At 70.6% G+C, this 55,463-nt stretch carries 57 protein-coding genes (2 of these 57 cut by a window edge); 37 read left to right on the top strand and 20 right to left on the bottom strand.

Annotated features, from left to right (window positions below):
• Positions 1-161, top strand: partial view of a hydroxymethylbilane synthase gene (hemC, locus tag AB0G20_RS35605; RefSeq protein ID WP_361309927.1) — the end only. The gene continues 799 nt to the left of window position 1, outside the view; 161 of the gene's 960 nt are visible here — the last part of the coding sequence; its start codon lies beyond the left edge, outside the window; its stop codon occupies positions 159-161.
• The gene (locus AB0G20_RS35600; protein ID WP_361309924.1) at positions 158-1,864 is read left to right on the top strand and encodes a bifunctional uroporphyrinogen-III C-methyltransferase/uroporphyrinogen-III synthase; all 1,707 of its coding nucleotides are present in this window, start codon (positions 158-160) and stop codon (positions 1,862-1,864) included. Before hemC ends, AB0G20_RS35600 begins: the two co-directional genes overlap by 4 nt.
• Positions 1,865-1,891: 27 nt before the next feature.
• Here the strand turns inward: AB0G20_RS35600 and AB0G20_RS35595 are convergent, their stop codons facing one another.
• On the bottom strand, positions 1,892-3,280 hold the full coding sequence (locus tag AB0G20_RS35595; RefSeq protein WP_361309921.1) for an FAD-binding oxidoreductase: 1,389 nt from the start codon (positions 3,278-3,280) through the stop codon (positions 1,892-1,894).
• A 203-nt stretch (positions 3,281-3,483) separates the two neighbouring features.
• Here AB0G20_RS35595 and hemB point away from each other — a divergent pair, with 203 nt between their 5' ends.
• Positions 3,484-4,482: a porphobilinogen synthase gene (gene hemB, locus AB0G20_RS35590; protein ID WP_361309918.1), complete on the top strand. Its 999-nt coding sequence runs from the start codon at positions 3,484-3,486 to the stop codon at positions 4,480-4,482.
• On the opposite strand, the gene AB0G20_RS35585 is transcribed toward hemB, so the two are convergent.
• Positions 4,476-5,159, bottom strand: coding sequence for a DUF4232 domain-containing protein (locus AB0G20_RS35585; RefSeq protein WP_361309915.1), 684 nt, complete (start codon positions 5,157-5,159; stop codon positions 4,476-4,478). The genes hemB and AB0G20_RS35585 overlap by 7 nt on opposite strands.
• A 228-nt stretch (positions 5,160-5,387) precedes the next feature.
• On the opposite strand from AB0G20_RS35585, the gene AB0G20_RS35580 reads away from it, so the two are divergent.
• From AB0G20_RS35580 to AB0G20_RS35565, 4 genes are all read left to right on the top strand, one after another.
• Positions 5,388-6,881: a helix-turn-helix transcriptional regulator gene (locus AB0G20_RS35580; protein ID WP_361309912.1), complete on the top strand. Its 1,494-nt coding sequence runs from the start codon at positions 5,388-5,390 to the stop codon at positions 6,879-6,881.
• 120 nt (positions 6,882-7,001) lie between these two features.
• Positions 7,002-7,904: an SAM-dependent methyltransferase gene (locus AB0G20_RS35575; RefSeq protein ID WP_361309909.1), complete on the top strand. Its 903-nt coding sequence runs from the start codon at positions 7,002-7,004 to the stop codon at positions 7,902-7,904.
• Positions 7,905-8,023: 119 nt separating this feature from the next.
• Positions 8,024-9,247 (top strand): PLP-dependent aminotransferase family protein, encoded by a 1,224-nt coding sequence (locus AB0G20_RS35570; RefSeq protein ID WP_361309906.1) that lies wholly within the window; start codon positions 8,024-8,026, stop codon positions 9,245-9,247.
• Positions 9,248-9,319: 72 nt separating this feature from the next.
• Positions 9,320-10,153: an arylamine N-acetyltransferase gene (locus AB0G20_RS35565; protein ID WP_361309904.1), complete on the top strand. Its 834-nt coding sequence runs from the start codon at positions 9,320-9,322 to the stop codon at positions 10,151-10,153.
• A 9-nt stretch (positions 10,154-10,162) separates the two neighbouring features.
• On the opposite strand, the gene AB0G20_RS35560 is transcribed toward AB0G20_RS35565, so the two are convergent.
• Positions 10,163-10,948, bottom strand: a complete 786-nt coding sequence (locus AB0G20_RS35560) for a DUF4253 domain-containing protein (protein WP_361309902.1) — start codon at positions 10,946-10,948, stop codon at positions 10,163-10,165.
• 95 nt (positions 10,949-11,043) lie between these two features.
• On the opposite strand from AB0G20_RS35560, the gene AB0G20_RS35555 reads away from it, so the two are divergent.
• Positions 11,044-11,544 (top strand): DinB family protein, encoded by a 501-nt coding sequence (locus AB0G20_RS35555; RefSeq protein ID WP_361309899.1) that lies wholly within the window; start codon positions 11,044-11,046, stop codon positions 11,542-11,544.
• Between the two features lie 63 nt (positions 11,545-11,607).
• Here AB0G20_RS35555 and argS read toward each other — a convergent pair whose 3' ends face one another.
• Positions 11,608-13,371 carry an arginine--tRNA ligase gene (gene argS / locus AB0G20_RS35550; protein WP_361309896.1) on the bottom strand — a complete coding sequence of 588 codons (1,764 nt, stop codon included), beginning with the start codon at positions 13,369-13,371 and terminating at the stop codon, positions 11,608-11,610.
• Positions 13,372-13,520: 149 nt separating this feature from the next.
• Here argS and lysS point away from each other — a divergent pair, with 149 nt between their 5' ends.
• Complete coding sequence (lysS, locus tag AB0G20_RS35545) at positions 13,521-15,266, top strand: lysine--tRNA ligase (RefSeq protein ID WP_361309893.1); 1,746 nt, start codon at positions 13,521-13,523, stop codon at positions 15,264-15,266.
• Positions 15,267-15,336: 70 nt separating this feature from the next.
• Here the strand turns inward: lysS and AB0G20_RS35540 are convergent, their stop codons facing one another.
• The 3 genes from AB0G20_RS35540 to AB0G20_RS35530 form a co-directional block, all read right to left on the bottom strand.
• A complete protein-coding gene (locus AB0G20_RS35540; RefSeq protein WP_361309890.1) occupies positions 15,337-16,632 on the bottom strand; it encodes a DUF2637 domain-containing protein in 1,296 nt (431 codons plus the stop codon).
• Between the two features lie 115 nt (positions 16,633-16,747).
• Complete coding sequence (locus AB0G20_RS35535; protein ID WP_361309887.1) at positions 16,748-17,641, bottom strand: DUF3558 family protein; 894 nt, start codon at positions 17,639-17,641, stop codon at positions 16,748-16,750.
• Between the two features lie 119 nt (positions 17,642-17,760).
• Complete coding sequence (locus tag AB0G20_RS35530; RefSeq protein ID WP_361309885.1) at positions 17,761-18,579, bottom strand: DUF3558 domain-containing protein; 819 nt, start codon at positions 18,577-18,579, stop codon at positions 17,761-17,763.
• A 171-nt stretch (positions 18,580-18,750) separates the two neighbouring features.
• Between AB0G20_RS35530 and AB0G20_RS35525 the strand changes: the two genes are divergently transcribed.
• Positions 18,751-19,944 carry an RtcB family protein gene (locus AB0G20_RS35525; protein ID WP_361309882.1) on the top strand — a complete coding sequence of 398 codons (1,194 nt, stop codon included), beginning with the start codon at positions 18,751-18,753 and terminating at the stop codon, positions 19,942-19,944.
• 10 nt (positions 19,945-19,954) lie between these two features.
• On the opposite strand, the gene AB0G20_RS35520 is transcribed toward AB0G20_RS35525, so the two are convergent.
• On the bottom strand, positions 19,955-20,731 hold the full coding sequence (locus tag AB0G20_RS35520; RefSeq protein WP_361309879.1) for an SDR family NAD(P)-dependent oxidoreductase: 777 nt from the start codon (positions 20,729-20,731) through the stop codon (positions 19,955-19,957).
• Positions 20,732-20,911: 180 nt separating this feature from the next.
• On the opposite strand from AB0G20_RS35520, the gene AB0G20_RS35515 reads away from it, so the two are divergent.
• The gene (locus AB0G20_RS35515; RefSeq protein WP_361309876.1) at positions 20,912-21,346 is read left to right on the top strand and encodes a nuclear transport factor 2 family protein; all 435 of its coding nucleotides are present in this window, start codon (positions 20,912-20,914) and stop codon (positions 21,344-21,346) included.
• Positions 21,347-21,364: 18 nt separating this feature from the next.
• On the opposite strand, the gene AB0G20_RS35510 is transcribed toward AB0G20_RS35515, so the two are convergent.
• Positions 21,365-21,700: a YnfA family protein gene (locus tag AB0G20_RS35510; RefSeq protein ID WP_361309873.1), complete on the bottom strand. Its 336-nt coding sequence runs from the start codon at positions 21,698-21,700 to the stop codon at positions 21,365-21,367.
• 202 nt (positions 21,701-21,902) lie between these two features.
• Between AB0G20_RS35510 and AB0G20_RS35505 the strand changes: the two genes are divergently transcribed.
• The 3 genes from AB0G20_RS35505 (at position 21,903) to AB0G20_RS35495 (ending at position 25,232) form a co-directional block, all read left to right on the top strand.
• The gene (locus AB0G20_RS35505) at positions 21,903-22,979 is read left to right on the top strand and encodes an LLM class flavin-dependent oxidoreductase (RefSeq protein ID WP_361309871.1); all 1,077 of its coding nucleotides are present in this window, start codon (positions 21,903-21,905) and stop codon (positions 22,977-22,979) included.
• A 117-nt stretch (positions 22,980-23,096) separates the two neighbouring features.
• Positions 23,097-23,816, top strand: a complete 720-nt coding sequence (locus AB0G20_RS35500; RefSeq protein WP_361309868.1) for a response regulator transcription factor — start codon at positions 23,097-23,099, stop codon at positions 23,814-23,816.
• Entirely contained in the window at positions 23,817-25,232 is a 1,416-nt protein-coding gene (locus AB0G20_RS35495; RefSeq protein WP_361309865.1) for a HAMP domain-containing sensor histidine kinase, read from the top strand. It begins immediately after the preceding gene.
• A 17-nt stretch (positions 25,233-25,249) separates the two neighbouring features.
• Here AB0G20_RS35495 and AB0G20_RS35490 read toward each other — a convergent pair whose 3' ends face one another.
• Together AB0G20_RS35490 and AB0G20_RS35485 are read right to left on the bottom strand one after the other, a co-directional pair.
• The gene (locus tag AB0G20_RS35490) at positions 25,250-26,050 is read right to left on the bottom strand and encodes a GNAT family N-acetyltransferase (RefSeq protein WP_361309863.1); all 801 of its coding nucleotides are present in this window, start codon (positions 26,048-26,050) and stop codon (positions 25,250-25,252) included.
• A 252-nt stretch (positions 26,051-26,302) separates the two neighbouring features.
• Positions 26,303-26,722, bottom strand: a complete 420-nt coding sequence (locus tag AB0G20_RS35485; protein WP_361309860.1) for an arsenate reductase ArsC — start codon at positions 26,720-26,722, stop codon at positions 26,303-26,305.
• A gap of 131 nt (positions 26,723-26,853) precedes the next feature.
• On the opposite strand from AB0G20_RS35485, the gene AB0G20_RS35480 reads away from it, so the two are divergent.
• A complete protein-coding gene (locus tag AB0G20_RS35480; RefSeq protein WP_361309857.1) occupies positions 26,854-27,162 on the top strand; it encodes a metalloregulator ArsR/SmtB family transcription factor in 309 nt (102 codons plus the stop codon).
• Positions 27,159-28,253 carry an ACR3 family arsenite efflux transporter gene (arsB, locus tag AB0G20_RS35475; RefSeq protein WP_361309854.1) on the top strand — a complete coding sequence of 365 codons (1,095 nt, stop codon included), beginning with the start codon at positions 27,159-27,161 and terminating at the stop codon, positions 28,251-28,253. Before AB0G20_RS35480 ends, arsB begins: the two co-directional genes overlap by 4 nt.
• Positions 28,254-28,272: 19 nt before the next feature.
• On the opposite strand, the gene AB0G20_RS35470 is transcribed toward arsB, so the two are convergent.
• Positions 28,273-28,650 (bottom strand): metalloregulator ArsR/SmtB family transcription factor, encoded by a 378-nt coding sequence (locus tag AB0G20_RS35470; RefSeq protein WP_361309852.1) that lies wholly within the window; start codon positions 28,648-28,650, stop codon positions 28,273-28,275.
• Positions 28,651-28,802: 152 nt separating this feature from the next.
• Between AB0G20_RS35470 and AB0G20_RS35465 the strand changes: the two genes are divergently transcribed.
• Together AB0G20_RS35465 and AB0G20_RS35460 are read left to right on the top strand one after the other, a co-directional pair.
• Complete coding sequence (locus AB0G20_RS35465; RefSeq protein WP_361309849.1) at positions 28,803-30,182, top strand: FAD-dependent oxidoreductase; 1,380 nt, start codon at positions 28,803-28,805, stop codon at positions 30,180-30,182.
• A gap of 26 nt (positions 30,183-30,208) precedes the next feature.
• A complete protein-coding gene (locus AB0G20_RS35460; protein WP_361309846.1) occupies positions 30,209-30,667 on the top strand; it encodes an ArsI/CadI family heavy metal resistance metalloenzyme in 459 nt (152 codons plus the stop codon).
• Between the two features lie 311 nt (positions 30,668-30,978).
• On the opposite strand, the gene AB0G20_RS35455 is transcribed toward AB0G20_RS35460, so the two are convergent.
• Complete coding sequence (locus AB0G20_RS35455; protein ID WP_003974483.1) at positions 30,979-31,416, bottom strand: hypothetical protein; 438 nt, start codon at positions 31,414-31,416, stop codon at positions 30,979-30,981.
• Between the two features lie 508 nt (positions 31,417-31,924).
• Here AB0G20_RS35455 and hemL point away from each other — a divergent pair.
• From hemL to ccsB, 7 genes are all read left to right on the top strand, one after another.
• The gene (gene hemL / locus AB0G20_RS35450) at positions 31,925-33,241 is read left to right on the top strand and encodes a glutamate-1-semialdehyde 2,1-aminomutase (protein ID WP_361309843.1); all 1,317 of its coding nucleotides are present in this window, start codon (positions 31,925-31,927) and stop codon (positions 33,239-33,241) included.
• Positions 33,238-33,936, top strand: coding sequence for a histidine phosphatase family protein (locus tag AB0G20_RS35445; protein WP_361309840.1), 699 nt, complete (start codon positions 33,238-33,240; stop codon positions 33,934-33,936). Before hemL ends, AB0G20_RS35445 begins: the two co-directional genes overlap by 4 nt.
• A 193-nt stretch (positions 33,937-34,129) precedes the next feature.
• Positions 34,130-35,416, top strand: coding sequence for a polysaccharide deacetylase family protein (locus tag AB0G20_RS35440; protein WP_361309837.1), 1,287 nt, complete (start codon positions 34,130-34,132; stop codon positions 35,414-35,416).
• Between the two features lie 66 nt (positions 35,417-35,482).
• A complete protein-coding gene (locus tag AB0G20_RS35435; RefSeq protein WP_361309834.1) occupies positions 35,483-36,133 on the top strand; it encodes a TlpA disulfide reductase family protein in 651 nt (216 codons plus the stop codon).
• Positions 36,134-36,146: 13 nt separating this feature from the next.
• A complete protein-coding gene (locus AB0G20_RS35430; protein WP_361309831.1) occupies positions 36,147-36,920 on the top strand; it encodes a cytochrome c biogenesis protein CcdA in 774 nt (257 codons plus the stop codon).
• Positions 36,921-36,923: 3 nt separating this feature from the next.
• Positions 36,924-38,666: a cytochrome c biogenesis protein ResB gene (locus tag AB0G20_RS35425; RefSeq protein WP_361309829.1), complete on the top strand. Its 1,743-nt coding sequence runs from the start codon at positions 36,924-36,926 to the stop codon at positions 38,664-38,666.
• Positions 38,663-39,748, top strand: a complete 1,086-nt coding sequence (gene ccsB / locus AB0G20_RS35420; RefSeq protein ID WP_361309826.1) for a c-type cytochrome biogenesis protein CcsB — start codon at positions 38,663-38,665, stop codon at positions 39,746-39,748. Before AB0G20_RS35425 ends, ccsB begins: the two co-directional genes overlap by 4 nt.
• A gap of 15 nt (positions 39,749-39,763) precedes the next feature.
• Here ccsB and AB0G20_RS35415 read toward each other — a convergent pair whose 3' ends face one another.
• Positions 39,764-41,176 carry a condensation domain-containing protein gene (locus AB0G20_RS35415; protein WP_361309823.1) on the bottom strand — a complete coding sequence of 471 codons (1,413 nt, stop codon included), beginning with the start codon at positions 41,174-41,176 and terminating at the stop codon, positions 39,764-39,766.
• Between the two features lie 135 nt (positions 41,177-41,311).
• Entirely contained in the window at positions 41,312-41,764 is a 453-nt protein-coding gene (locus AB0G20_RS35410) for a nucleoside deaminase (RefSeq protein WP_361309820.1), read from the bottom strand.
• Between the two features lie 107 nt (positions 41,765-41,871).
• On the opposite strand from AB0G20_RS35410, the gene AB0G20_RS35405 reads away from it, so the two are divergent.
• The 6 genes from AB0G20_RS35405 to AB0G20_RS35380 all read left to right on the top strand — a co-directional run bounded on the left by AB0G20_RS35405 (position 41,872) and on the right by AB0G20_RS35380 (position 47,760).
• On the top strand, positions 41,872-42,369 hold the full coding sequence (locus AB0G20_RS35405) for a hypothetical protein (RefSeq protein WP_361309818.1): 498 nt from the start codon (positions 41,872-41,874) through the stop codon (positions 42,367-42,369).
• Positions 42,370-42,544: 175 nt separating this feature from the next.
• Positions 42,545-43,279 (top strand): hypothetical protein, encoded by a 735-nt coding sequence (locus AB0G20_RS35400; protein WP_361309815.1) that lies wholly within the window; start codon positions 42,545-42,547, stop codon positions 43,277-43,279.
• Positions 43,276-45,435: a hypothetical protein gene (locus AB0G20_RS35395; RefSeq protein ID WP_361309812.1), complete on the top strand. Its 2,160-nt coding sequence runs from the start codon at positions 43,276-43,278 to the stop codon at positions 45,433-45,435. Before AB0G20_RS35400 ends, AB0G20_RS35395 begins: the two co-directional genes overlap by 4 nt.
• 72 nt (positions 45,436-45,507) lie before the next feature.
• A complete protein-coding gene (locus AB0G20_RS35390) occupies positions 45,508-46,440 on the top strand; it encodes a hypothetical protein (protein WP_361309809.1) in 933 nt (310 codons plus the stop codon).
• Between the two features lie 16 nt (positions 46,441-46,456).
• Positions 46,457-47,017 carry a hypothetical protein gene (locus AB0G20_RS35385; RefSeq protein ID WP_361309807.1) on the top strand — a complete coding sequence of 187 codons (561 nt, stop codon included), beginning with the start codon at positions 46,457-46,459 and terminating at the stop codon, positions 47,015-47,017.
• Complete coding sequence (locus AB0G20_RS35380) at positions 47,014-47,760, top strand: hypothetical protein (protein WP_361309804.1); 747 nt, start codon at positions 47,014-47,016, stop codon at positions 47,758-47,760. Before AB0G20_RS35385 ends, AB0G20_RS35380 begins: the two co-directional genes overlap by 4 nt.
• Before the next feature lie 9 nt (positions 47,761-47,769).
• Here AB0G20_RS35380 and AB0G20_RS35375 read toward each other — a convergent pair whose 3' ends face one another.
• The gene (locus AB0G20_RS35375; protein WP_361309802.1) at positions 47,770-48,531 is read right to left on the bottom strand and encodes a MerR family transcriptional regulator; all 762 of its coding nucleotides are present in this window, start codon (positions 48,529-48,531) and stop codon (positions 47,770-47,772) included.
• Between the two features lie 81 nt (positions 48,532-48,612).
• On the opposite strand from AB0G20_RS35375, the gene AB0G20_RS35370 reads away from it, so the two are divergent.
• From AB0G20_RS35370 to AB0G20_RS35360, 3 genes are all read left to right on the top strand, one after another.
• Entirely contained in the window at positions 48,613-49,368 is a 756-nt protein-coding gene (locus AB0G20_RS35370; protein WP_361309800.1) for a hypothetical protein, read from the top strand.
• A gap of 8 nt (positions 49,369-49,376) precedes the next feature.
• Positions 49,377-49,916, top strand: coding sequence for a hypothetical protein (locus AB0G20_RS35365; protein WP_361309797.1), 540 nt, complete (start codon positions 49,377-49,379; stop codon positions 49,914-49,916).
• A 211-nt stretch (positions 49,917-50,127) separates the two neighbouring features.
• The gene (locus AB0G20_RS35360; protein WP_361309795.1) at positions 50,128-51,114 is read left to right on the top strand and encodes a ferritin-like protein; all 987 of its coding nucleotides are present in this window, start codon (positions 50,128-50,130) and stop codon (positions 51,112-51,114) included.
• A 129-nt stretch (positions 51,115-51,243) separates the two neighbouring features.
• Here AB0G20_RS35360 and AB0G20_RS35355 read toward each other — a convergent pair whose 3' ends face one another.
• The gene (locus tag AB0G20_RS35355) at positions 51,244-51,864 is read right to left on the bottom strand and encodes a hypothetical protein (protein WP_361309792.1); all 621 of its coding nucleotides are present in this window, start codon (positions 51,862-51,864) and stop codon (positions 51,244-51,246) included.
• Positions 51,865-51,969: 105 nt separating this feature from the next.
• On the opposite strand from AB0G20_RS35355, the gene AB0G20_RS35350 reads away from it, so the two are divergent.
• Both AB0G20_RS35350 and AB0G20_RS35345 read left to right on the top strand, forming a co-directional pair.
• Entirely contained in the window at positions 51,970-52,917 is a 948-nt protein-coding gene (locus AB0G20_RS35350; protein WP_361309789.1) for a helix-turn-helix transcriptional regulator, read from the top strand.
• Positions 52,865-52,978 carry a DUF397 domain-containing protein gene (locus AB0G20_RS35345; RefSeq protein WP_361309970.1) on the top strand — a complete coding sequence of 38 codons (114 nt, stop codon included), beginning with the start codon at positions 52,865-52,867 and terminating at the stop codon, positions 52,976-52,978. The genes AB0G20_RS35350 and AB0G20_RS35345 overlap by 53 nt, the downstream gene beginning before the upstream one ends.
• On the opposite strand, the gene AB0G20_RS35340 is transcribed toward AB0G20_RS35345, so the two are convergent.
• The 3 genes from AB0G20_RS35340 to AB0G20_RS35330 all read right to left on the bottom strand — a co-directional run bounded on the left by AB0G20_RS35340 (position 52,979) and on the right by AB0G20_RS35330 (position 54,286).
• Entirely contained in the window at positions 52,979-53,323 is a 345-nt protein-coding gene (locus AB0G20_RS35340) for a hypothetical protein (RefSeq protein WP_185012774.1), read from the bottom strand.
• A complete protein-coding gene (locus AB0G20_RS35335) occupies positions 53,320-53,925 on the bottom strand; it encodes a DUF6232 family protein (RefSeq protein ID WP_361309786.1) in 606 nt (201 codons plus the stop codon). Before AB0G20_RS35335 ends, AB0G20_RS35340 begins: the two co-directional genes overlap by 4 nt.
• Positions 53,926-53,992: 67 nt before the next feature.
• A complete protein-coding gene (locus tag AB0G20_RS35330; RefSeq protein WP_361309784.1) occupies positions 53,993-54,286 on the bottom strand; it encodes a PLD nuclease N-terminal domain-containing protein in 294 nt (97 codons plus the stop codon).
• 67 nt (positions 54,287-54,353) lie between these two features.
• On the opposite strand from AB0G20_RS35330, the gene AB0G20_RS35325 reads away from it, so the two are divergent.
• On the top strand, positions 54,354-55,463 hold the 5' portion of the coding sequence (locus tag AB0G20_RS35325) for a menaquinone biosynthesis decarboxylase (protein WP_361309781.1). 342 nt of this gene lie beyond the right edge of the window; only the first 1,110 of its 1,452 coding nucleotides appear in the window; it begins with the start codon at positions 54,354-54,356; the stop codon falls past the right edge of the window.

Below are 55,463 nucleotides of genomic sequence, written 5' to 3'. Positions count from 1 at the left end.
GCGCGGTCGTCGGGACCACCGACGGCACGCGCATGGTGCAGCTGTCCACCACCGGTCCCGTGCCCGAGACGCACGACGGGGCAATGGCGCTCGGTCGCGAACTCGCGGCCGAGATGCTCGCCCAGGGCGCGGCCGGTCTGATGGGGGAGCGAGCACATTGAGCCCCACCACCCTTTCCGCCGGTCCTGAACACGGGCACGTCACCTTCCTGGGTGCCGGACCCGGAGATCCGGGACTGCTGACTCTGCGCGCCGTGGAGGCACTGGCGAACGCTGACGTCCTCGTCGCCGAGCACGAGGTGCTCGACGTCGTACGTCAGCACGCCAGGCAGGGCGTCTCCGAAGTGCACACGGACACGGATCCTTCCCAGGATCCGGCTCCGGGCACAGGAGCGCCCCAGCTGACGGTAGTTGACGGCACGTCAACCACCGCGGCCGTCCCCCCGGTGCGGGATGCCGCACATCTTGTCATGGAGGCCGCGCGGGGCGGCAGGCGGGTCGTGCGTGCCGTGTCCGGGGACCCGGGCCTCGACACGTACGCCGCCGAGGAGATGCTGGCGTGCGCCGCCGCCGGGGTGCCCTTCGAGGTCGTCCCCGGCATCGCGAGCGCCGTCGGTGTGCCCGCGTACGCCGGTGTGCCGCTGCGGGACGCGCAGGGCGCGGACGTGCGGTTCGTGGACGCGCGGACGGCGTCGGACCGCTGCTGGACGGAGGTCGGGGCGTCGGACGGCACGGTCGTCGTCTCCACGACGCTCGACTCCGTCGCCGCGGCGGCCGGCGAGCTCGTCTCCGCCGGGCGCAAGCCGGACACCCCGATGACGGTCACCGTCGCCGGCACCACCACCCGGCAGCGCACCTGGACCGCCACGCTCGGCACGATCGCGCAGACGCTGAAGCAGCTCAAGGTGCTGCCCTCGCCCGAGGGCGGCCGGCCGGTGATAGCCGTGGTCGGTGAGCGTTCCGCCGCCGCCCAGCGCGACCAGCTCGCGTGGTTCGAGTCCAAGCCGCTGTTCGGCTGGAAGGTGCTCGTGCCGCGGACCAAGGAGCAGGCGGCGTCGCTCTCCGACCAGTTGCGGTCGTACGGGGCCGTGCCGCACGAGGTGCCGACGATCGCCGTCGAGCCGCCGCGCACGCCCCAGCAGATGGAGCGCGCGGTCAAGGGGCTCGTCACGGGCCGCTACGAGTGGATCGCCTTCACCTCGGTGAACGCGGTCAAGGCCGTGCGGGAGAAGTTCGAGGAGTACGGGCTCGACGCGCGTGCCTTCGCGGGCATCAAGGTCGCGGCCGTCGGCGAGCAGACGGCGAAGGCGCTGATCGCGTTCGGCGTGAAGCCGGACCTGGTGCCGAGCGGTGAGCAGTCGGCCGCAGGGCTGCTGGAGGACTGGCCGCCCTACGACCCGGTCTTCGACCCGATCGACAGAGTCTTCCTGCCGCGTGCCGACATCGCCACGGAGACGCTGGTCGCCGGACTGATCGAGCTCGGCTGGGAGGTCGACGACGTCACGGCCTACCGGACCGTGCGGGCCTCGCCGCCGCCGGCGGAGACGCGCGAGGCGATCAAGGGCGGTGGCTTCGACGCCGTGCTGTTCACGTCGTCCTCCACGGTGCGGAACCTGGTCGGCATCGCCGGCAAGCCGCACAACGTCACCGTGATCGCGTGCATCGGCCCGGCCACGGCGAAGACCGCCGAGGAGCACGGGCTCCGGGTGGACGTGATGGCTCCCGAGCCGTCCGTGCACAAGCTGGCGGAGGCCCTGGCCGACTTCGGCGCGAAGCGCCGGGCGGCGGCTGTGGAGGCCGGGGATCCCGTGACGCGGCCGAGCGAGCGGCGTCCCGGGGCTCGGCGGCGGCGTTCGACGACCTGAGGTCCGGGCGACTTCTTCCTGCTGCGGCTACGCGGGTGTCACCGCGTGGCCGTAGCGGAGCAGGTTTGCCGGGTCGTAGGTGGCCTTGTCGTGGCGTAGGCGTGCGTAGACCTCGGGGGTCCAGGCGCGGGCGCGGTCCTGTTCGTCGCCGGGGGTGCCGTGGATGTTGACCATGGTGCGGCCCGTGCCGTAGGGGGCCATGGCCGTGTAGAGGCGGCGGGTCGCCTGTTCGACGGCCTCGGCCACGGGTGGGGCGGGCATGATGCCGACCGACTCCATGAAGTAGCGGGCGTCGCGGGAGCAGACGGCGTCCTCGACGGGGGCCGGGCGGGCCAGCGCGCCGCCCATGTGGCGCAGCGAGGCGACCAGCAGGGGGTGGTCGGCGCCGACCGAGGGGCCGACCTGTTCCAGGAACGTGCCGACGGCGTCGGGGGGCAGGTCGCGCAGGAGCAGGCAGCACTCCCGTGCCGGGAGCGGGTCCTGCGGTTCCATGTGGATGCGGTCCAGCGCCGCGTAGTCCATCTCCTCGACCAGGTCGACGGCCACCGGCGCGGCTTCCCGGATCGGGGCGATCAGTGCCTCGCCCTCGGCCGGGTCGCCCGGCCAGGCGATCGCGACCCTGGCCCAGAAACCGCCGCGCAGGGGCTCCGGGATCTGCGGGATGGGCGGCAGGCGCAGGACCGAGAACATGCTGCACATCTCGTCCGGGACGGTGTGGGTCCAGTCCCTCCAGGCGTGCATCAGGGCCTCCGTGTGCTCGGCATGGCAGTAGATGCCGCCGCCGTAGACGCGGGGGAGGGGGAGCAGTTCGGTGATCAGCGAGGTCACCACGCCCACGTTGCCCTTGCCGCCGCGCAGGGCCCAGAACAGTTCCGGTTCGTGCCGGGGGTCCGACTCGCGCAGGTGGCCGTCCGGGGTGACGACCTCGAAGGAGCGGACCAGGTCGGCGGCGTAGCCGTAGGCACGGCCGAGGACCGGCAGTCCGCCGCCGAGGACGTAGCCGATGACGCCCGCGTCCGTGGAGGTGCCGCAGAGACCGGCCAGGCCGTGCGGGGCGGCCGCGGCCATGACGTGGCTCCACTTCGCGCCCGCGGCGATCCTGGCGGTGCGGGTGGTGGGGTCCACCTGCACGTCCGTCATGCGGGCCGTGCTGATCAGAAGGCCCTGCTCGATGGGGAAGTTGGCGCCGTGGCCGGTGGCCTGAACGGCGACGGGGGTCCGGGTGGCGTTCGCCCAGCGCATGGCGGTGACGACGTCGTCCGGGCCGGTGGCGCCCACCACCACGTCCGGGGTGTGGAGGGCGGCCAGGTTGAAGCCGGTGACTTCGTCGGCGTAGGCGGGATCGCCGGGACGCAGGACGGGGCCGTTCATCTCTGAGAGGGCGAAGAGGTCGGGCGTGTGGTGGGGGGCGGTCATCGCGTCCTCCGTGGGGGCGGGTACGGAGGGACGGCGGCGGCGAAGGGGGCGGGCCGTCGGGGTCCTTGTGCATGTCCTTGCTGTTCTCAGGATGGACCTGGGGGGTGGCGGGCGCATTGTGGGTGGGCGCGGCCCGGCGGGGCCGCTGTGCGCCGACAGTGCGTCGGTATCGGGGGGTTTCGGGCGGGCGTAGCGTAGAGGCCATGTCGACGTACGGATCTTTCCCCGGTTCCCGGCCGCGGCGTTTGCGGAGCAACCCCGTCATGCGTCGGATGGTTGCCGAGACCCGGCTGCACCCCGCCGATCTCATCCTCCCGGCCTTCGTGCGGGAGGGCGTCAGCGAGCCCGTGCCGATCGCCGCCATGCCGGGGGTCGTGCAGCACACCCGGGACAGTCTGAAGAAGGCCGCCGCGGAGGCGGTCGCCGCGGGGATCTCCGGGATCATGCTCTTCGGCGTGCCGGAGGAGTCGAAGAAGGACGCGCTCGGCACGCCGGGGACCGATCCGGACGGGATCCTCCAGGTCGCTCTCCGGGACGTGCGGGCCGAGGTCGGCGACGATCTGCTCGTCATGTCCGACCTGTGCCTCGACGAGACCACCGACCACGGGCACTGCGGCGTCCTCGACGCGCAGGGGCGGGTCGACAACGACGCGACCCTGGAGCGGTACGCCGAGATGGCCCAGGTGCAGGCCGATGCCGGCGCCCATGTCGTCGGGCCCAGCGGGATGATGGACGGGCAGGTCGGGGTCGTCCGCGACGCCCTCGACCAGATCGGGCGGGAGGACGTCGCCATCCTCGCCTACACCGTGAAGTACGCCTCCGCGTTCTACGGGCCGTTCCGGGAGGCCGTCGGCTCGTCCCTGCAAGGGGACCGGAAGACCTACCAGCAGGATCCCGCGAATGTGCGTGAGTCGCTGCGCGAGCTCGCCCTCGACCTGGAGGAGGGCGCCGACATGGTGATGGTCAAGCCGGCCGGTCCCTACCTGGACATCCTCGCCCGGGTCGCGGACGCCGTGGACGTGCCCGTCGCCGCCTATCAGATCTCCGGCGAGTACTCGATGATCGAGGCCGCCGCCGAGAAGGGCTGGATCGACCGGGACCGGGCGATCATGGAGGCCCTGACCGGCATCCGCAGGGCCGGCGCCCGGAGCATCCTCACCTACTGGGCCACCGAAGTGGCCCAGAAGCTCAAGGATCAGTAGCTCAGCGCGTCGTCCATGTCGCGCAGCCAGTAGGTGACCGTCAGGGTGCTGTCGTAGTACACGCCCTTGGCCGGCAGGGTGGGGAGCGCCGAGGGGCCGCCGTCGCTGTTCGGCGTGCGGCCCTGGAAACCGACCGTGAGCTTGCGGCCGGTGGTGCCCCCTTCGCCGCTGCCGTCGGCCGCCGACAGCGAGACACCCGCGTAGCCGGACTCGCCGGGGGCCAGCGTCGTCACCGCCTGCGGCTTGGAGTCCTCGACCGGCTGCGGGGCCCACTGCATCTCGTCGAAGCGCAGCACCGGGTAGTAGGTGAGGTCGCACATCTTCGAGCCGGTGTTCTTGACCGTGAGCAGCATGTGGTTGAGGGGGCGGGTGACCGGCCGGGCGGTGACGGTGGTGTTGGAGCCGTTGCAGGAGACGCGGGTGGCCGTGGTGCCCTTCGCGGCCTTGCTGCCCTTCGTGGCCTGCGGGCCCGTCCCGCCGCTCGTGCCCTGCGTACCCCTCGCGCCGCTCGTTGCCTTCCCGCTGCCGCCGTCCTCGGCCGGGTGCGTCGCCGTGACGGTCGCCGAGGCGGGCTCGGGGTGCGCCGCGCCTTCGTCCTTCGTGCCCGTGCCGCCCTGACAGGCAGTCAGAGTGAGGGCGGCCAGGAGGACTACGGGGAGGGCGTGGTACTTGCGCATGACTGCGTTTCCTTTCGGACAAAGGCGGTTGGGAAGCAGGCCCAGGCGGGTCGCGCTGCCGGTGGGCCGGGAGCGGCGTGCTTGGATGACCAGAGCTTGTGCGGTGGTCCGTCCCGGCCGCCAGACCCGGCGGACGATCAGGGACGTTGGAACGCCCGCACCTGCTTTGACCAGGGAGAACAGTCATTCCCTGGAACGGGGGAACGGGACACGGGGCATGGAGGAACGGTGTCGGAAGACACGGCCGCGGCGCATTTCGCCGCGCTGCTGGGGGAGTTGAAGGAGCGCTCGGGGCTGAGCTACGGGGTGCTCGCCAAGCGGCTCCACATGAGTACGTCGACGCTGCACCGGTACTGCAACGGGGATGCCGTGCCGACCGACTACGCGCCGGTGGAGCGGCTCGCCCGGCTGTGCAAGGCGTCGCCGGAGGAACTCGTCGAGCTGCACCGGTGGTGGGTGCTGGCGGATGCGGGGCGGGTGCGCAAGGGGAGTGGCGGCGCGGGGGGTGGGGGAACGGGGGGTGGCCCTTCCGAGGCGGCCTCCCCGGAGGTGGCTTCCTCGGAGGTGAGCTCTCCGGAGGTGAGCTCTCCGGAGGTGACCGCGCCAGAGGTGACCACACCGGAGGTGACCGCTCCGGGGGCCGACGTTCTCGCGCCGGAGGCCGAATCCGTGGGTGCCGGCGTTCCTGCGCCGGAGGCCGGACCCGCGGATGCCGACGCGCCCGCGCCGGAGGAGCGCACCGGTCGGCGTCCCCGCCGCGCTCTCCTCGCCGGTGTCGCCGTGGCCGTGGTCCTCGGTGGGGTCGGTCTCGCCGTGGCTGTTCCCTCCGGCGGGACGGACGACGAGGGGCGGCGCGGCGCGGCGGCTTCCGGCGGTGGTGGCGGGCAGGAGGCGGGCAGGGCGGCTTCCGTGTCACCCCCGGCCAGTTCGTCTTCCGCGGCCGGCGGAGACAAGGACAAGGGGAAAGACAAGGGCACGGGGGAGGGGCCTGCCTCCGCGTCCCCCAGTTCAGCTTCGCCCGGCAACGGCAACGGCAACGGCAACGGCACCGCCACCGGCACGGGTAGCGGCACCGGCGACGACCGCCCTGGGCGTGGAACCGCCCCCGCCTCCGCGCCTCTCGCCGTGGACACGGAACCGCACGCCTGGGAGAGCCCGTGCTCCCAGCGCTATCTGATCGATCTGCCGCCGGGGCGGGTCGGGCCGCCGCCGCTGGAACAGGACGCGCCCGGCTGGGTGGCGGCGACGGGGGCCGTGCCGTCGGGGGAGCAGTTCCTGAAGCTGACCGTGCAGGGGACGGGGAAGGAGACCGTGGTCGTCAAGGGACTGACGGTCCGTATGGCCGGGAAGCGTGCGCCGCTCGCCTGGAACGACTACGCCATGGGGTATCCGGGTGTCGGCTGCGGCGGTGGGGTGCCCACCCGCTTCTTCACGGTCGCCCTCGATGCGGCCCGCCCCGGCGTCGTGCCGGAGGCGGGGCACGCCGCCTTCCCGTTCAAGGTGAGCGAGTCCGATCCCGAGGTGTACTACATCCGGGCCGACGCCTCCGCATACGACGTCAGCTGGTATCTGGAACTGCGCTGGTCCAGCGGCAACCGGACGGGCACGCTGACCGTGGACGACCACGGCCGGCCCTTCCGTACGAGCGGCAACAACGGGCGTCCGGCGTACGAGTTCCCGCTGGGCGGCGAGAAGTGGGTCGAGGAGGGGACGACGGAGTAGTCCCGGGGGCGTGCTCCGTGGTGGCCGTTCCGCACGGGCACCATCAAATCCGTTGAACCGTTAGGTTGTTGACCGTCGTAGTGGTTGCTGTTTGAACCACCTGCTTTCAGGGAGACGTCCATGTCCGGTGACGCCCTCAGCCAGGATCCCGCCGAGCTGCAGAGGAGGATCGACAGCAGCAAGGCGCACCCGGCCCGGGTCTACGACGTCTTCCTCGGCGGCAAGGACCACTACGCCGCCGACCGGAACGCGGCCGCCGCCGCGCTGGCCGCCAACCCGCGCGGGTACCTCGACGTACGGCACAACCGCGACTTCCTCCGGCGCGCGGTGACCACGCTCGTGGAGCAGGACGGCATCCGGCAGTTCCTCGACATCGGGACCGGCCTGCCCACCGCCGAGAACGTGCACCAGATCGCGCAGCGCATCGCGCCCGAGTCGCGGGTCGTGTACGTCGACAACGACCCCGTGGTGCTCACGCACGCACGCGCGCTGCTGACCAGCGGCCCCGAGGGGCGCACGGACTACATCGACGCCGATCTGCGGGACCCGGCCCGCATCCTCGAACAGGCCGCCAAGACCCTGGACTTCGACCGGCCGGTCGCGCTCTGCCTGGTCGCGATCCTGCACTTCGTCGCGGACGAGGAGGCGTATCCGCTGGTGAGCGAACTGCTCGACGAACTGCCCGCCGGCAGCCGGCTGGTGCTGAGCCACCTCACCGAGGACCTCAACCCCGAGAACATCCGCGCGGTCCAGCGGACGTACACCGAGCGCGGGTTCACCTTCGTGCTGCGCTCCCGGGCCGACGTCGAGCGGTTCTTCACGGAGAACCGGGTGGAGATCGCCGACCCGGGGGTCGTCCCCGCGCACCGCTGGCGGCCCGACCACGCCGCTCCCGTACCCGAGCAGCCGGAGGAGTCCTTCCTCGCCGGGCTGGAGGAGATCGAGAAGGTGCGCTACCGCGACATCAACGACGTGACGGACGCGGACATCAACGTGTACGCGGCGATCGGTGCCAAGGCGTGAGCCAAGGTTCCGCGGCATGATCGGCGGGGCGTCCGGATCCCGGAAACCTGCTTGTAGACGGCACGTACTTCCTTAGGCTGCGGGGCACCAGGCGTCACCGCAGCCCAAGGAGCCGTGTCATGACCGTCGCCGAGCCCCTGCCCACCCGCTCTCCCGTGCCGCCCCTGGCCGCGCGGGCCCGGTCCGTCGGCGGCTCTCCCGTACGGGACATCCTCGCCGTCACCGCCCGCCCCGAGGTGATCAACTTCGCGGGCGGGCTCCCGGCACCGGAGCTGTTCGACGGCCGGGGCATCGCCGCCGCGTACGAGGCCGTGCTCGCCGAGGCGCCCGCGCGGGCGCTGCAGTACTCCACGACCGAGGGCGAACCCGCGCTGCGGGACGCGCTCGCCGCCCGTAACACCGCGCGCGGCCTGCCGACCGATCCCGACGGCCTGCTCGTCACCACCGGCTCCCAGCAGGCCCTCTCCCTCCTGGCCACCGCCCTCCTCGAACCCGGGGACACCGTCCTCGTCGAGAACCCCTGCTACCTGGCGGCACTTCAGGCCTTCGGCTTCGCCGGAGCGCGGATCGTGGCCGTGCCCGGAGACGAGCACGGCGTCGATCCCGAGGCACTGGAGGAACTCGTCGTCCGTGAGCGGCCCAAGCTGCTCTACACCGTGCCCACCTTCCAGAACCCCACCGGCCGGACGCTGACGGCCGGGCGGCGCGCCGCCGTGGCCGCCGTCGCCGCCCGGCGCGGGCTGTGGATCATCGAGGACGACCCCTACGGGGAGCTGCGGTACGACGGTGAACGCATGCCGTGGATCGCCTCCCTCGCGGGCGCCGAGGACCGTACGGTCCTGCTCGGCAGCTTCTCCAAGGTGATGGCACCCGGTCTCCGGCTGGGCTGGCTACGGGCGCCCGGAGAGCTGCGGCGCGCCTGTGCCGTCGCCAAGCAGGCCGCCGACCTGCACACCCCGACCGTCAACCAGCTCGCCGCGGCCCGCTACCTCGCCGACAACGACCTCGACGCCCATGTCGCCCGCGTCGCCGGCGTGTACCGCGAACGCCGCGACGCCATGCTCTCCGGGCTCGAAGGGGCGCTGCCCGAGGGGTCGGTCTGGAACCGGCCCGAGGGCGGCATGTTCCTCTGGGTGCGTCTGCCCGAGCCGTACGACACGACGGCCCTGCTGCCGCAGGTGGTGCGGCACGACGTGGCGTACGTCCCCGGCGCTCCCTTCTACGCCGGCCCGCCCGACCGGACGACCCTGCGGCTGTGCTTCGTGACGCAGACGCCGGAGGAGATCGAGGAAGGACTGCGGCGGCTGGGCAACGGGCTTCGGGCCCGTACGCCGGGGGCCTAGGACCAACGGCGGAGCGGCATTTCCGCCTGTGGGCCGCGGACGGGGTGGGCCGGGTGTGATTACGGTGACGCCATGCTCGACTCCATACCGTTCGACCTCGACGTGTATCTCCGGCGGATCGGGTGGGAGGGGGAGCGGCGGGCCGACCCGTCCACGCTGCGCGGTGTGCATCTGGCGCACATGCGGGCCCTCCCGTTCGAGAATCTCGACGCACTGCGCGGCAGGGCTCCCTCCCTCGACCCGGCCGACCTCATGGCCAAGCTGGTCCACAGCCGGCGCGGCGGCTACTGCTACGAGCACAACACGCTGTTCGCCAGCGCGCTGGAGGCGCTGGGCTTCCGGGTGACCCTGCTGGCCGCGCGGGTGGTCGTCGGCGCCGACAGCATCGCGAGCCGGCCGCGCACCCACATGGCGTTGCTGGCCGAGGTCCCCGGCGAACCGCGGCCGTACCTCGCGGACGTCGGCTTCGGGGCGATCGGCGCGCTGCTGGAGCCGGTGCCGCTGGTCGCGGACGTCGAGTTCGCCGGGGCCGGACGGCGGCACCGCCTGGTGCACGTGCCGCACGACGGACCGCTGGAGATGTGGCTGCTGCAGGCCCACGACCTGGCGAAGGACGACTGGAGTGGCCAGTACACCTTCACCCTGGAGCCCTTCGAGAAGCCCGACTTCGACGTCATCAACTGGCACATCGCGACCAACCCGCGCTCGCCGTTCAGCCGGCGCCTCTACGTCCAGCACATCAGCGCCACCCGGCACCTCCTGCTGGACGGCCGGCTCCTCGCGGAGACCCGTTCTGACGGGACGGTCACCGAGCGGGAGGTGACCGGTGAGGCGGAGGCGCGGCGGCTCCTGGAGGAGGAGTTCGGCATCACCGCGCCGGAGGGGATGACGCTGCTGACCGGCTGACGGGCCGCGTCAGTCCCACCAGAAGTGCCAGACCGGCTGGTCGAGGACCTGGTGCTCGGCGTAGGCCCGCAGCGTCGGATCGGCGCCCTGCCAAATGTTGTCCGGGCAGAACGCGAAGTGCTCGGCGGCGACGGCTTCCGCGGCGGCCGGGGTGGTGGGCGGGGTGGCCACGGACACCAGCAGGTGGTCGAAGCCGAGGGCTATGAGGCGTATGCCGAAGCGGTCCTCCCAGGAGCGGAGCACCGCGCTGAGCCGGGCCGTGTCGCCCTCGTGGTTCGCCGGGCCCGTCCAGCCGATCGCCGTCGGGATGTCCGCGCTGCGACGGGCCGGGACGAGGGCGAGACGGGGGTCCTTGAGGGGGCCGCCGTCGTCGAGCAGGGCGTCCGCGGTGCCGGCGGCCACGGTGTCCGGGTCCTGGGCCCCGGGGGCGGCATCGGCCGGGCCGGGCCAGGCTTCGCCCTGCGCGGCGTGCTCTTCCCAGTACTCCGCCAGGACCTCCTCGGCGTCGTGGTCCCCGGGGTAGGACACCACGCCCGGCATCAACTCCCAGCGCTCCGGGCCGCCGTGGCCGTCGCCCGTCTCGAGGACGACCGGCAGGAGGCCCGCACGACGGGCCGGCTCCAGCGCCGTCCAGCCGCCCGGGACGGCCCGTTCGCCGGCGCACCACAGCAACGGCTCGTGCCAGGGTCCTTCGTCGGTGGTGTCGAGGAGCGTCCCGGCGGGGAGTCGGAGGCCGAGCGAGCCGCCGCTCGGGTCTGCCGCCAGCTTCGGCAGGAGGTTGGGAAGAGTCGCCATGGTGGTGACTGTAGAGCCGCGCACTGACAATCCGCCCCGGCCGACGACCGCCGTAGCGGACAGCAACTGACCTACTTGCTGCCTACGGTTGGGACATGACCACTTCCTCCGAGAAGACGGACCTGCTCGCCGCGTTCGCGGAGCAGCGCGCGCTGCTGCTGATCACCGTGCGCGGACTCACCGACGCGCAGGCCGGGCAGCGTACGACGGTGAGCGAGCTGACGCTCGGCGGCATCGTGAAGCACCTCGCCACGGGAGAGGAGATGTGGACCCGGATCATCTCCGAGCGCGACGGTGAACTGCCCGACGGCATGCTCGACACGGCGCAGTACCGCATGGCCGAGGGCGACACGCTCCCCGCGCTGCTGGAGCGCTACGCGTCGGCCGCCCGGGCCACCGAGGAGGCGGTGTCCGCGCTGCCGGACCTGGACGTCAGCGTGCCGCTGCCGAAGACGCCCTGGTCCCCGCCGGAGCCCGAGTTCTGGTCCGCGCGCCGGATCCTGCTGCACCTGATCAGGGAGACCGCCCAGCACGCCGGGCACGCGGACCTCGTCCGGGAGACCCTGGACGGCGCGAACACCACGGCGCAGCGCTGACGCCCGAGGGCGGCACCCCCTGGGGGAGTGCCGCCCTCGATGCGGTCGCGGGAGAACCCGGCGTCAGAGCCGCTCGGGCGTCCGGATGCCCAGCAGTTCCATGCCCCGGTGGAGCGTGCGGGCCGTGACGTCGCAGAGGAACAGGCGGTTCTCGATCTGCTCCTGCGTCTCGGCCTTCAGGACCGGGCACTTGTCGTAGAACGTCGTGTACAGGGACGCCAGCTGGAACAGGTACGCCGCCAGCTTGTGCGGGGCGTACTCGCTCGCCGCCTCCGCGACCGTCGCCGCGAACGAGTCCGCGTGCAGGCCCAGCGCGCGCTCCGCCTCGTGCAGCTCCAGCCCGGGGTGCGCGGCGGGGCGGGAGGCGCCGGCCTTGCGCAGGATCGACTGGATACGGGCGTAGGCGTACTGGAGGTAGACGGAGGTGTCGCCGTTGAGCGAGACCATCTGCTCCAGGTCGAACTTGTAGTCGCGGTTCGCCGACGTCGACAGGTCGGCGTACTTCACCGCGCCGATGCCCACCTGCGTGCCGCGCTCGGCGATCTCCGCCTCGGAGAGGTCCTGGGCCTTCTCGCGCACGACCGCCGAGGCACGATCGATCGCCTCGTCGAGGAGGTCGACCAGGCGGACCGTCTCGCCCTCACGGGTCTTGAACGGCTTGCCGTCCTTGCCGAGGACCGTGCCGAAGGCGAGCTGGACCGCCTCGACGTCGTCGTTCAGCCAGCCGGCGCGGCGGGCCGTCTCGAAGACCATCTTGAAGTGGAGCGACTGGCGGGCGTCCACGACGTACAGGAGCGTGTTCGCCTTGATGGTGAAGACGCGGTCGCGGATCGCGGACAGGTCGGTCGCCGCGTAGCCGTAGCCGCCGTCCGACTTCTGCACGATCAGCGGGACCGGGTTGCCGTCCGGGCCCTTGATGTCGTCGAAGAAGACGCAGAGGGCGCCCTCGGAGCGGACCGCGACGCCCGACTCCTCCAGGAGGCGGCAGGTCTCGGCGAGCATGTCGTTGTAACCCGACTCGCCGACGATGTCCGCGTCGCGGATCTCCATGTCCAGCTTCTCGAAGACGGAGAAGAAGTAGATCTTCGACTCGTCGACGAACTTCTGCCACATGGCCAGCGTCTGCGGGTCGCCCGCCTGGAGGTCCACCACCCGGCGCCGGGCACGGGTCTTGAATTCCTCGTCGGCGTCGAAGACCTTGCGGGCGGCCTTGTAGAGGCGGTCGAGATTCGACATCGCCTCTTCGCCGGAGACCTCGTCGGCCTTGTGGTCCAGCTCGTGCGGGTGCTCCTCCAGGTACTGGATGAGCATGCCGAACTGGGTGCCCCAGTCGCCGATGTGGTGACGCCGGACCACGTGCTCGCCGGTGAACTCCAGCAGCTGCACCACCGCGTCGCCGATCACCGCGGAACGCAGGTGGCCGACGTGCATCTCCTTCGCCACGTTCGGCTGGGCGTAGTCGATGACCGTGGTGCCCGGCTGCTGCGCGAGCGGCACGCCGAGGCGGCCGGTGTCGTCCGCGTAGCGCGCGGCGAGGTTCTGGGTGATCGCGCGGTCGGTGAGGGTGATGTTGAGGAAGCCGGGGCCGGAGACCTCGACGTCCTTGATCAGCTCACCCGACTCGACCTGGGAGACGACCTGCGTGGCCAGCTCGCGCGGGTTGGCCTTCTCCTTCTTGGCGAGGGCCAGGATCCCGTTGGCCTGGAAGTCGGCCCGGTCGCTTCGTCGCAGCAGCGGGTCCGCGGAGCCGGCCTGCGGCAGAGCCGCCGACAGGGCCGCCGCGAGGCGCTGGTGGACGGAGTCGCTGAGGGACGTGACCGAGGCCATAGGTAAGGGTGCCGTTCTCCTCGAGGGAATCGATAGACACGGCCAGTATCCCATGGGGGTAAAGCCGTTTTTCCGGGCGCGACCTGGTCTGGGACAATGGTGCGGTCAGCCGTGCGACCGTACCGGCTGCCCGATGCAGAAAGAAGGACGTGCCGATCGTGGCTCAGAGCACCGAGACCACCGACTGGGTCTCCCGTTTCGCGGATGAGGTCATCGAGGAGTCGGAGCGCCGGGCCCCGGGCAAACCCGTCGTCGTCGCGTCCGGTCTGTCCCCGTCCGGCCCCATCCACCTCGGCAACCTGCGCGAGGTCATGACCCCGCACCTCGTCGCCGACGAGATCCGCCGCCGGGGCCACCAGGTGCGCCACCTGATCTCCTGGGACGACTACGACCGGTACCGCAAGGTCCCGGCAGGTATCGCGGGCGTCGACGAGTCGTGGGCCGAGCACATCGGCAAGCCGCTGACGTCCGTCCCGGCGCCGAAGGGCTCCTCGCACCCGAACTGGGCCGAGCACTTCAAGGCCGCGATGATCGAGTCGCTCGCCGAGCTGGGCGTGGAGTTCGACGGGATCAGCCAGACCGAGCAGTACACCTCGGGTGTGTACCGCGAGCAGATCCTGCACGCCATCAAGCACCGCGGCGACATCGACGCGATCCTCGACCAGTACCGCACGAAGAAGGCCCCGGCCAAGAAGCAGCAGGGGCAGAAGCCGGTCGACGAGGCCGAACTGGAGGCCGCCGAGGGCTCCGGCGCGGCCGGTGAGGACGACGGCAGCTCCACCGCCGCCGGGTACTTCCCGTACAAGCCGTACTGCGGCAACTGCGAGAAGGACCTCACCACCGTCACCTCCTACGACGACGACTCCACCGAGCTGACGTACGCCTGCACCGCGTGCGGCTTCTCGGAGACGGTCCGGCTGAACGAGTTCAACCGCGGCAAGCTGGTCTGGAAGGTCGACTGGCCGATGCGGTGGGCGTACGAGGGGGTCGTGTTCGAGCCCTCGGGTGTCGATCACTCCTCGCCGGGGTCGTCGTTCCAGGTCGGCGGGCAGATCGTCGGGATCTTCGGCGGGAAGCAGCCGATCGGGCCGATGTACGCCTTCGTGGGCATCAGCGGGATGGCGAAGATGTCGTCCTCGCGGGGTGGCGTGCCGACCCCGGCGGACGCCCTGAAGATCATGGAACCGCAGCTGCTGCGCTGGCTGTACGCCCGCCGTCGGCCCAACCAGTCCTTCAAGGTCGCCTTCGACCAGGAGATCCAGCGGCTCTACGACGAGTGGGACCGGCTGGACGCCAAGGTCGCCGACGGCAGCGCCCTGCCGGCCGACGTGGCCGCGCACGCGCGTGCGGTGGGCACGGCCGCCGGTGAGCTGCCGCGCACGCCCCGGCCGCTGCCGTACCGGACGCTGGCGTCCGTCGCGGACATCACCGCCGGGCACGAGGACCAGGCGCTGCGCATCCTCAGCGAGCTGGACCCGGAGCAGCCGCTGACCTCGCTCGACGAGGCGCGGCCGCGGTACGACAAGGCCGAGGCCTGGATCAACACGCACGTCCCCGCCGACCAGCGGACGATCGTGCGGGCCGAGCCGGACGCCGAGCTGCTGAAGTCGCTCGACGAGCAGGGCCGCGCGTCGCTGCGGCTGCTGCTCGACGGGCTGGCCGACCACTGGTCCCTCGACGGGCTGACGCACCTGGTGTACGGCGTGCCGAAGGTGCAGGCCGGGTTCTCCGCCGACGCCACGCCGAAGGAGCTGCCGCCGGAGATCAAGACCGCCCAGCGGTCCTTCTTCGCGCTGCTGTACCACCTGCTGGTGGGCCGTGACACCGGGCCCCGGCTGCCCACGCTGCTGCTGGCGGTGGGGCAGGACCGGGTGCGGTCCCTGCTCGGGGACTGAGCCGTTGAAAGGGGGCCCTCGTACGAGGGCCCCCGGATCTCTGTCGGAGCGTCAGTGAAATCGCCCCCGGCTATGCGATGTGGTCCTCTTCCAGTTCCGCGTTGTGGCGGTTCGTGAAGCGGTTGACCATGCGCTTGGCATCCTCCGGGGGCAGGCCGATGCCGAACTCCGCCTCCACGTTGTCGATCAGCTCGCGGGGCGTGGGGTAGCTGCCGTTGATCGACTGCTTGAAGACCTGGTAGAAGGACTCCTCGTCCGGTTCGGGGGCGGGTACGGCGCCGGGGGGCGGAGTGCCGCCGCCCTCACCCAGTTCACGGGTGCGGCCCGGCCCCACCGGGATGGGGAAGCTGCCCGTGTCCTCCGAGGACGGCCCGTCGTGCGGCTGGTCTTCCAGGTACTGCTCGGCCTGCTGCTGCTCCGCGAACCACTGCGCGTACTGCTCCGGATCGAAGGCCGGGTCGTAGCCGCCCTGGTATTCGACCTCGCGAGGGGTGTTGAACCAGGGACTCTGGTCGGGTTCGGGCTCCGCTGCCACGTGCTCGACGCCGGGGGTGCTGTCGAGTTCCAGGCGCTGCTCGCCGGGAGCTGCCGTCCGCTGCGGGACGGACGCGGACGGCGCGGAAGCGGCACGCCTGCCCGCGGCCGGGGCGGGTGCGGCCGCCGCGTCCAGAGCCTGCTTGGGAGCCGGCGGGATCAGCGCGGGCTCGATGCCCGCCGCCGCCAGCCCCGCCGGAGCAGTCTCCGCCAACGGCACCCCGTACCGCGCCAGTCGCAGCGGCATCAGGGACTCCACCGGAGCCTTCCTGCGCCACGCCCGCCCGAACCGCGACCGCAGCCGCGCCTGGTAGACCAGCCGCTCCTGCTCCAGCTTGATGACCTGCTCGTAGGAGCGGAGCTCCCAGAGCTTCATACGGCGCCAGAGAAGGAACGTGGGGACGGGGGAGAGGATCCAGCGGGTGAGGCGGACGCCCTCCATGTGCTTGTCGGCCGTGATGTCGGCGATGCGGCCGATCGCGTGCCGGGCCGCCTCGACCGAGACCACGAACAGGATCGGGATCACCGCGTGCATACCCACGCCGAGCGGATCCGGCCACGCGGCCGCGCCGTTGAAGGCGATCGTCGCCGCCGTCAGCAGCCAGGCCGTCTGACGCAGGAGAGGGAACGGGATCCTGATCCAGGTGAGGAGCAGATCCAGGGCCAGCAGGACGCAGATGCCCGCGTCGATGCCGATCGGGAACACGTAGGAGAAGTTCCCGAAGCCCTTCTTGAGGGCCAACTCGCGGACCGCCGCGTACGAACCGGCGAAGCCGATACCGGCGATGATCACGGCACCGGCCACGACCACGCCGATGAGAACGCGGTGCATCCGAGTCAGCTGCAGTGGCGCGGCCACCCGTACTCCCCTCCCCTTGCATGTTGTTGCGCGCAACAGGGTGGCACATATGTGCGGGGGGCGGGTGGCCGGATCCCGTCGGAGCGGCTCAGCTCTTCGACGCGGGCCTCTTCGACGGCGAGGCCTCGGAGTCCTTCGAAGGCTCGTCCGACGCCCCCTTGGAGGGAGACTTCGACGGCGACTTCGACGCCGACTTGGACGGGGCGCTGCTCGGCTTGCCGCCGCCCTTGCCGTTCGCCTCGGACACCGCGTCCACCGCCTCCTTGGCGGCCTTCTTCGCGTCCTTCAGCATGTCGTCGCCGCTCGGCGTCTTGTCGCCGGCCAGGCCCGCGCCGTTGTAGTCGAGCGTGACCACGACGTTCTCGACGCGCGCCACGATCGTCTGCTGCTTGAAGGTGCCTTCCTTCTTCTTCAGGTCGTAGTGCACGGCCGTCGCCTGGTCACCCGTACCGGCCACCGGATCCGTCTTGACGCCCTTCGCGCCCTCGACGGCCTGGGCCTCCTGGACCTGCTTGTCGAAGTACTGCTGGGCCAGCTTGTCGGCCGCGCCACGCGTGGCGTCCGACTCGAAGCGCAGCATCGACACGTTCAGCCAGCGGAACTGCGAACCCTTCACGCCGTTGTTGTCGAGGCTGTTCCAGGAGCAGCTGCCCCGGGTCGAGATGTCGTCCGACTTGCCCTCCTTGCCGGACTTGCTCTTCGGAACGAGGTCCTTCAGCGTCTTCTTCGAGAGCGCCTTGCAGGGCTCCGGAAGCTTGCTGTACGCCGCCGCCTCCACGGTCGGCGACGGACTCGCGGACGCCGACGCGGCGGCCTTGGCGGCCTTGTCCGTGCTGTCGCCGGAGCCGGAGTCCGAGGAGCAGCCGGCGGCGACCAGCATCACGGGGACGGCGGCCGCGCAGACAAGGACGCGGTTGAGTCGCTTCGCTCGCTGGTCTCGCTGGTCTCGCTGTGCTCGTCGCTGCATGGTTCCTTCACTCATGACGCTCGTGGTTCCCTGCGGTCGGAACGGGTCCGAGTGGTCACCGTACGCGGTGAGGCAACCGTGTGTTCTTTCTTCGCGCGCTTTGCGGGTGTGCGTGAAAGGGCCGTGAAGGGGCCTCAGTCGCCCAGCGAATCCGCCAGCTGGGAGGCCAGTTTCTGCGCCCTGTCCTGCATTTCCTTGCTGTCCGGGACGACGCCGACGGTCGCCGGCTGCTCGGCGTACTCGATGGTCACGATGACGTTGGACGTGCGGAACGCCACAGTCACCGTCCGCTGCTTGGCCGTCGAACCGGAACTGTTCAGCCCGTCGTCGAGGAAGGCCTCTTCGCCGAGGTCCTCCAGCACCCGGGGCTGCAGCTCGGTCGGCGGAGCGGACACGGACGCCGAGGGCGAGGAGGAGTTGGACGGGGAGGGGGAGCCGCTCGGGGACGCGGCCGAACCGCTCGCCGGGGTGCCGGCGGCGGCCGCCGTCTCGGTGGCGGTCGGCTCGGGCAGATGGGCCGACGCCTCCCGCTCCGCGAAGAGCTGCTCGGCCTGGCTGTCGTCGCTGACGGCGTTGTCGTACGAGACGACCCGCTCGAAGTCGATCAGCAGATGGTCGGTGGCCGCCGGGGAGTCCACCTTCCAGCGGCAGCCGACCTTGCGGTCGGTGTCGAACGTGGTCGTCGGCTCGCCCTCGTAGGCCTTCTCGCGCTGCTCCACGTCGCGGATCTGCCGGATCCCCGGGAGGAGTTCGTCCAGGGTGCTCTCGTCGACCTCGGCGCAGGGCTCGGGGAGCGTGCGGTAGCGGCCGGGCTCGGCGGCGGGCGACGCCGTGCCGGTGTCGCCCGGGTTGGAGTCGTCCGTCGGGCCGCCGTCGCCGGAGCCGCCGGTGCAGCCGGCCAGTACCGCCGCGAGGAGCACGGCGATACCGGGTACACACGCCTTCCGTTGCACGTGGTGGCTCCTCTCGACGCGGATATTGGCTTGCCGCCGTAGGGCGGGCGATGAACACAATGTGTATCGCACGCACTGCCGTGGACGCCGGTCCGATTTCCCTTTCGTCGACCTTGGCTCCGGTATTTGCTGTTGAAGACTTCTGTTCGTTTACGGGGGATTGAGGGCGTTATGTCGTACGTAGAGATACCGGGTGCGAAGGTACCGATCCGGATGTGGGCCGACCCGGCCTCGGTCGAGGGCTCGGCGCTCCAGCAGCTCCAGAACGTCGCCACGCTGCCGTGGATCAAGGGCCTGGCGGTCATGCCCGACGTGCACTACGGCAAGGGCGCGACGGTCGGCTCGGTCATCGCGATGCAGGGTGCGGTGTGCCCGGCGGCGGTGGGTGTCGACATCGGCTGCGGAATGTCGGCGGTGAAGACGTCCCTGACGGCGAACGACCTGCCCGGCGATCTGTCCCGGCTGCGGTCGAGGATCGAGCAGGTGATTCCGGTGGGGCGGGGGATGCATGACGACCCCGTGGATCCGGGGCGGCTGCACGGGTTCGGTACGGCGGGGTGGGACGACTTCTGGGGGCGGTTCGGCGGGGTCGCGGAGGCGGTCAAGTTCCGTCAGGAACGCGCCACGAAGCAGATGGGAACCCTCGGCGGAGGGAATCATTTTGTCGAGGTGTGCACGGATACGACCGGTTCTGTCTGGCTGATGCTGCACTCCGGTTCCCGGAACATCGGCAAGGAACTGGCCGAGCATCACATCGGCGTGGCCCAGAAGCTCCCGCACAACCAGAACCTGGTCGACCGCGACCTCGCCGTGTTCGTCGCGGACACCCCGCAGATGGCGGCGTACCGCAACGACCTGTTCTGGGCGCAGGAGTACGCGAAGCGCAACCGCTCGATCATGATGGCGCTCCTCAAGGACGTGATCCGCAAGGAGTTCAAGAAGGCCAAGCCCACCTTCGAGCCGGAGATCAGCGCGCACCACAACTACGTGGCCGAGGAGCGCTACGACGGGATGGACCTGCTCGTGACCCGCAAGGGCGCGATCCGGGCCGGCTCCGGCGAGTACGGGATCATCCCGGGCTCCATGGGCACGGGTTCGTACATCGTGAAGGGCCTGGGCAACGCCAAGTCCTTCAACTCGGCCTCGCACGGCGCGGGTCGGCGCATGAGCCGCACCGCGGCCAAGCGCCGGTTCACCACGAAGGACCTGGAGCAGCAGACCCAGGGTGTGGAGTGCCGCAAGGACTCCGGTGTCGTCGACGAGATCCCCGGCGCCTACAAGCCGATCGAGCAGGTCATCGACCAGCAGCGCGACCTCGTGGAGGTCGTGGCGCAGATCAAGCAGGTCGTCTGCGTGAAGGGCTGACCGGCCGGCTCTACGACTCCCGGTGCACCTTCGTGTTCGACGCCTGGGCGCGGGGGCGGAGGACCAGGAGGTCGACGTTGACGTGGGCGGGGCGGGTGACCGCCCACGTGATCGTTTCGGCGACGTCGCCGGCCGTCAGGGGTTCGGCGACGCCCTCGTAGACCTTGGCCGCCCTGTCCTCGTCGCCGTCGAAGCGGGTCAGGGCGAACTCGTCGGTCTTGACCATGCCGGGGGCGATCTCGATGACGCGGACCGGCCGGCCGACGATCTCCAGGCGCAGGGTCTCGGCGAGGACGTGGGCGCCGTGCTTGGCGGCGACGTAGCCTCCGCCGCCCTCGTAGGTGCCGTGCCCGGCGGTGGAGGAGACGACCACGACCGTGCCGTCGCCGCTCGCGATCAGCTTGGGCAGCAGGGCCTGGGTGAGGTTGAGGGTGCCGAGGACGTTCGTCTCGTACATCTGGCGCCAGTCGGCCGGGTCGCCGGTCGCGACCGGGTCGGCGCCGAGCGCGCCGCCCGCGTTGTTGACCAGCACGCCGATCGTCTTGAACGCCGTGGCGAACTCGTCGACCGCAGCGCGGTCCGTGACGTCGAGGGGGTACGCCGTGGCCTGGTGGCCCGCCTTGGTGATCTCCTCGGCGAGGGCCTCGATGCGGTCCTTGCGGCGCGCGGTGAGGACGACGCGGTAGCCCGCCGCGGCGAGCTGCCGGGCCGTGGCTGCGCCGATTCCGCTGCTCGCACCCGTGACGACGGCGATGCGGGAGGCTGCGGGCGGGGCTGCGGTGGCCATGGGAGCTCCTCGGGCGTGGGTGTGGCGGGGCGGATCGCGCGCAGGCGCTTCCGGCCAGGATAGGTGGGCCCCTGGGGCCTGTTGCGGCAGTGGGGTCTGCCGCGACGACGCCACTGCCGCAACAGGCCCTGGGTGGGAGAATGAGACTGGGTGGTCCCCCGTTTCTCCCGGAGGTGGATCATGGGCGAGGCACGTGAGGTCATGGACCGGCTCACGGACGCGGTCACCACACACGCCGATCTGAAGGTCCTCGGCGAGCTCTACGCCGAGGACGCGGTCGCCTTCACTCCCGACGAGGGTGAGCTGCGCGGGCGGGACGCGATCGTCGAGTACTGGCGGTCGATGACCGAGGCGGTCCCCGAGGCGACGTTCGAGACGCTGCACTCCTACGAGGCCGGTGACACGGCCATCGACGAGGGCGTCTTCCGCGGGCGGAACACCGGCCCGCTGGAGCTGTCCAACGGCGAGACGCTGCCGCCGACGCAGAAGGAGGTACGGATCCGCGGGGTGGACATCGCCACCGTGAAGGACGGGCGGATCGTCGACTACCGGCTGTACTTCGACGAGATGGACTTCCTCGGGCAGTTGGGGTTGCTCCCCGACGAGCCGCTCTGAGGTCCCCGAGGGGTCCGGTCAGTTTCCCCGCGGGGCGTACATGATGACGGCCATGCCCGCGAGGCAGATCGATGCGCCCGCGATGTCCCAGCGGTCCGGGCGGTAGCCGTCCGCGACCACGCCCCACAGGATCGAACCGGCGACGAAGATCCCGCCGTACGCGGCGAGGACGCGGCCGAAGTGGGCGTCGGGCTGGAACGTCGCGACGAAGCCGTAGGCGCCGAGCGCGAGGACGCCGCCGGCCGCCCAGAGCCAGCCCTTGTTCTCGCGCACGCCCTGCCAGACCAGCCAGGCGCCGCCGATCTCCAGCAGCGCGGCGAGCACGAAGAGGGCGGCGGAGCGGAGCACGGACATGGCGTCAGCTTCGCATGCCCCGTCGTCGTCGACGCGGACCGGGACGGACGCAGGGACGGGAGCCGGTGCCGGAGGCCGAGGGTGCGTCGGCGTGCGAGCGGCTCCTCGCGCGGACCGGCCGGGCCCCACTGGGAATAGCCCCACGGAGGACGTCGTTCCCCGGGTATGGTTGAACGGTAAACAACCTGGAGGGTGAGCGACCATGCAGTTCGGGATCTTCAGCGTCGGCGACGTCACGCCCGACCCCACCACCGGCCGGACGCCCACGGAGCGCGAGCGGATCAAGGCCATGGTGGCCATCGCGCTGAAGGCCGAGGAGGTGGGGCTCGACGTCTTCGCGACCGGCGAGCACCACAACCCGCCGTTCGTGCCCTCGTCGCCGACCACGATGCTCGGCTACGTCGCGGCCCGCACCGAGCGGCTGATCCTCTCCACGGCCACGACCCTGATCACCACCAACGACCCGGTGAAGATCGCCGAGGACTTCGCGATGCTCCAGCACCTGGCCGACGGCCGGGTGGACCTGATGCTGGGGCGCGGGAACACCGGCCCGGTCTACCCCTGGTTCGGGCAGGACATCCGGCAGGGCATCAACCTCGCCGTCGAGAACTACGCTCTGCTCCACCGTCTGTGGCGCGAGGACGTCGTCGACTGGGAGGGGAAGTTCCGCACGCCCCTCCAGGGCTTCACCGCCACGCCCCGCCCGCTGGACGGCGTCCCGCCGTTCGTCTGGCACGGCTCGATCCGCTCCCCGGAGATCGCCGAGCAGGCCGCGTTCTACGGCGACGGCTTCTTCCACAACAACATCTTCTGGCCGGCCGACCACACCAAGCGCATGGTCGAGCTGTACCGGACGCGCTACGCCCACTACGGGCACGGCACGCCCGAGCAGGCGATCGTCGGGCTCGGCGGGCATGTGTTCATGCGGAAGAACGCGCAGGACGCGGTGCGGGAGTTCCGGCCGTACTTCGACGTCGCGCCGGTGTACGGGCACGGCCCGTCGCTGGAGGACTTCACGGAGCAGACGCCGCTGACCGTGGGCTCCCCGCAGCAGGTCATCGAGAAGACGCTGGCCTTCCGGGAGTACGCCGGCGACTACCAGCGCCAGCTGTTCCTCGTCGACCACGCCGGGCTGCCGCTGAAGACCGTGCTGGAGCAGATCGACCTGCTGGGCGAGGAGGTCGTGCCGGTGCTGCGCAAGGAGTTCGCCGTGGACCGCCCGGCGGACGTCCCGGACGCCCCGACGCACGCCGCCCGGCTCGCCCGGGACCGAGGGTGAGGGGACGGTAGGGCCCGGCTCCACGGTTGCCCGGCCCCTGGTGAGAGGGGAGTAAGAAGGACGCTCCGGCGCAGCGCATACGGCCTGGGGGGCCGGGCGGCTTGGCACACTGGACGCGTGCCCCACACCGTGCTGCTCGCCGAAGACGACCGCGCCATCCGCAACGCCCTGGAGCGTGCCCTGACCCTGGAGGGCTACCAGGTCCTGGCGGTCGCCGACGGGGTCGAGGCGCTGGCACAGGCCCACCGCAAGCGTCCGGACGTACTCGTCCTGGACGTGATGATGCCCGGCATCGACGGGCTCCAGGTGTGCCGGGTGCTGCGCGCCGAGGGCGACCGGACGCCGGTGCTGATGCTGACGGCCCTCGTGGAGACGGCCGACCGGATCGCCGGCCTGGACGCGGGCGCCGACGACTACGTGGTGAAGCCCTTCGACGTGGAGGAGGTCTTCGCCCGGCTGCGCGCCCTGCTGCGCCGCACCAGCCCGGTGGCTGCCGGGAGCGCCCCGGCGGCCGAGGCGCCCAGGCAGCTCCCGGAGCGGTTCATCGAGGCGGCCGGGATCCGCATGGACCCGCAGGCGCGCCGGGCCTGGCGGGGCGCGCGCGAGCTGGAGCTGACCCGCACCGAGTTCGAGCTGCTGGAGCTGCTGGTGCGCAACACGGGCATCGTCCTCGACCACTCGACGATCTACGACCGCATCTGGGGCTACGACTTCGGGCCAGGCTCGAAGAACCTCGCCGTCTACGTCGGCTATCTGCGCCGCAAGCTCGACGAGCCGGACGGTCCGCAGCTGATCCACACGGTGCGGGGCGTGGGTTACGTGCTGCGGGAGGACTGAGTGGGCCGCCTGCGCCGACTGCTGGTCGGGCGGCCGAGGCTGGTCTCGCTGCGCACCACGTTCGCGGTGTCGTTCGCTGCGGTGACGGCGGCCGTGACGATCCTGGTCGGCATCCTGTCCTACAGCGCCGCCGCGCGGCTGGTGCGGGTGGACCAGCAGACGGTGTTCGACGAGGTCGTGCAGGATCTGCGCGACGAGGTGCGGCAGAACCACATGACGCCCGGCGACTTCTCGTCCGCCGCGCCGGGCCACGACCTGGTGCGGCCGGCCCGGACGGACGTGCAGGTGCTCGGCCCGGACGGGCACGTCGTCGACGCGGGCAGTCCGGGGCTGCCGGTCACCGGCACCGACGTGCGGATCGCCGCCGCGTCCCTGTCCGGGGAGGTCGCCGAGCACAAGGACGTCGACGTGGGCAGCGACGTCTACCGCGTCGCCACCGTCTCCCTCGGGGACGGCCGGGGCGCGGTGCAGGTCGCGCAGGAGTTCAGCGACGTCGAGGATCTGCTGCGGGCGCTCCAGCAGCGGACGCTGCTGCTGATGGCCGCCGTGGTGATCGGCGCCGGGCTGTTCGGCTGGTGGCTGGCCCGGCGGATCACCCGCCGCCTGGTCGTGCTGACCGACGCCGCCGAGGACGTCGCCCGCACCCGCCGGCTGGGCATTCAGGTGCCGGTGGCCGGTCATGACGAGGTGGGCCGCCTCGGCCGGGCCTTCGACCGGATGCTGGGCCGGCTCGCGCAGTCCGAGGAGGACCAGCGCCGCCTGGTCCAGGACGCGGGCCACGAGCTGCGCACGCCGCTGACCTCGCTGCGCACGAACATCTCCCTGCTGCGCCGGATCGACGAACTCCCGCCGAAGGCCCGTGAGGAGCTGGTCGCCGACCTCGGGCAGGAGGCGCGGGAGCTGACCGACCTGGTCAACGAGCTGGTGGACCTCGCGGCCGGACAGTCCGACGCCGAGCCGCCGCGCCGGGTGGACGTCGCCGACATCGCCGAGGAGGTGGCGGGGGTGGCCCGGCGCCGCAGCGGCCGGGAGATCCTGCTGCGCGCGAGCGGCGACACCACGACCGACGGGCGGGCCGGGATGCTGACCCGGGCGCTGTCCAACCTCGTCGAGAACGCGGTGAAGTTCGACCAGGGCGGCCGGGCTCCCATCGAGATCGCCGTCTCGGGGCCCGCCCGGCCCGGCACGATCCGGGTCGAGGTCCTGGACCGCGGCCCCGGCATCACCGATCACGACCTCGCCCGGGTCTTCGACCGCTTCTACCGCGCCGCCGACGCCCGTTCCCTGCCGGGCTCGGGCCTCGGCCTGTCCATCGTCCGCGAGGTGGCTCTGGCGCACGGGGGAGCGCCGTTCGCGTACCGGCGGGAGGGTGGTGGGACGGTGATCGGGTTCACCGTGGGCGGGGGGCTCGACTGACGCGGCAGGCCCGCCGGTCAGTCCCCGAGGGCGTAGAACCGGATCGGGGAGTTCGGCTCGAACCCGATCCGTGGGTACACGGGCGCCCCGGCTGCGGTCGCGTGCAGTGTCGCCCGGGTCAGCCCGGTGGCCCGGCCCCCCTCGTACAGCGCCTTGCGGGTCACGGCCTCCCCGTACCCCCGCCGCTCCCACCCCGGATCGGTGGCGACGAGCACGACGAAGAGCCGCCCGTCCGCCTCGACGGTGGCGGCGCACGTCACGGGGATTCCGTCCCGCAGACCCAGATACGCGAGCACCCGGTTCTTCCACAACGAGGACCCGGCGAGCCCGTCCCGCCCGTCGTCCAGCGGGAACCCGTAGGCACGCGAGTTGATGTCCGCGTAGGACCGCAGCAGTTCGTCGTCCCTCACGCGCACGAAGGTGAGCTCGGGATGGACGGGCTCGGGAATCGGCAGCAGGTCTCCCGCCATTCCGGTGCCGGGAAAGGCGTACCGCAGGCCCGCCCGCCCGGCGGCTTCCGCCAGTACGGCGCGTGCCGGGCCGTCGAGCAGATCCTCGAAGACCCACAGGAAGCCGGGGTGGGATTTCGACCGCATGATCTCGGCGGCCTCGTCGAGCCGCTGCTTCAGCAACCCGGCGTCCGCACCGGCATCCGTCAGGGTCAGGCAGTTCCAGAAGGCGAACCGGCAGTCGGCCCACCGCACGGCGATGCCCGGCAGGTCCCGCACGTCGGCACGCGGATCCCGGTCGAGCACCATGGCCCGCCAGACCGTGGCGAGCTGTTCCACCGATTCGATCGAGTCCGCGAGATCACGCACAGGGGCCCCCTCAGGTCACCGACTACTGCCGCACCCGTCCTGCCCGCCGGAGGCCCGGCTCATCCTCCTGCCCGGAGCCCGGGGGGCTGTTCGTGGCCGGTAAGTGGAGGTTCTCGTCGCGAAGTCGGCCGAGGGGGCGACGGGACGAGGGCCCGGTGACCGCACGAGGTGCCAACACCTGAGCGGCGCTTCAGGTGGCGGCGCCGGGGCCGATGACGATGACCCCGCGGATGCCGGTGTCCGACTCGGACGTCATGCCCCCTGCTTGGCGTCGATCTCGGCGATCAGGGCCTCGATGCGGGACTTGATCTCGTCGCGGATCGGACGGACGGCCTCGACGCCCTTGCCGGCCGGGTCTTCCAGGGCCCAGTCGAGGTAGGTCTTGCCGGGGAAGATCGGGCAGGCGTCGCCGCAGCCCATGGTGATGACGTAGTCGGACGCCTGGACCGCCTCGGTGGTGAGGATCTTCGGCTCGGCGCCGGCGATGTCGACGCCGACTTCCCTCATGGCCTCGACGGCGGAGGGGTTGACCTGGTCGCCCGGCACGGAGCCGGCGGAGCGGACCTCGATCCGGTCGCCCGCGAGGTGGGAGAGGAATCCGGCAGCCATCTGAGAACGCCCGGCGTTGTGGACGCAGACGAACAGCACGGAGGCGAGCGGGCTGGAGGACATCGGTTCTTCCTTCGTCGGTGGTGCGTGCCGTCGCGCGGGTGCGGATCCAGGTGCTCGGCTGAGGGAACAAGGGGTTCCGGGGAGCGGCCCCGGCCGCCCCGCAGCTCGGAACGATGTGAAAATATCAGTCCATGCTGACGTCAGTCGACACTGATCTGATCCGGGTTCTGGCCGATCCGCTCAGGCTTCGCATCGTGACCCTGCTGGCCAGAGAGACGCTGTGCACCACCCATCTGGTGGAGGAGACCGGTGCCCGGCAGACCAACCTCTCCAATCATCTGAGAGTGCTGCGCGAGGCCGGCGTCGTCGAGACCGAGCCGTGCGGCCGGTACACGTACTACAGACTGCGCCCCGACGTCATCGCCCAGCTCGCCGGCCGGTTCGCCGACCTGGCCGAGTCCGCTCGCAACGCCGCCGAGAACAAGAGGGCCTGCCCGTGACCCGCACCGAAGCGTCCACGACCGCCGAGGAGCCCTCGGTCGTCGCGAAGCTGTCGACGCTCGACCGTTTCCTCGCCGTGTGGATCCTGCTCGCCATGGCCATCGGCCTCGGCCTGGGCCGCGCCGTCCCGGGTCTCGACGACGCACTGGCCGAGGTCGAGATCGGAGGCATCTCCCTGCCGATCGCCGCCGGCCTGCTGATCATGATGTACCCGGTCCTGGCCAAGGTCCGCTACGACAAGCTCGACGCCGTCACCGGCGACAAGAGGCTCATGGTCTCGTCGCTGGTCATCAACTGGATCGTCGGCCCGGCGGTCATGTTCGCCCTGGCCTGGATCTTCCTGCCGGACCTGCCCGAGTACCGCACCGGCCTGATCATCGTCGGCCTCGCCCGCTGCATCGCCATGGTCATCATCTGGAACGACCTCGCCTGCGGCGACCGCGAAGCCGCCGCCGTGCTCGTGGCGCTGAACTCGGTCTTCCAGGTCCTGGCGTTCGGTCTGCTCGGCTGGTTCTACCTCGACCTGCTGCCCGGCTGGCTGGGCCTCGGCGACGGCGAACACCTCGACATCTCCCTGTGGAAGATCGCCCTGAACGTCGTCATCTTCCTCGGCATCCCACTGCTGGCCGGCTTCCTCACCCGCCGCATCGGCGAGCAGAAGCTGGGTCGCGAGGCGTACGAGTCGGGCTTCCTGCCGAAGATCGGCCCGTGGGCGCTCTACGGCCTGCTCTTCACGATCGTCATCCTCTTCGCCCTGCAGGGGAAGACCATCACCTCGCAGCCGCTGGACGTGGCCCGCATCGCTCTTCCGCTGCTGGTGTACTTCGCGGTGATGTGGTTCGGCACGTTCGCCCTCGGCAAGGCCGTCGGCCTGGCCTACGACCGCACGGCGACCCTCGCCTTCACGGCCGCGGGCAACAACTTCGAGCTGGCCATCGCGGTCGCCATCGCCACCTTCGGCGTGACCTCCGGCCAGGCCCTGTCAGGCGTCGTCGGCCCGCTGATCGAGGTGCCGGTCCTGGTCGCGCTGGTCTACGTCTCCCTGGCCTGGCGACGGAAGTTCACCGTCGGCCGGCAGCGCATGAACTGAGTGTTCCTCGGCGGCGGGGTCAGGCCGCGGTGGGCGCCAGGGTCAGCAGCTTGCCCATCGCGGCCAGTACGGACGGCTCGACGCGGTAGTAGACCCAGGTGCCGCGCCGCTCGGAGGTCAGCAGCCCGGCCTCCTTCAGCTTCTTCAGGTGGTGGCTCACCGTCGGCTGGGAGACGCCGACGTCGGAGATGTCGCACACGCACGCCTCGCCGCCCTCGTGGGAGGCCACCGCCGAGAACAGCCGCAGCCGCACCGGGTCACCCAGGGCCTTGAACATCCGCGCGGCCGTTTCGGCCTCCTCGGCGGTGAACGGGCGCTCGGTGAGGGGCGGGCAGCACGGCGCCACGGCCTCGGGGACCTCGGGCTCCAGCAGCGGCAGCACCTTCATATTCGACATGCGTCTATGTTGACATACGTCGAATCATGCGAGCGAGGTCGGTGTCGACCCAAGCAGCTTAATTCGATAGATGTCTATGTTGACGGACGTCGAATCAGGTGACAGGCTGGCCGTGCAAGCCATCGACGAATGTCGAAGCAAAGGGGAATCTCGTGGCCGAGTCCATCAACAGCGCGCCCGGCACTGATCAGCTGCCCGTCGCGGTCATCGGGGCCGGCCCGGTCGGCCTGGCCGCCGCAGCCCACCTCGTCGAGCGCGGCATCGAACCCCTGGTCCTGGAAGCCGGCCCCTCGGCCGGCACGGCAGTACGCGACTGGGCGCACGTGCGGCTGTTCTCGCCCTGGTCGGAGATCACCGACCCGGCCGCGGAGAAGCTCCTCGCCCCGACCGGCTGGACCCGCCCCGACGGCTCCGCGTACCCGACCGGCGGCGACTGGGCCGAGCAGTACCTGCAGCCCCTCGCCGACGCCCTCGGCGACAGGATCCGCTACGGGGCAACCGTCGTCGGCGTCGCCCGCGCCGGACGTGACCGCATCGTCGACTCGGGCCGTGACGAGCAGCCCTTCACCGTGCACGTCCGGCAGGCCGACGGCCGCGAGGAACGGATCAGCGCACGCGCGGTCATCGACGCCTCCGGCACCTGGTCCACCCCGAGTCCGATGGGCGCCGACGGCCTGCCCGCCCTCGGCGAGAAGTCCGCCGCCGTCCACATCTCCTACCGCGTCCCCGACCTGGGCCACCCGGCCGTACGCGCCCGGTACGCGGGCAGGCGCACCGCCGTGGTCGGCTCCGGTGCCTCCGCCTTCACCGCCCTCGCACACCTCGCCGACCTGGCCGAGGACGAGCCGGGCACCCACGCGGTGTGGATCCTGCGCCGCGGGATCACCGGCTCCACCTTCGGCGGCGGCGAGGCCGACCAACTGCCCGCCCGCGGCGCCCTGGGGCTGCGCGCCAAGGCCGCTGTCGAAGCCGGTCACGCGAGCGCGGCCACGGGATTCCGTACACAGGCTGTGGAGCGCGACGGCGAACGACTCGTCCTCGTGGACGAGAACGGCCGCCGCCTCGACCCGGTCGACGAGGTCATCGTCCTGACCGGTTTCCGCCCGGACCTGTCCTTCCTCTCCGAGATCCGCCTCGGACTCGACGAACGCCTCCAGGCCCCGACCGCACTCGCCCCGCTGATCGACCCCAACGTCCACTCCTGCGGCACCGTCTACCCGCACGGCGTGAACGAGCTGTCCCATCCCGAGCAGGGCGTCTACCTGGCCGGCATGAAGTCCTACGGCCGCGCCCCCACGTTCCTCGCGATGACCGGCTACGAGCAGGTCCGCTCCGTCACCGCGGCCATCGCCGGAGACCGTGAGGCCGCCGAGCGCGTCGAGCTGACCCTCCCGGAGACCGGCGTGTGCGGTGGCGCCGGCCTGTTCGACGAGCCCGACGCCGCCCAGAACGGCGAGGGCGGCGGGTGCTGCGCCGCCCCGGCCACCCTGCAGATCGGCATCGGCGCCCCGGCCCCGGCCGGCGGCTGCTGACGCCACACCTCAAGAGGGAGTCCGTCATGTCCCGTGTACAACTCGCCCTCCGCGTCCCGGATCTCGATGCGTCCGTGGCCTTCTACAGCAAGCTGTTCGGTACCGAGCCCGCAAAGCTCCGCGACGGCTACGCCAACTTCGCCATCGCCGAGCCCCCGCTCAAGCTCGTCCTGATCGAAGGCCCGGCGGGGGAGGCGACCCGCATGGATCACCTCGGCGTCGAGGTGGAGAACACCGAAGCCGTCCTGGCCGCGACAACACGCCTGGGGGAGGCCGGTCTGACCACCGACGTCGAGACCGACACGACCTGCTGCTACGCGCTCCAGGACAAGGTCTGGGTCCACGGCCCCGGTCAGGAACCCTGGGAGGTGTACGTGGTCAAGGCGGACGCGGACTCCCTGGCCAAGCAGCAGGGCAGCACGTGCTGCGACGGCTCCGCCGGGAGCACTGCCGAGGAACCGGCCGTCGCGGGCGGTTGCTGCTGACGACAGGTTCGCCCGCCCCGGCGGCGCCCGCATCCGCCAGGGACTGTCCGGTGTCCACTCCCCGCCGACCGGACAGGCCTCGCGGGGGAGTCAGGTACGCAAGTAGGACGCACCGTTGAGGTCGACGACGGTTCCCGAGGCGCCGAGGCATCCGGCCGACGCGGCTGAGCACTGCCGAAGCCGGTGCGCCGGAACCGCCGGTGAACTTGCCGGCTCAGGGGGCGCCGCACCACCGCAGCGCCTTCACCATGGGTGCCCGCATGACAAAGGCGAGGCCCGAAAGCCTCGCCCGCACACCATGAAACCCCAGCTCAGGGCCACACCAGACAGTACGGCTGATGCCCCGCCTCGTGCAGCCGGTGCGAGAAGTCCTGCCACTCGTGGAGCAGTTGGTAGACGTTGAACGCGTCCCGGGGGCCGCCGCGGTCCGGGACCGTCGACCAGATGAAGGCCGCCGCGCCCACCGCTTCCTCGCCGATGCCGCGCAGGGGGTCGACGACCGTCATGGGGAGTTTGACCACCGCGTAGTCGGGGTGCAGGACGACCAGTTCCAGCGGCGGGACCTTGTGCAGGGGGACGCCCTCGATGCCCGTGAGGACCATCGCCGCCATGGTCTCCGGCTTGATCTTCGTGAACATGCCGTTCATGCCGAGCTCGTCGCCGCCGAGTTCCTCGGGGCGCATCGAGATCGGGACGCGGGCCGCGGTCGCGCCGTCGGGCGCACCGAAGTACTTGTACGTCACCCCCACCCGACCACCATTCCCGCTGCTCCCGGCCCGAAGATCGTCCACTCGACGTTCAGTACGTCCGGCGGTCCGCTCCGGTTCACTCGGCCGACCCTGTGTCTGACGCGGTTCCTGAGCGTCCTCCGCCTCGCGCCGGTGCCTTCCCCGCCGGGCACGTCGAGGACCCAGGTCATCAGTCCCCTCGCCCAGTCCGCCACCGCGATGCATATCTCCACCCGACTGCTTTTCTAGGACGCGTCGCCCCCGCCGCGCAACCCGATCATCGTGTCAGTGACCTCCCCCACGGCCGCCCGCCGAAACGTGCGCCGAAACATCTGGCCGCAGGATCTCCGCAGCTTCCGACCACCCCGGGCCGTTTGAGCTGTGGGTATCAGGGTCCAGTCTCGCAGACGACGGGGACCGGGGGGCCGTTGTCCCACGCTCCGCCCGCACACGCCCCTGGCCTACCCTGAACAGGTCACTGGCACCCGGAGCCCGACAGCGTCGGAGAAGGTCGGAGAAGTCGCAGGTCATGAGTGAACTGGCATATCCGTACGAAGCACCGGCCTCGCAGGCACTTTTCGACCGCGCGGCGGCCGTCACGCCCGGCGGCGTGAACTCACCGGTGCGGGCCTTCCGAGCCGTCGGCGGCACGCCGCGGTTCATGGTGTCCGGCACCGGCCCCTATCTGACCGATGCCGACGGCAGGGAGTACGTCGATCTCGTGTGCTCCTGGGGGCCCATGATCCTCGGCCACTCCCACCCCGAGGTCATCGCCGCCGTGCAGGACGCCGTCTCGCGCGGTACGTCCTTCGGCACGCCCGGTGAGGGCGAGGTCGCGCTCGCCGAGGAGATGACCGCCCGGGTCGCGCCGCTGGAGCAGGTGCGGCTCGTGTCCAGCGGGACCGAGGCGACCATGTCCGCGATCCGGCTCGCGCGCGGGTTCACGCAGCGCACCAAGGTGATCAAGTTCGCCGGGTGCTACCACGGGCACGTCGACTCGCTGCTCGCCGCGGCCGGCAGCGGTGTCGCCACCTTCGCGCTGCCCGACACCCCGGGCGTCACCGGCGCCCAGGCCGGCGACACGATCGTCCTGCCCTACAACGACCTCGACGCCGTACGCGAGGCGTTCCGGGCCCACCCCGGCGAGGTCGCCTGCGTGATCACCGAGGCCTCCCCGGGCAACATGGGCGTCGTCCCGCCCGCCGAGGGGTTCAACCAGGGCCTGAAGGACCTCTGCGCCGAGAACGGCGCCCTCTACGTCTCCGACGAGGTCATGACCGGCTTCCGGACCAGCCGCGCCGGGTGGTTCGGGGTCGACGGCGTCGTCCCCGACCTGATGACCTTCGGCAAGGTGATGGGCGGCGGCTTCCCCGCGGCGGCCTTCGGCGGGCGCGCGGACGTCATGGCGCACCTCGCCCCGGCCGGGCCCGTCTACCAGGCCGGCACCCTCTCCGGTAACCCCGTCGCCACCGCCGCCGGGCTCGCCCAGCTGCGGCTCCTCGACGACGCCGCGTACGCCAAGGTCGACGCCGTGTCGAAGGAGATCCAGGGGCTCGTCACCCAGGCCCTGACCAAGGAGGGCGTCGCGCACCGGCTGCAGACCGCCTCCAACATGTTCTCCGTGTTCTTCACGGACCGGCCCGTGCGGAACTACGAGGACGCCAAGGCGCAGGAGTCCTTCCGCTTCACCGCCTTCTTCCACTCGCTGCTCGCAGCCGGCGTCTACCTGCCGCCGTCCTCCTTCGAGTCCTGGTTCGTGTCCACCGCGCACGACGAGCGGGCCGTGCAGCGGATCGCCGACGCCCTTCCGGCGGCGGCCCGGGCGGCCGCGGAGGCGACGGCATGAGCGAGCGGAACAGCAACAGCGCCGAGGACATCACCGTCGTCCACGTCATGCGGCACGGCGAGGTCGCCAACCCGGACGGCATCCTCTACGGCCGCCTCCCCGGCTACCACCTCTCCGACCTGGGCCGCCGCATGGCGGACCGGGTCGCCGAGCACCTGTCCGGCCGCGATGTGACGCACGTCGTCGCCTCGCCGCTGGAGCGGGCGCAGGAGACGGCCGAGCCGATCGCCAAGGCGCACGGGCTCGGGCTCGCCACGGACGAGCGGCTGATCGAGGCCGACAACATCTTCCAGGGCAAGACGTTCGGCGTCGGGGACGGGGCGCTGCGCAAGCCCGGCAACTGGAAGCACCTGGTCAACCCGTTCCGGCCGTCCTGGGGCGAGCCGTACGTCGACCAGGTCGTCCGCATGATGAGTGCGCTGAGCGCGGCGAAGGACAAGGCCCGGGGGCACGAGGCGGTCGTGGTCAGCCACCAGCTGCCCATCTGGATCGTCCGGTCGTACGTCGAGCGCCGCCGCCTCTGGCACGACCCGCGCAAGCGCCAGTGCACGCTCGCCTCGCTGACGACCTTCACGTACCAGGGCGACCGGATCGTCTCCGTCGGTTACACCGAGCCGGCCCGCGACCTGGTCCCGGCCCACCTCCTCGCCGGCGCGAAGCCGGTGAAGGGCCAGACCAAGGCCTTCGGAGCGTAGGCCCGACCTCCACGAAGGGGGCGCAACCGAGCCAACCCCGGGCGTGATGCCCGGGGCGTACGCCCTTTCCGTTCGCCCCCTTATGATCGCTTACGACTCCTTCGTTACGGAATCTGCAAATATCGGCGGAACCTCCCCGTTCGTCACGTCCTCTGACTGGGTGACCAGCACGACGTGATGAATCGGGGATGCCATGCGCGCTCTCTCCCGCAGGGGAATGCTCGGACTCGGCGCGGGAGCCGCCGCCTCGCTCGCCGGATGCGGCGGACTCACGGGCTCGGACGATGCCAGCCACGCCGACGGTTCCGGCGGCGACTCCGCACAGGGCGGCTCGAAGCCGAAGCCCGCCGCCCGCCCCATCGGCGACGGCTCCACCGCCCACACCGGCAAGCAGCCCCACCAGCCCGCGAAGCCCGAGCCGCTGGAGCCGGGTCAGACCCCGCCGCAGTTCGTCGTGTTCTCCTGGGACGGCGCCGGCGAGGTCGGCAACGGCCTCTTCCCGCGCTTCCTGGACCTCGCCAAGGAGCACGGCGCGAGCATGACCTTCTTCCTGTCCGGGCTGTATCTGCTGCCCGAGTCGAAGAAGCGCCTCTACGACCCGCCGAACAACCCGCGCGGCGCCTCCGACATCGGCTACCTCACCGACGAGCACGTCAAGGACACGCTGAAGAACGTCCGCCGCGCCTGGCTCGAGGGCCACGAGATCGGCACCCACTTCAACGGCCACTTCTGCGGCGAGTCCCACGGCTCGGTCAAGAACTGGACGCCCCGGCAGTGGCGCAGCGAGATCGACCAGGCCAAGTCCTTCGTGAAGGAGTGGCGCACCAACACCGGCTGGACCGACCTGCCGTCGCTGCCGTTCGACTACGACAGGGAACTCGTCGGCGGCCGTACGCCCTGCCTGCTCGGCCAGGACAACCTGCTGCCCACCGCCCGCGAGCTCGGCTGGCGCTACGACGCCTCCTCGCCCGGCGGCCTCCAGGTCTGGCCCACCAAGCGCCAGGGCATATGGGACCTGCCCCTGCAGCAGATACCTTTCCCCGGCCGCGGCTTCGAGGTCCTGTCGATGGACTACAACATGCTGGCCAACCAGTCCCTCGCGACCACGAAGGCACCCGCCCACAACTACCCGGGCTGGCGGAAGCAGTCGGCCCAGGCGTACATCCAGGGATTCAAGCGGGCGTACGAGACAAACCGGGCACCCTTCTTCATCGGCAACCACTTCGAGCAGTGGAACGGCGGCATCTACATGGACGCCGTCGAGGAGGCCTTCAAGCACATCGCGCGCGAGAAGGAGAAGGGCGCGGATGTGCGTCTCGTCTCCTTCCGGCAGTTCACCGACTGGCTCGACGTGCAGAAGCCCGAGGTGCTCGACAAGCTCCGCACGCTCGGGGTCGGGCAGCAGCCGGCCGGTGGCTGGCGGGAGTTCACCGGTCAGACGTCCACGCCCAGCGGAGACACCTCGCAAAACGCCGCCTGAAATGCGGTTTTCCGCCCGCAAGGGGGGTGGGCGAGATCCCCAGAACGGACATGCGAAACTTTTCACATGAGTGCCGCCAGCCGCGCCCCCCAGCGTTCGGACCGGTCGTCCCGCGCCGCCGAGCGCACGCGTCGTGTCCGCCGTAACGCCGCCCTGACCGCCGGTCTCGCCGCGATCGCACTGCTCGTCTCCGCGTGCGGCTCCGGCGGCACCTCCGGCGGCGGTGGCAACACCAACTTCGTCACCGGCACCGACGGCGTCGCCACCGTCGCCCAGGGCAAGCGCACCCCGGCACCCGGCCTGTCCGGCAAGACCATCGCCGGCAAGACCCTCGACGTCGCCGACTACAAGGGCAAGGTCGTCGTCCTCAACGTGTGGGGTTCCTGGTGCAACCCCTGCCGCGCCGAGGCCAAGTACTTCGCCAAGGTGTCCAAGGCGTACGCCGGCAAGGGCGTGCAGTTCGTCGGCATCAACACCCGGGACACCTCCACCGGCGCGGCCCTCGCCTTCGAGAAGGACTGGGGCATCACCTACCCCAGCCTCTACGACCCGACCGGCAAGCTGCTGCTGCGCTTCAAGAAGGGCACGCTCAACCCGCAGGCGATCCCCTCCACGCTCGTCCTCGACCGGGACGGCAAGATCGCGGCCCGTTCCCTGTCCGCGCTCAGCGAGGAACGGCTGCTGAAGATGCTCAAGCCGGTCGTCGCCGAGAAGTGAGCGGAGTAGTGACGTGAGCGCAGTCACCACGCTCGCCGCGGTCGCGGACCCCAACGGCACGGTGCTCAAGGGCGCCCTGCTGGCGGCCCTGCCGATCGCGCTGCTCGGCGGCCTCGTCTCCTTCTTCTCGCCGTGCGTCCTGCCGCTGGTGCCCGGCTACCTGTCCTATGTGACGGGGGTCGCCGGCACCGACCTCGCCGAGGCGCGGCGCGGCCGGATGGTCGCCGGCGCCTCCCTGTTCGTGCTCGGCTTCACCGCCGTGTTCGTCTCCTCCGGGGCGTTGTTCGGCTACTTCGGCGCCACGCTCCAGGAACACAAGGACGTCCTGTCCACGGTGCTCGGCGTGCTCATGATCCTCATGGGTGTCTTCTTCATGGGCCTGATGCCCTGGTTCACCCAGCGGGAGTTCCGTTTCCACCGGCGGCCCGTGGCCGGACTGGCCGGAGCGCCCCTGCTCGGCGCGCTGTTCGGCATCGGCTGGACCCCCTGCATCGGCCCCACCCTCGCCTCCGTGCTGGCCCTCTCCTCCGACCAGGGGAGCGCCGGACGCGGTGCCGTCCTGACCATCGCGTACTGTCTGGGCCTGGGCGTGCCGTTCGTGCTCGCCGCGGTCGCCTTCCGCAAGGCCCTCGGAGCCTTCGGCTGGGTCAAGCGCCATTACGTCTGGGTGATGCGGGTCGGCGGCACCATGATGATCGTGACCGGTCTGCTGCTGCTGACCGGCGCGTGGGACCGCATCGTGCAGGAGATGCAGGTCTGGTCCGACGGCTTCACTGTGGGGATCTGATCGATGAGCAAGACCACCGCCTCCGACCCGGCCCCGTCCGCCGCCGAGGACCAGGAGCTGGGTGACGCCGGCTCCCAGCTGTCCACCGCCCCCAAGGAAGAGGCGCCCCACCTGCCCGCCCTGGGCGTCATCGGCTGGGCCCGCTGGTTCTGGCGGCAGCTGACCTCCATGCGGGTCGCCCTGCTGCTGCTCCTGCTGCTCTCCCTCGGCGCGATCCCCGGCTCGCTCATCCCGCAGTCCGGCCAGGACGAGACGAAGGTCGCCGACTTCCGCAAGGCCCACCCGGCCCTCTCGGACGTCTACGACAAGATCGGCATGTTCCACGTCTACAGCTCGGTGTGGTTCTCCGCGATCTACATCCTGCTGTTCGTCTCCCTCATCGGCTGCATCGTGCCCCGCACCTGGCAGTTCGTCGGCCAGCTGCGCGGCCTGCCGCCCGGCGCGCCCCGGCGGCTGAACCGGCTGCCCGCCCACACCACCTGGCGCACCACGGCCGAACCCGAGCAGGTCCACCAGGCCGCCCTGGCCCTGCTGAAGAAGCGCCGCTTCCGCGCCCACCTCACCGGGGACGCCGTCGCCGCCGAGAAGGGCTACCTGCGCGAGGTCGGCAACCTCGCCTTCCACATCGCCCTCATCGTGATGCTGGTCGCCTTCGCCTGGGGCCAGCTGTACAAGTCCGAGGGCAACAAGCTGGTCGTCGAGGGCAACGGCTTCTCCAACACCCTCACCCAGTACGACGACTTCAAGTCCGGCAACCTCTTCACGTCCGACGACCTGGTGCCGTTCAGCTTCAACCTGAAGAAGTTCACCGGCACCTACGAGCGCACCGGCCCCAACAAGGGCACCCCGCGCATCTACAAGGCCGACGTCACCTACAGCTCGGGCGCCTACGGCAAGGACGAGAACGACACCGTCGAGGTGAACCACCCCCTGGAGATCGGCGACTCCAAGGTCTACCTCGTCAGCCACGGCTACGCCCCCGTCATCACCGTCCGCGACGCCAAGGGCAAGGTCGTCTTCGACGACGCCGTACCGCTGCTGCCGCTGGACGCCAACGTCACCTCCTCCGGTGTCGTCAAGGTCCTCGACGGCTACCGCAACACCCAGGGCAAGAAGGAGCAGCTCGGCTTCAACGCGTTCTTCGTGCCGACCTTCGGCGGCTCCGCCAGCGGCACGATGCTGTCGCAGTTCCCGGCGCTGGACAATCCGCTGCTCGCCCTGTCCGCCTACCACGGCGACCTGGGAGCCGACTCGGGCATCCCGCAGAGCGTGTACCAGATGGACCGCACCAACATGAAGGAGTTCAAGGACTCCGAGGGCAAGCTGTTCAAGAAGCTGCTGAAGCCCGGCGAGACCATGACGCTCCCGAACGGCGCCGGTTCGGTCACCTTCGGCAAGGACATCAAGGAGTGGGCCGGCTTCCAGGTCGTCCAGCAGCCCGGCAGCGGCTGGGCCCTCGCCGGTGCCCTCGCCGCGATCGGCGGCCTGGCCGCCTCCCTGTTCATCCAGCGCCGCCGCGTCTGGGTGCGCGCGGTCAAGGGCGCCGACGGCGTCACCGTCGTCGAGATGGCCGGCCTCGGCCGCAGCGAGTCCGCCAAGGTCCCCGAGGAGCTGGGCGACCTCGCCGGGACCCTCTACGAGCAGGCTCCGGGCGCGCCCGGCCCCGACGACCCCGAAGATTCCCCCGACCCCGACCAGGAGCCGGGTACCGAAACCCCCGTACCTGCCGAAGGGGCTGAGAAGTGACTCTCGCCGCCGCCACGAACGAAAACCTCGCGCAGATCAGCAATGTGCTGATCTACTCCGCGATGGCCGTCTACACCCTGGCCTTCTTCGCCTACATCGCCGAATGGCTCTTCGGCAGCCGCAGCAAGGTCGCCCGGACCGCCGCCGCGCTCACCACCGAGCCGGACGCCAAGAAGGCGAAGGCACCGGCCGTCACCGTGAACCAGGCCGGCGGCACCGCCGTGCTGGAGCGGCCGAAGGTCACCGTGCGGGCCGCCGCCGGTCAGCGCGACGTGCCGGACGGCCCCGGGGCGCACGGCGGGGACGAGCAGGGCGACCTGTACGGCCGGATCGCCATCTCCCTCACGGTGCTCGCCTTCCTGGTCGAGTTCGGCGGTGTCCTCACCCGCGCCCTGTCGGTGGAGCGCGCGCCGTGGGGCAACATGTACGAGTTCAACATCACGTTCTCGACGGTCGCGGTCGGTGTGTACCTCGGGCTGCTGGCGCTGAAGAAGAACGTGCGCTGGCTCGGCCTGTTCCTGATCACCTCGGTCCTGCTCGACCTGGGCCTGGCGGTGACGGTCCTCTACACCGCCAGCGACCAGCTGGTCCCGGCCCTGCACTCGTACTGGCTGTACATCCACGTCTCGACGGCGATCTTCTGCGGCGCGGTCTTCTACGTGGGCGCGGTCGCCACGATCCTGTACCTCTTCAAGGAGTCCTACGAGAGCAAGCTCGCGAGCGGCGGCACGCCCGGCACCTTCGCGACCTCCGTCCTGGAGCGGCTGCCCTCCTCCGCCTCCCTCGACAAGTTCTCCTACCGCGTCAACGCGGCCGTCTTCCCGCTGTGGACGTTCACGATCATCGCGGGCGCCATCTGGGCCGGTGACGCCTGGGGCCGCTACTGGGGCTGGGACCCGAAGGAGACCTGGTCCTTCATCACCTGGGTCGCCTACGCCTGTTACCTGCACGCCCGCGCCACCGCCGGCTGGAAGGGCCGCAAGGCCGCCTACCTGGCCCTCATCGCGTTCGGCTGCTGGCTGTTCAACTACTACGGCGTGAACATCTTCGTCTCCGGCAAGCACTCCTACGCGGGCGTGTAGGTCCCGCCGGGAACCTCACCGCCGGGGACGTGGAGCACGGTCCGCGACCGACACGATGATGTCGCGCAGCCGGTCGGCGTACAGCCGCAGGTTCTTGTGCGCGACATCGGTGTCCGGGTAGCGGGCCGCGAACCACAGGCCCTCGTGGAGCCGGGTGACCCAAGCGCAGACCTGGTCGCCGTACGACACCCGGATCAGGCCGAAGGCGTTGCGCTCGGTCCAGCTCGTGGACTCGGGGATGCCGCGGGCGTCGGCGAACGACACGATCGAGTACATGTCGGGGGACGTCGGCCGGAAGTCCGCGCCGAGCAGCCGCAGCACCCGGGCCAGCGGCATCCGGGACAGCGGCCGGGTGGCGTGCAACGCGGCGCGTACGGTCTTCAGCGCGGCCGGGAAGTCGGGCGCCTCGGCGACCGGCACCTCGATCGGGGCCCCGCCGACGTACCAGCCCACCGAGTCCGAGTAGGCGGACTTCGCCCGGGTGTGGAAGGGCACCACCGTCCGGTAGACCGGCTCACCGCCGATCTCGTGGACGATCAGGGCCGTGGCCGCCAGCAGCCCGACCAGGGAGCCGCCGTAGGGGCGGCAGTACGCCTCGAAGGCCGCGGCGACGTCCGCGTCCACGAGCATCTCGCGCATGAGCTTCTGCGTCGGCAGCCCGCCGCCGGGCTCCAGCCCGAGGTCGACGGGGAAGCTCGGCAGCCGCCCGTCGCAGCGCCGGATGAACTCCCGCCAGCGGGCGACGATCTCGTGGTCCGCGTCGAGCCGGTCCGCGTCCGCCCGCTCGGCCTCGCAGAAGTCGACGTAGCTGGAGACCGGGGCCTGCTCCGGGGCGCGGCCGGTGAGGTGACCGGCGTACAGCTCCTGGATCTCGGCCGGGATGCGGTAGAGGGAGTACGCGTCGACGTTGCTGTGGTCGAAGGCCATGTACACGCTGGTGCTGTCGTCCCGGACGACGGCCGTGTAGATGATGTTCGGCCAGCGCAGCGCGTCGGCGGTGGTGTCGAAGCGGTCCTGGAGGTGCTGGGCGAGGGCCGCCGGGTCGGTGAACTCGCCGGCGTCCTCGCGGTGCAGGGAGACGGACGCCGGGTCGAGGGTGAAGCGGCGGAGCGCGTCACCGGGGCCGCCCGCCCAGCGGAAGCCGCTGCGCAGGGTCTCGTGCCGCAGCGTCCAGCCGCGCAGTGCCTCCCCGAGGGCGTCCAGGTCGGCCCGGCCCGGGAGGTCGAAGGCCGCGCCGATCCAGGTCGGCACGAACAGCCCGTCCTCACGCACCGACCGCGCCGTCCGCAGATGTGACTCCTGGATGTAGGCGGGTGGCCGGGAGTCCTCCGGCAGGGCCTTCGCCGTCGCGACGGTCGCCGGACTGAGCGTCCATTCGACGAGTCGTCCAGGCCGGACCTCACAGCGCTGGATGTCGGTCATTCGCACGGGGCGTCTCCGTTCGCAGATGGGACAGACCCGATCAAGGGAATGCCGAGGCCGCCACCGGCCACACCGCGTGTCGCCGCATTTCAGGGGAACGGATGGCATCTCGAACGGCGATACGGGACCGGTCCGGTGTGCTCAGTTGACGCCGATGTCCTCGTTCCAGAGGGCGGGGTGTTCCGCGATGAAGTCGCGCATCAGCCCGGCGCACTCGGGGTCGTCCAACAGCACGATCTCCACACCGTGTTCGGCGAGCCAGTCGTGGCCGCCGTGGAAGGTGACCGCCTCGCCGATCACCACCCGGGAGATGCCGAACTGCCGCACCAGACCGGAGCAGTACCAGCACGGGGACAGGGTCGTCACCATCGTCGTGCCCCGGTAGGAGCGCTGCCGCCCGGCCGCGCGGAAGGCCGCCGTCTCCGCGTGCAGGGACGGATCGCCGTCCTGGACGCGGCGGTTGTGGCCGCGGCCCAGCAGGGTGCCGTCGGCGCCGTACAGCGCGGCACCGATCGGGATGCCGCCCTCGGCGAGCCCGGTACGGGCCTCTTCGACGGCGGTCGTGAGCCACGTGCGTGCCTGTGCTTGATCCATGGAGTCACTCTCGCAGCACCGCTCTCAGTCGGCCCCCGGAGCACGTACAAAGTCGCCCTGAGGTCATAAAGTTGGCAATTCCGTACCGGATGGGGGAGGGGGCGTCGATGGCGGACGAGTGGGAGCCCGGAACGGACGTCACGCTGGCGATCAATCAGGTGAGTGCGTGGATCGTCTCGGCCGACACCAAGGCCGGTCTGCTCGCGGCGGGTCTGGGCGTGATGGTGGCCGGGCTGCTGACCCGGGCGGGCGACTTGCGGTCGATGGCACCGCCGCACACGTTTCGGGAGTTCCTGACCCTCGTTCTCATACATCTTGTGGTGATCTCGCTGAGCGCTTCCGGATGGTTCATCGTGCGCACGCTGGCGCCCAGGGCGGTGTCGAGCACCCCCACGAGGTACGGCTGGCCGACGCTCGCGCGCAGGGCCCACGCTCCACAGCCTTCCGCCGAGCCCGGGCGGGCACGTGAGGAGGCATGGCAGCACGCCGTCGACCTGGCCGCTGTCGCGGAGCGGAAATTCGCCGCCTTCCGAAGGGCGTTGCACTGCGCGGTGGCGGCAGGCGGCACCCTGCTCGTGCTGCTGATGGTGACCGTTTGGGCATGATCTGATGATCCATTGGCGAAATATATGTGATCCTGGTTACCCTCTGAACATCCTTTCCTGAGGTGCGACCGGGACGCGGGGTGGCTGCGGCGCATCAAGGGGGGCAACTGTGGCGCTTGATCTTGGGGGGACGACCCGCGTGACAGCTTCCCGGCATTTACCCGTTCATCACGTCATGCTCGGCGTCGACGTGCGGGGTTCCTCCGAGCGGATCCGCGACGACAGCCTCCTGCCGGCTCTTCGGACGGCGCAGACCAGCCTGATCGCTGCAGCCCTTCGGCAGCAGGGCGTGGACCAGGACGCCTATGCGCTGCGCAGCCGCGGAGACGGCGGCCGCTACGACTTCCTTCCGGGTGTTTCACCGGTGCCGGTGGTGGAGGCCCTGACAGGCCCCCTGCCCAGTCTGCTGCGACGCCACAACAAGCAGTCGTCGGAGGCCCTCAAACTCGGCCTGCGTCTGGTCGCGCACGGTGGATACCTCGTCCCCGCTCCGGACGGCGGCGACGCGGACGGCGCGGAAGTCAACCTGCTGCACGGCATGCTGGACGCCGAGGAACTGCGCTCAGCTCTGGTCGACAGCGGCGCGCCGTATGTGCTGGCCGTGTCCGAGGAGATCTGGAACGGCGTCGTGCGGCACGGCCACGGCGACCTTGACCCGGATGCATTCGAACCGGCGCGGCTGACGGTCAAGGGCGGAGCGACGGTGACCGCCTGGCTGAGCCCGGAGTTCCGCGGTCACCCGCACGACGACGGGGCCTCCGCGCTGGCGACGGCGGCACCGCGTCCCAGGGACACCACTGGAACCGGCTCACCTGGTCAGGCGGAGCAACCGGGCCGGGGCGGGATCACGTTCCAGGGCCGGGTCAAGGCGAAGAACGTGGTCAGCGGTGACCAGTGGAACATTCGGTGAGCGCTGCAGGGCGGGCGGAGGCCGCCGACGAACCCGGGAGTGACGACGCTCCGAGCGGCGAGCCGGGTGTCACCGGTGACCTGACCGACGCTTCCCTCGACGGCCACTTCGAGCCGGGCGAGATGCACCGCCTGCGCTCCGAACTGGACAGTGACGTGGGCCGCTTCGACAGCACCGGCTCGATGACCTTCCGGCGCAGGGTGAAGGCAGAGTCGATCGTCGGCGGCGACCAGTTCATCCTCAACATGTCCGGCGGTACCGCTCGCCGCCCCAGCTGGTACTGCCTCACCGGCGCCGAACAGATGGAGATGGAGCAGGTCTACGTCCGCCCGTCGTGCGCGGATGCGGCGGAGCGAACGCTTCGTCATCACCATGTGCTTGTCCTGCGCGGTCCTCGGCACAGCGGTCGCCGCTTCCTCGCCACCGCCATCGCCGTGACGGTCGCGCAGCCGGGCGGGCAGTGCCGGTTCCTGCACCCGGGAACCGACCCGGACGCTCTCGTGGCGGATGATGTGAAGCCCGGCAGCGCGTACGTACTGACGGTCAGTGCGGAAACCGTGGAGCGCACCCTGACCGGTTTCGCGCTGGCTCGGCTGTCGCGCGTCTTCACCGACCGCAGGTCCTATCTGGTCCTGACCGTCGACGACGCGTCTGCTGCGCCGGCGGACACGGCGGCGTGGACGGTCCCGGTGGATGAACGCCCCGAAGGGGCCAGGCTGCTGCGCAACCATCTGCTCTACCGGCTGCCAAGGGACCGGGGTAGCCACGCGGACGTTCTTCTCCGTGACCAGGAGGTGATCGAGTGGCTCGCCACCCGGCCGATCCCGACGGAGATTGCACAGACCGCGCGTGAGCTGGCACGGACGGCCGACGGTTCTGTCACCGTATCCGCGTGCATGGCCCAGGTCGCCGTACGGATCAGGCAGGACGCTGCGGACCTGCTGAAGGACGACGAGCTGCCACGGGAACTGGCGCTCGCCGTGGCGTTCTTCGGCGGCTTCCCCTACGCGACGGTCAACCGCCTGGCGCATCGGCTGGCCGACATCGTGCATCGGGCGATGGCCCACGAGGGGGCCAGGCCGCGCCCGTTCCTCGAGGTCACCCGGAGCCAGCGGCTCGACGCGGTGCGAGCCGTCACATACACGGGAACGGTGTACACCCGCTACGGCAGCAGCCCGGCCGAGATCGTGGACTTCTCGGCGCGAGGCCTGGCGTCGGAGCTGATCGACGTCATGTGGGCGGACTACGACGGCTCCGAGATCCTGGTGTGGCTCTCCGGCCTCGTGCACGACTCGGATGCGGCGGTCCGTCGCCGGGCCGCGGTCTGCGTGGGGCGCCTGTCCCTCCTCAGCTTCGCGGAGATCGCGGAGGAGGTGCTGCAGCCGTGGTCCTTGTCGCCCGATCACCGTGAGCGGGCCGCGGCGGCGATCGCGCTGTCCGTGGCCGTCGGGCATCCGGCCGTCGCCGCACACGCGCTCGGCCTGGTGGAATCCTGGAGCGCGGCCCCGAACCGGTACCGCCGGATGACCGCGGCACTCGCCTGGGGTCTGGCGGTGAGCCCGGTCCATCCGGTCGCCGCCACCCAGGGGCTCGGCCGCCTGCTGGACACCCGGGACACCGGAGTGGCCTGGGCAATCCGGGTCGGGTTGTCCGCCGTGTTCACCAGCGGCCTGTCCTCCCTCGTGCTGGAGGCGATGGGCACCTGGCTGGCCGACGCGAAGGATCCCGCACGCGGTCAGCTCCTCGGCGCCTTTCTGCGGATCTGCCGGCTGCACGGCGCGGATGAGCGGCCGGACGCCGTCAAGTGGCCGTCGGTCCTGTGGCTTTTCGAGCGCTGCGCGCTCACGGACGAAGCCGACGAGGAGGCACGCCGGGACACGGCGGAGATCGACGAGCACGTGATCGACCTGTGGCGGGCAGCCCTCGCACACCAGACGACGCGCAGGGAGGCGCTGGTCGAACTGGGTTCCTGGATCCGGCAGGCCGACCGGTACGGCGAGTTCCGCGAGGCGCTGCTCGACCTTCTCGATGAACTGATCGTGGACGAGAGCGACTTCCGTCGCCTCGATCACCACCTGCGGCGGCTCGCCCACGAGCCGTCCGCCCCCTCCTACACCGCCCAACTGGCCCTCGCGGAGCTGGACGCGCTGCGCTGAGCGGTACACACCACGGAATGACAGGAGCCCAGTGTGGCCATCACCGACGGACCCGTACGGGGGCCTTACCCAGTGACCCGTCCCCGCGACATCGAGGACCGGGCCCGTCCCGGGGCGGGCGAGTGCGCTGTGGTTCTGCTCGGCGCCGAACTCCACCCGATGCCCAAGGGCGAGGTCCCTACCTCGGGTATCGGCTGGTTCCGGCCCAAGAGCCGGTACTGGATCGTGGACCTGAGGGAGCGCACCACCGCCTTCGAGGTCACGCTCGACAGCGCCGACAAAGGGTTGTGCTTCCACGGCTCGATCGAGGTCGACTGGCGCGTGTCCGACGCCCGGCTCGCCGCGAATCAGGCGCCGTTCGACGTGCAAGGCATGCTCAAGCGCCGCATCGTGCCGCCGCTGAGGAAGGCCGCGCGGGATTACGGGCTGGACGCGGTCGGTGAGCTGGAGTCCCGTATCTCCTGGGAGGAGTTCGCCGGGCAGAGCGGCGACAGCCTGCTGGAGATCTTGGAGGTCAGTTGTGTCCTCCGCCCCGACGCGGAAGCCATCGGCATCACCCGTACGGGAGCGCTGACCGACATGCAGCGCGGTCAGGCGCTCAAGGTCCTCAGCGAGGGCGAGTTCGGTCTCATGGCCCAGGCGATGATCCAGAACCCCGACGCCGTCATGGACTTCCTCCGCGACATGCGAGAGGACAAGCGCTTCGCGCTGCTCGCCCACCTGGAAATGGCCAAGGCCGTCACCGGGGCGGAGGGAAGCGAGGAACACGAACGCGCGCACGCGATCAGCGAACTGCTCGTGCAGATCCGCAACACACTGCCGGGTACGACCGCGACCACCCAACTGCCCTCGGCCGGATCGGTGAACGTGCCGCGGCAACTCAAGGAAGGCCGCCCTCGGCGCCGGGACAAACGAGCGCGCAACCGGGACGGTGGGGCCGACGACGCTTCCGTGAACGACGACGCGGGCAAGGGCGGCGACCCGTCCCGCAACGACGACGAGTGACGGGACCGCGCGTTCGATGATCGAGATATTCGACCTCGTTGTGGAAGTCTGGGGCGAGGGCTTCTCCTGGTTCGTGTACCCGATCCGCATCCCGCTGCTGACCGTTGCCTCGGTCCTGGTGATCTGGGCCGCACTGCGCCTGGTCGTGGCGCGACTGAACGGCACGGCCGACTGGACGGGCCAGAGGGTGTCCCGGCTGCTCGGATCGGCGCTGCTCGCCCCGGAGTACGCCTGCACGCTGTTCTTCCTCAACCAGGGCAAAGGCATCCCCCTGCCGCTACGGATGTACGGCGAGTGGGTGGAGAACGTCGCCGACTGGACGGTCAAGGCCGGCCGGTGGTCGGGCCGCGTCATGCGTTCCTGCTCCACCGTCTCCGTGCGGGCGGTCGCAGTGGTGGTGGCGCTCTACCTCGTCGGCTACAACGTCCACGCGATCGGCAGCGCCGAGGAGCCGGCCTCTTCCCAGGCGCCGGTCACCATCTGGTGGGATTCCCTGCAAGCCTGGCTCGACTCCGATGAACACCCCGTTTGGGAGGAAGGCACCGCCTCATCCTCCCCCCGGAAGGAGCGCCCGTGACCGACTCCGAGGACTTCTTCGCGTCCGCCGAACAACTGCGGGAGGAGCAGAACGACTTCGTCCGCGAACGCGAGGAGTCGGCACGCGCCGAGGAGGCCGCACAAGCCGAGTTCACCGAGCGCTTCCACGCCTTGGCACGCGCGAGCGCCGCACGGCTGCACGCCGCCGGGGTACCGATGCGCTCCGTCCCGCTGGAACAGGCTCCGCCCGCTCCCACTCCGCCCTCGTCACGCATCGCCCGAGCCTTCTGGACGGCTCCTCCCGCACCGGAGGTTCCCACCCTGCGAGCGTGGAAGTGGTGGTGGCTGGAGCCGAACAAGCGGCGCTACACCAACATCGGGCGGAACGCGACATGGGGAGGGCACTACGCGTACGGCGACAAGGCGGGGGAATGGACGGGCTATCCGACCTTGCTGCTCGACCAGTCGGGCGCAGTGACTATCGGCGTCACCGCGCGATACGAGTCCTTCGGCAGCAAGAACGACTTCCGTGACTACGCCTTCCAGCCTGGCGCCAACGACGGGCACGATCTCCGCATCGGAGAACGGATCGACCGTGTCACTGCCCAAGGGCTCAGCGGACTCATGGGTGAGGATCACTATCCGCAGGGCTCGCCGGGCGACGCCGGATACGCGCAGCGGCAGTTCCTGGCGGATCAGGGGAACGCCGAGGCGCAGGCGGGCTGCCTCGAACGACTGGCCGCGGGTGTCCTGTACATGATTGACAATCCGAACGCCGAGTAACGACCGTCCTCAGTCGTGCGACTGCGGACCAGCCGTTGTTGAGCCATTCGTCGCCCCGGCCGCGGTGAGCCGGTCGAGGTACGTGTGCAGGGCGCCCGCGCCCTCGATCATCGCCCTGCTGCGGGCCGTCAGCGCTTGGCTGCGGGCCGCGACGGCGGCGCGCAGCGCCGCACTGCTGCCCTCCCGCCGCAGTCCCTCCAGCACCGGCCTGATCTGGTCGAACAGGTAGTGGCTGCGGCGCAGGGTGTGCACGAGCCGGGCATCGCGCACATCGGCCGGCTCATAGACCCGGTACCCCGTCCCGCGCTCGCGCCCTGGCGTGAGCAGCCCGGCCCCCTCCCACACCCGCAGTGCGGACGTCCGTACGCCCAGCAGCACCGCCACCTCCCCGATGCGCAGCCCGCCCGAACGCGGCAGCGGGTCGGGCGGCTCGGCCGCGAGCAGTTCCAGGGCCTCGCTCGCCGCCCGCAGTGACACCCGCTCCTCGTGCAGGGCGGCATGGGCCGCGTCGAGCAGCGCGAGCGCGCCGGGGACGTCCCCCTCGTGCAGGGTCCGCATGATCGCCGTCGCCGTCACGGGCCCGTACCCCCGCATCAGCGTCCGGTACGCCAGCAGCGCGCCGCGGTGCACCTCCCCGAAGACGCGGTAGCCGGACGCGGTCCGCGTGGCGGGCGGGAGCACACCGGCGTCCTCGTAGTTGCGGATCTGCTGCGTCGAGACACCGGCCAGCCGGGCCAGGTCGACGGGGCGGAGGCGGCGGTCGTTCGTCATCGATTTGAAGGTTACGGCAGGAAAGTGGCCGCGGGGGCCTCTCAAGCCTCAACACCGCACTTCAATGGAAGACTTGAAGGAATGGACGACTGCATCCGCGTCACCGGCGCACGCCTGAACAACCTCAAGAACGTCTCCCTCTCCCTGCCGAAGAACAAGCTGGTCGTCCTGACCGGCCTGTCCGGCTCCGGCAAGTCCACCCTCGCGTTCGACACCCTCCACCGGGAGGGCCAGCGGCAGTACCTGGAGTCGCTGGGCATGGTCACCGGCTTCGTCAGCAAACCCGCCGTGGACTCGATCACCGGCCTGTCCCCGTCCATCAGCGTCGACCAGCACCTCACCAACCGCAGCCCGAGCTCCACCGTCGGCACGGTCACCGAGGTCTACACCTATCTGCGGCTGCTGTGGTCGCGCATCGGGGTCCGGCCCTGCCCCGGCTGCGGCAAGGACATCCCCCCGTCCTATGTCGACGGCTCCGAGGCAGACGAGGACGCCGAGGCGGAGCAGCGGCCCTGCCCGCACTGCGGCACCCCCGTGCCCGAACTGGTCATGGGCTCCTTCTCCTTCAACAAGCCCGCCGGAGCCTGCCCGGCCTGCACCGGCCTGGGCGAGGTGATCCGGCCCGACATACGGCGCCTGGTCGACGACGGGAAGTCGGTCGCGCAAGGGGCGGTGAAGGGCTGGAACGCCAAGTTCACCGACTGGAGCATCCCCGTGCTGCGGGCCGCCGCCGGCCTCGTGAGGCCTTCGCGACGGCCGGACGTCTGCCCGCGGGCCGCTTCTCCTTCAACGTGCCGGGCGGACGCTGCGAACGCTGTGAGGGCGCGGGTGTGCTGACGGTCCGTATGCACTTCCTCCCGGCGGTCCCGGTGCGCTGCCCGGCCTGCCAGGGGCGGCGCTTCCGGCCCGAGGTGCTCGCCGTCCGGTACGAGGGCCACGACATCGCGGAGGTGCTGGAGGCGACGGTGGACGAGGCGCTGGGCGTCTTCCGCGATGTGCCCGCCGTGGCCGGCCGCCTGCGCCGCATGGCGGAAGTGGGTCTCGGCTACCTCCCCCTGGGCCAGCCCGCCCCGACCCTGTCCGGCGGCGAGGCCCAGCGCCTGAAACTGGCGAAGGAGTTGGGCCGCAGGACGGCGGGACGCACCCTCTACGTCCTCGACGAGCCGACGACGGGACTGCACGCGGCCGACACGGCACGGCTTCTCGGGGTGCTGCAACGGCTGGTGGACGCGGGCCACTCCGTCGTCACCATCGAGCACAACGTCGACGTCATGCGGGCCTCCGACTGGCTGGTCGACCTCGGGCCGGTGGGCGGGGTGGGCGGAGGAAGGGTCATGGCGGAAGGGGCACCCGGAACGGCGCTGTGCCACGAAGGGACGCACTGACCGGCTTCCCGGTGAGCTGCGGCCGGTACGGGTGCGTCGTAGGCTCGTGAGTATCGGGGACGTGTGTCGAAAAGCGTGACTCATATGCGCCTTCTGATGGTGCACGAGCACAGCGGGGAAGTGACGTCCGATGGCGACATTCGTCAACTATCAGAGCAGCAGAATCGTCGAATTGATGGACGCGCGCGATGATCAGCGTGATTCCGAATGGTTGAAGGACGCACTGCAGCAGGCCGTCATGCTGGAGCTGTCCACGCTTCCGCCGTATCTGTGCGCCCTGTGGTCCATCGAGGACCAGAATTCGGACGTGGCCCTCGCCATAAGCCGTATCGTTTTCGACGAGATGTCACATCTGGGTCTCGCCGGGAATCTGCTGACCACGATCGGTGGCACGCCCCGCCTGGCGGACACCCAGACGGCACCGAAGTACCCCGGCCCGCTGCCCGGAGGCGTGCGCCCGGAGCTGACCGTGTTCCTGAGCGGGCTGACCAAGGACTCCCTGGACCTGTTCTCCCGGATCGAGGAACCCGACGACCCGCTCGCGGAATCCGGCACCGCGCGCACGTCCATCGGGGCCTTCTACTCGGCGATCGGCGACGCGTTCCGGCAGCATCCGGAGCTGATCACCGGTGCCCGGCAGATCCGCCGCTTCATGTCGCACCACGGCGAGGGCAACGACGTGGTGGAGATCAACTCGCTCGCCGGCGTCGAGAAGGCCATCGGCATCATCAAGGAGCAGGGCGAGGGCACGACGGCGTCGCCGGAGAACCCCCACCCCGGTGAACAGGGCGAACTCGCCCACTTCTACGTCTTCCGGGAACTGTTCCACGGCCGCAGGCTGGTCAGGACGTCGGAAAACCCCGACCGGTGGGGGTTCGCCGGGGACGCCATAGCGATGCCCCCTGCCCTGCCCATGGGGACGGTGCCGGCGGGCGGCTGGGAAGCCGGGGGTCTGCCCGCGCCGGATGAGGAGACGAGGCAGCTGCTGGTGGAAGTCAATCTTCAGTACAGCGAGATGCTGAGGTTCCTCGAACAGGCCTGGCAGGCCACCGCGACGGCCGTGATGCAGAGCAGACTCGCGGCAGCGGTGACCCGGATGCGGATGCTCGTCGAGCCCTCTCAGCTGCTGATGCAGCGTGCCCTGCCGGACGGCAGCGGCAAGACGTATGGGCCGGAATTCAGATATGTGGATCCTTGATCTCTGACTGTAAATTCGAATTCAACCAGTCTGGCCTTTCGTATTGTTGGTCACAATTCGCGACGGTCCGCACGAACTCGGCCCTCGGTCAGGCGGGCGCGGTCGCCTAGGTGCGGTGCGAGGTCCCCATCATGGAACTGACCGGGCCGTGACCTGTTCGAGCACGGCGTAGTCCGCGAAGCTGCGGCGGTAGCGCAGGTGCCTCGTCTCCTGGGTGTGCCTGCGCTGCCACTCCTCCACCTCGCCGGGCGCCTGGCACGGACCCGAACCCGCCCCGCAGTCCTCCTCCTCACCCGAGACGCACCGCGCCTCGTACTCGGGCTGCGCCGACGCGTCCTGCACGATCGTGTAGGGCACGTACCGGAAGATCCTGCGGCCGGTCGACTCCCCACCGTGCTCGTCGCGTTGGTGCTGGCGCAGCAGCACGTTCGCGTCCGTCACGGCGCTGCCGTCGAACGCCGCGCGTGCCCGGTCCCGCCGGAGCGCCAGCTCCTCACAGGTCGCGCACCCGGGCACGGGGGACGGGGGCCGGGTCGGATCGGCCGACAGTCCTTCCCTGGAACGCTCGTTGAGCGCGCGTACGCCCGCGCTGAGTCGCTCCTCCGGTGTCGCCTCACGGATCCTCGCCGGGTCCGCCTGCCATTCCCGGCCGCCGCCGACCGGGCGCAGCATCACGTACGGGCCGGTTCTGTCCTGGTACTCGCCGACCTTGCGCGTCTGCGGGTCGTAGACGAGCGTTCCCGGTTCCATTTCGCGTACCTCCGTCACTCTGGGTGTATCGAGCGTTGCGCACGGGAACAGTCCGGTTCAATGCTTGGCGTGTGACACCGGTGCACTGTCACGGAGGGGGGAGCCGTGAGCCGACGGAACGGCGGGGCGAGTACGGCGGCGGTCTTCGGGGAGGTCCTGCGGCACTTCCGTGAGGCCGCGCTGCTCACGCAGGAGGGTCTGGCCAGACAGATCCCGTGCGACCGCTCGCACGTGGCGCGGGTCGAGGGCGGTACGAGGGTTCCGCAGGACACGTTCGCCAAGACCTGTGACGAACTGCTGGGTACGGGTGGGGTGTTGCTTCGACTGTGGGCCAAGATCGATTGGTATCCGCAGGTGGAGCATCCGGATTGGTTCCGTCGGCGCGCCGAGATGGATGAGGTGGCCGTGACCCTTCGGGAGTACCAGGAGCGGGTCATCCCGGGACTGTTGCAGACGGCTGACTACGCCCGGGCGCTGTTCTCGCGGCTGGTGAGTGGCGAGGAGTTGGAGGAGCGGGTGCGAGCCCGACTGAGCCGTCAGCAACGCTTCCTGGCGGAGGGGGGCCCGCTGTACCTCGTCGTCCTGGACGAGAGCTGCCTACGCAACGTCGTCGGCAACCCGGGCCTGATGAGGGACCAGTGCGCGCACCTGCTCGACGTCGGGCGGCGACCCAACATCCGTATCCAGGTCGCCCCCGCGGACCGCCTCGGCCTGTTCCGCCCCAGCGGCTCCATGTCGCTGATCGAGCTGCCGGACGGGCATCGGTGGGTTTACTCGGAGTCCCTGGATCGCGGCCACTTCAACGACGATCCGGCCCTCTACGCACGCCACAGCCACTCCTATGATGTGCTCAGGGCGGACGCTCCGTCAGCCCCCGGGTCCGCCGCTCTGATCAGCGACGCGATGGAGAGGTACGAGCATCATGAAGAAGCCCGAACTCAGCGCGGCGCAGTGGATCAAGAGCAGTTACAGCGACGCCAACGGCGGCAACTGCATAGAAATAGCCCCCGGTTTCCCCGAAACCGTCCCCGTGCGCGACAGCAAGAACCCTGACGGACCGGTCCTGGTCGTCACCCGGTCCGCCTGGTCCGCTTTCGTCGACTCCGTGCGCTGACTACTGCCCGCTCACCATCTGCAGGATCCGGTTGGCGGCCTCCGCCACCGGCTGACCCACGGCCCCGACGGCCGCCGCGATCGCGGCGACAGCCATCAGCGCCCGGTGTCGCTCCTGCGCGGGCGCGGCGTCCGCGGCCAGCACCGGCAGGGACTCGTCGATGAGCTGTGCGCTCGGCTGCGGCAGCTGGTCGCGCAACTCCCGCACCTCGCGGATCAGTTCGGCGAGGGCCAGCCGCAGAGCGGGGTCCGTGTCGCCCGTGGCCCCGTTCTTCACGATGCCCGTGTTGCCGCTGCCGCCGTGCATGTTGACGTTGTCGCCGTAGTAGTAGCTGTTGCCGCTCATGCTGCGATCCCCGTGTTCCCGCTGCCGCCGTACATGTTCACGCTGTCACCGAAGTGGTAGTTCGTGGGCGAGTTGATCGTGAGCCGCTCCACCGTCACCTGGAACTCGGTGTCGGGGTTCTCCAGCGCGCCCGCGACGTAGCCCACGAGCTGGTCGAGGTGCTGGGGGTTCCGGCTGGTCACCATCGCGGTGGACGGGCCGGCCGTCTCGATGGCGAGGACGTAGTGGGACTGCGCCGTGACGACGGAGAGCATGTCCACGAGGAAGTAGATCAGCGCCGCGCCCGAGCCGATCCACACGAAGGTGAGGAGCCCGCTGCCCGTGGACTCGCTCGCGAGGAACGTCACGCTGCCGATGATCGACAGGCCGATCGCCACGGCCAGGGTGATCCCCGTGCGGGTGAGGAAGCGGATGACCGCCTCCTTGCGCTTCGGGTGCAGGGTGAACGTGTACACCCGGGCGATGTTCCGCAGGGGGTAGGCCGCCTGGCCGACCCATAACAGGCGCTTGCTGACGCGCAGTTCGACGTCGGTCATGGCCCGGGGCGGAGTCGCGGGCGGCGGCGGTACGTCCCACTGCCCCGGTGGCTGCTGTGTCTCCATGGACACTATTGACGACGATGCACGCCACCAGGGGCAAGCCGTTTCCCCGGCCGCAGGGCGGCTGCCGTCAGGACTCGTCCCGCTTGGGGTCGTCGTCCTTGCGCTTCTCCTCGTCGAGGGACTTCAGGAAGTCGGGGTTGTCGTCGGGCGCCACCCACTGCCGCGGGCGCTCCGCCGGAGGCACCCGCTTCTTGCCGGCGATCAGCCAGGAGATCGAGCCGACGAGCGGAAAGAGCAGCACGAGGATCGCCCACAGCGGCTTGGGCATGTGACGGATGTCGTCGTCCTTCGTGCTGATGCAGTCGATGAACGCGTAGACGCTGAGCGCCAGCGGCACGAGGAACATCAGTACCCGGAGCATGCGGCCTCTCAGCGAAATCGGGTGGGCGGTTCCAGGCCAGGGTAGCGGCTCGGGGATACTGGACCCCATGGCTTACGACGATCTTCGCTCCCTGCTCAGGGCGCTGGAGCGCGAGGGTGACCTCAAGCGCATCAAGGCCGAGGTCGACCCGTATCTGGAGGTCGGGGAGATCGTCGACCGGGTGCAGAAGTCCGGCGGTCCCGCCCTGCTCTTCGAGAACGTGCGCGGTTCGAGCATGCCCCTGGCGATGAACGTGTTCGGCACGGACCGGCGGCTGCTGAAGGCCCTGGGCCTGAAGTCGTACGCCGAGATCTCCGAGCGGATCGGCGGGCTGCTCAAGCCCGAGCTGCCGCACGGCTTCGTCGGCGTGCGCGAGGCCTTCGGCAAGCTCGGCGCGATGACGCACGTACCGCCCAAGAAGGTGAAGGACGGCCCGGTGCACGAGGTCGTCCTGACCGGGGACGACGTGGACCTCGACCGGCTTCCGGCCCTGTTCACCTGGCCGAAGGACGGCGGGTCGTTCTTCAACCTGGGGCTGACCCACACCAAGGACCCGGAGAGCGGCGTCCGCAATCTCGGGCTGTACCGGCTCCAGCGCCACGACAAGCGCACCATCGGCATGCACTGGCAGATCCACAAGGACAGCCGGAACCACTACCAGGTGGCCGCACGCAGGGGCGAGCGGCTGCCCGTCGCGATCGCCTTCGGGTGTCCGCCCGCCGTGACGTACGCCTCCACCGCGCCGCTGCCCGGGGACATCGACGAGTACCTGTTCGCCGGGTTCCTCGCGGGCAAGCGGATCGAGATGGTCGACTGCAAGACCGTGCCGCTCCAGGTGCCGGCGCAGGCCGAGGTCGTGATCGAGGGCTGGCTGGAGCCGGGCGAGATGCTGCCGGAGGGCCCCTTCGGCGACCACACCGGCTTCTACACGCCGCAGGAGCCCTTCCCGGCGCTGAAGATCGACTGCATCACGATGCGGAAGCGACCCCTGCTCCAGTCGATCGTCGTGGGCCGCCCCCCGACGGAGGACGGGCCGCTGGGGCGGGCGACGGAACGCTTCTTCCTGCCGCTGCTGAAGATCATCGTGCCGGACATCGTGGACTACCACCTGCCGGAGGCGGGCGGCTTCCACAACTGCGCGATCGTCTCGATCGACAAGAAGTACCCGAAGCACGCG

The organism is Streptomyces sp. NPDC024017, from assembly GCF_040638895.1.
GTDB lineage: Bacteria > Actinomycetota > Actinomycetes > Streptomycetales > Streptomycetaceae > Streptomyces.
Note: the sequence above shows the minus strand (reverse complement) of the source record. Positions and strands in the feature narration are given on the sequence as shown.

Excerpts from the sequence above, each read along its gene's own strand:
- AB0G20_RS35595 (WP_361309921.1), bottom strand. The coding sequence starts at position 3,280 with ATGACCGCCCCCCACCACACGCCCGACCTCTTCGCCCTCTCAGAGATG.
- hemB (WP_361309918.1), top strand. The coding sequence starts at position 3,484 with ATGTCGACGTACGGATCTTTCCCCGGTTCCCGGCCGCGGCGTTTGCGG.
- AB0G20_RS35585 (WP_361309915.1), bottom strand. The coding sequence starts at position 5,159 with ATGCGCAAGTACCACGCCCTCCCCGTAGTCCTCCTGGCCGCCCTCACT.
- AB0G20_RS35575 (WP_361309909.1), top strand. The coding sequence starts at position 7,002 with ATGTCCGGTGACGCCCTCAGCCAGGATCCCGCCGAGCTGCAGAGGAGG.
- AB0G20_RS35570 (WP_361309906.1), top strand. The coding sequence starts at position 8,024 with ATGACCGTCGCCGAGCCCCTGCCCACCCGCTCTCCCGTGCCGCCCCTG.
- AB0G20_RS35565 (WP_361309904.1), top strand. The coding sequence starts at position 9,320 with ATGCTCGACTCCATACCGTTCGACCTCGACGTGTATCTCCGGCGGATC.
- AB0G20_RS35560 (WP_361309902.1), bottom strand. The coding sequence starts at position 10,948 with ATGGCGACTCTTCCCAACCTCCTGCCGAAGCTGGCGGCAGACCCGAGC.
- AB0G20_RS35555 (WP_361309899.1), top strand. The coding sequence starts at position 11,044 with ATGACCACTTCCTCCGAGAAGACGGACCTGCTCGCCGCGTTCGCGGAG.
- argS (WP_361309896.1), bottom strand. The coding sequence starts at position 13,371 with ATGGCCTCGGTCACGTCCCTCAGCGACTCCGTCCACCAGCGCCTCGCG.
- AB0G20_RS35540 (WP_361309890.1), bottom strand. The coding sequence starts at position 16,632 with ATGCACCGCGTTCTCATCGGCGTGGTCGTGGCCGGTGCCGTGATCATC.
- AB0G20_RS35535 (WP_361309887.1), bottom strand. The coding sequence starts at position 17,641 with ATGAGTGAAGGAACCATGCAGCGACGAGCACAGCGAGACCAGCGAGAC.
- AB0G20_RS35525 (WP_361309882.1), top strand. The coding sequence starts at position 18,751 with ATGTCGTACGTAGAGATACCGGGTGCGAAGGTACCGATCCGGATGTGG.
- AB0G20_RS35520 (WP_361309879.1), bottom strand. The coding sequence starts at position 20,731 with ATGGCCACCGCAGCCCCGCCCGCAGCCTCCCGCATCGCCGTCGTCACG.
- AB0G20_RS35515 (WP_361309876.1), top strand. The coding sequence starts at position 20,912 with ATGGGCGAGGCACGTGAGGTCATGGACCGGCTCACGGACGCGGTCACC.
- AB0G20_RS35510 (WP_361309873.1), bottom strand. The coding sequence starts at position 21,700 with ATGTCCGTGCTCCGCTCCGCCGCCCTCTTCGTGCTCGCCGCGCTGCTG.
- AB0G20_RS35505 (WP_361309871.1), top strand. The coding sequence starts at position 21,903 with ATGCAGTTCGGGATCTTCAGCGTCGGCGACGTCACGCCCGACCCCACC.
- AB0G20_RS35485 (WP_361309860.1), bottom strand. The coding sequence starts at position 26,722 with ATGTCCTCCAGCCCGCTCGCCTCCGTGCTGTTCGTCTGCGTCCACAAC.
- AB0G20_RS35480 (WP_361309857.1), top strand. The coding sequence starts at position 26,854 with ATGCTGACGTCAGTCGACACTGATCTGATCCGGGTTCTGGCCGATCCG.
- AB0G20_RS35470 (WP_361309852.1), bottom strand. The coding sequence starts at position 28,650 with ATGTCGAATATGAAGGTGCTGCCGCTGCTGGAGCCCGAGGTCCCCGAG.
- AB0G20_RS35460 (WP_361309846.1), top strand. The coding sequence starts at position 30,209 with ATGTCCCGTGTACAACTCGCCCTCCGCGTCCCGGATCTCGATGCGTCC.
- hemL (WP_361309843.1), top strand. The coding sequence starts at position 31,925 with ATGAGTGAACTGGCATATCCGTACGAAGCACCGGCCTCGCAGGCACTT.
- AB0G20_RS35445 (WP_361309840.1), top strand. The coding sequence starts at position 33,238 with ATGAGCGAGCGGAACAGCAACAGCGCCGAGGACATCACCGTCGTCCAC.
- AB0G20_RS35440 (WP_361309837.1), top strand. The coding sequence starts at position 34,130 with ATGCGCGCTCTCTCCCGCAGGGGAATGCTCGGACTCGGCGCGGGAGCC.
- AB0G20_RS35435 (WP_361309834.1), top strand. The coding sequence starts at position 35,483 with ATGAGTGCCGCCAGCCGCGCCCCCCAGCGTTCGGACCGGTCGTCCCGC.
- AB0G20_RS35425 (WP_361309829.1), top strand. The coding sequence starts at position 36,924 with ATGAGCAAGACCACCGCCTCCGACCCGGCCCCGTCCGCCGCCGAGGAC.
- AB0G20_RS35410 (WP_361309820.1), bottom strand. The coding sequence starts at position 41,764 with ATGGATCAAGCACAGGCACGCACGTGGCTCACGACCGCCGTCGAAGAG.
- AB0G20_RS35405 (WP_361309818.1), top strand. The coding sequence starts at position 41,872 with ATGGCGGACGAGTGGGAGCCCGGAACGGACGTCACGCTGGCGATCAAT.
- AB0G20_RS35400 (WP_361309815.1), top strand. The coding sequence starts at position 42,545 with ATGCTCGGCGTCGACGTGCGGGGTTCCTCCGAGCGGATCCGCGACGAC.
- AB0G20_RS35385 (WP_361309807.1), top strand. The coding sequence starts at position 46,457 with ATGATCGAGATATTCGACCTCGTTGTGGAAGTCTGGGGCGAGGGCTTC.
- AB0G20_RS35375 (WP_361309802.1), bottom strand. The coding sequence starts at position 48,531 with ATGACGAACGACCGCCGCCTCCGCCCCGTCGACCTGGCCCGGCTGGCC.
- AB0G20_RS35370 (WP_361309800.1), top strand. The coding sequence starts at position 48,613 with ATGGACGACTGCATCCGCGTCACCGGCGCACGCCTGAACAACCTCAAG.
- AB0G20_RS35365 (WP_361309797.1), top strand. The coding sequence starts at position 49,377 with ATGCACTTCCTCCCGGCGGTCCCGGTGCGCTGCCCGGCCTGCCAGGGG.
- AB0G20_RS35355 (WP_361309792.1), bottom strand. The coding sequence starts at position 51,864 with ATGGAACCGGGAACGCTCGTCTACGACCCGCAGACGCGCAAGGTCGGC.
- AB0G20_RS35340 (WP_185012774.1), bottom strand. The coding sequence starts at position 53,323 with ATGAGCGGCAACAGCTACTACTACGGCGACAACGTCAACATGCACGGC.
- AB0G20_RS35335 (WP_361309786.1), bottom strand. The coding sequence starts at position 53,925 with ATGGAGACACAGCAGCCACCGGGGCAGTGGGACGTACCGCCGCCGCCC.
- AB0G20_RS35330 (WP_361309784.1), bottom strand. The coding sequence starts at position 54,286 with ATGCTCCGGGTACTGATGTTCCTCGTGCCGCTGGCGCTCAGCGTCTAC.